The sequence below is a fragment of the Cryobacterium sp. MP_3.1 genome, from assembly GCF_035984795.1.
Classification (GTDB): domain Bacteria; phylum Actinomycetota; class Actinomycetes; order Actinomycetales; family Microbacteriaceae; genus Cryobacterium; species Cryobacterium zongtaii.
Map to the genome: position 1 here is coordinate 230,268 of NZ_JAXCHV010000002.1, position 56,158 is coordinate 286,425.

The 56,158-nt window shown below is 68.6% G+C and carries 53 protein-coding genes (2 of these 53 only partly in view); 28 read left to right on the forward strand and 25 right to left on the reverse strand.

Annotated features, from left to right (window positions below):
• Positions 1-278, reverse strand: partial view of a sugar-binding transcriptional regulator gene (locus tag RCH12_RS02625; RefSeq protein ID WP_088457859.1) — the start only. 625 nt of this gene lie to the left of the window's left edge; only the first 278 of its 903 coding nucleotides appear in the window; the start codon lies at positions 276-278; its stop codon lies off the left edge, out of view.
• A 254-nt stretch (positions 279-532) separates the two neighbouring features.
• Between RCH12_RS02625 and RCH12_RS02630 the strand changes: the two genes are divergently transcribed.
• The 3 genes from RCH12_RS02630 (at position 533) to glpK (ending at position 4,712) form a co-directional block, all read left to right on the forward strand.
• Positions 533-2,254 (forward strand): glycerol-3-phosphate dehydrogenase/oxidase, encoded by a 1,722-nt coding sequence (locus tag RCH12_RS02630; protein WP_327016010.1) that lies wholly within the window; start codon positions 533-535, stop codon positions 2,252-2,254.
• Between the two features lie 117 nt (positions 2,255-2,371).
• Positions 2,372-3,121: an MIP/aquaporin family protein gene (locus tag RCH12_RS02635; protein WP_240632368.1), complete on the forward strand. Its 750-nt coding sequence runs from the start codon at positions 2,372-2,374 to the stop codon at positions 3,119-3,121.
• Between the two features lie 73 nt (positions 3,122-3,194).
• Positions 3,195-4,712 carry a glycerol kinase GlpK gene (gene glpK / locus RCH12_RS02640; RefSeq protein WP_088455236.1) on the forward strand — a complete coding sequence of 506 codons (1,518 nt, stop codon included), beginning with the start codon at positions 3,195-3,197 and terminating at the stop codon, positions 4,710-4,712.
• 108 nt (positions 4,713-4,820) lie between these two features.
• Here the strand turns inward: glpK and RCH12_RS02645 are convergent, their stop codons facing one another.
• From RCH12_RS02645 to RCH12_RS02690, 10 genes are all read right to left on the reverse strand, one after another.
• A complete protein-coding gene (locus tag RCH12_RS02645) occupies positions 4,821-5,567 on the reverse strand; it encodes an HAD family hydrolase (RefSeq protein ID WP_327015972.1) in 747 nt (248 codons plus the stop codon).
• 46 nt (positions 5,568-5,613) lie between these two features.
• Entirely contained in the window at positions 5,614-6,207 is a 594-nt protein-coding gene (locus tag RCH12_RS02650) for a GNAT family N-acetyltransferase (RefSeq protein WP_088455237.1), read from the reverse strand.
• On the reverse strand, positions 6,207-7,211 hold the full coding sequence (trpS, locus tag RCH12_RS02655) for a tryptophan--tRNA ligase (protein ID WP_088455238.1): 1,005 nt from the start codon (positions 7,209-7,211) through the stop codon (positions 6,207-6,209). Before trpS ends, RCH12_RS02650 begins: the two co-directional genes overlap by 1 nt.
• A gap of 52 nt (positions 7,212-7,263) precedes the next feature.
• The gene (locus RCH12_RS02660; RefSeq protein WP_088455239.1) at positions 7,264-8,121 is read right to left on the reverse strand and encodes an exodeoxyribonuclease III; all 858 of its coding nucleotides are present in this window, start codon (positions 8,119-8,121) and stop codon (positions 7,264-7,266) included.
• A gap of 41 nt (positions 8,122-8,162) precedes the next feature.
• The gene (locus RCH12_RS02665; protein ID WP_088455240.1) at positions 8,163-9,236 is read right to left on the reverse strand and encodes a YihY/virulence factor BrkB family protein; all 1,074 of its coding nucleotides are present in this window, start codon (positions 9,234-9,236) and stop codon (positions 8,163-8,165) included.
• A gap of 91 nt (positions 9,237-9,327) precedes the next feature.
• Positions 9,328-10,089, reverse strand: a complete 762-nt coding sequence (locus tag RCH12_RS02670; protein ID WP_088455241.1) for a succinate dehydrogenase iron-sulfur subunit — start codon at positions 10,087-10,089, stop codon at positions 9,328-9,330.
• The gene (gene sdhA / locus RCH12_RS02675) at positions 10,089-11,903 is read right to left on the reverse strand and encodes a succinate dehydrogenase flavoprotein subunit (RefSeq protein WP_240632369.1); all 1,815 of its coding nucleotides are present in this window, start codon (positions 11,901-11,903) and stop codon (positions 10,089-10,091) included. Before sdhA ends, RCH12_RS02670 begins: the two co-directional genes overlap by 1 nt.
• Positions 11,904-11,929: 26 nt before the next feature.
• Positions 11,930-12,382: a succinate dehydrogenase hydrophobic membrane anchor subunit gene (locus RCH12_RS02680; protein WP_088455242.1), complete on the reverse strand. Its 453-nt coding sequence runs from the start codon at positions 12,380-12,382 to the stop codon at positions 11,930-11,932.
• A gap of 13 nt (positions 12,383-12,395) precedes the next feature.
• Positions 12,396-12,812 carry a succinate dehydrogenase, cytochrome b556 subunit gene (sdhC, locus tag RCH12_RS02685; protein WP_088455243.1) on the reverse strand — a complete coding sequence of 139 codons (417 nt, stop codon included), beginning with the start codon at positions 12,810-12,812 and terminating at the stop codon, positions 12,396-12,398.
• A 173-nt stretch (positions 12,813-12,985) separates the two neighbouring features.
• The gene (locus tag RCH12_RS02690; protein ID WP_088455244.1) at positions 12,986-14,140 is read right to left on the reverse strand and encodes a glycosyltransferase family 4 protein; all 1,155 of its coding nucleotides are present in this window, start codon (positions 14,138-14,140) and stop codon (positions 12,986-12,988) included.
• A 78-nt stretch (positions 14,141-14,218) separates the two neighbouring features.
• On the opposite strand from RCH12_RS02690, the gene RCH12_RS02695 reads away from it, so the two are divergent.
• The 7 genes from RCH12_RS02695 (at position 14,219) to RCH12_RS02725 (ending at position 22,633) form a co-directional block, all read left to right on the forward strand.
• Positions 14,219-15,340 carry a mannose-1-phosphate guanylyltransferase gene (locus RCH12_RS02695; RefSeq protein WP_088455245.1) on the forward strand — a complete coding sequence of 374 codons (1,122 nt, stop codon included), beginning with the start codon at positions 14,219-14,221 and terminating at the stop codon, positions 15,338-15,340.
• Positions 15,341-15,546: 206 nt separating this feature from the next.
• The gene (locus tag RCH12_RS02700; protein ID WP_088455246.1) at positions 15,547-16,647 is read left to right on the forward strand and encodes a BMP family lipoprotein; all 1,101 of its coding nucleotides are present in this window, start codon (positions 15,547-15,549) and stop codon (positions 16,645-16,647) included.
• Positions 16,648-16,793: 146 nt separating this feature from the next.
• Positions 16,794-18,311, forward strand: coding sequence for an ABC transporter ATP-binding protein (locus tag RCH12_RS02705; RefSeq protein WP_327015973.1), 1,518 nt, complete (start codon positions 16,794-16,796; stop codon positions 18,309-18,311).
• On the forward strand, positions 18,308-19,576 hold the full coding sequence (locus RCH12_RS02710) for an ABC transporter permease (protein ID WP_088455248.1): 1,269 nt from the start codon (positions 18,308-18,310) through the stop codon (positions 19,574-19,576). The genes RCH12_RS02705 and RCH12_RS02710 overlap by 4 nt, the downstream gene beginning before the upstream one ends.
• Positions 19,573-20,871, forward strand: coding sequence for an ABC transporter permease (locus RCH12_RS02715; RefSeq protein ID WP_088455249.1), 1,299 nt, complete (start codon positions 19,573-19,575; stop codon positions 20,869-20,871). The genes RCH12_RS02710 and RCH12_RS02715 overlap by 4 nt, the downstream gene beginning before the upstream one ends.
• A complete protein-coding gene (locus RCH12_RS02720; protein WP_327015974.1) occupies positions 20,868-21,320 on the forward strand; it encodes a cytidine deaminase in 453 nt (150 codons plus the stop codon). Before RCH12_RS02715 ends, RCH12_RS02720 begins: the two co-directional genes overlap by 4 nt.
• Complete coding sequence (locus RCH12_RS02725) at positions 21,317-22,633, forward strand: thymidine phosphorylase (protein WP_103430351.1); 1,317 nt, start codon at positions 21,317-21,319, stop codon at positions 22,631-22,633. The genes RCH12_RS02720 and RCH12_RS02725 overlap by 4 nt, the downstream gene beginning before the upstream one ends.
• Positions 22,634-22,804: 171 nt before the next feature.
• Here the strand turns inward: RCH12_RS02725 and RCH12_RS02730 are convergent, their stop codons facing one another.
• The gene (locus tag RCH12_RS02730) at positions 22,805-23,722 is read right to left on the reverse strand and encodes a hypothetical protein (RefSeq protein WP_327015975.1); all 918 of its coding nucleotides are present in this window, start codon (positions 23,720-23,722) and stop codon (positions 22,805-22,807) included.
• Between the two features lie 193 nt (positions 23,723-23,915).
• Here RCH12_RS02730 and RCH12_RS02735 point away from each other — a divergent pair, with 193 nt between their 5' ends.
• Genes RCH12_RS02735 through RCH12_RS02745 form a run of 3 tightly spaced genes read left to right on the forward strand, consistent with a single transcriptional unit; the run spans position 23,916 to position 25,812 of the window.
• Positions 23,916-25,031: an adenosine deaminase gene (locus tag RCH12_RS02735; protein WP_370291637.1), complete on the forward strand. Its 1,116-nt coding sequence runs from the start codon at positions 23,916-23,918 to the stop codon at positions 25,029-25,031.
• Positions 25,032-25,060: 29 nt separating this feature from the next.
• Positions 25,061-25,543, forward strand: coding sequence for a PTS sugar transporter subunit IIA (locus RCH12_RS02740; protein WP_088455254.1), 483 nt, complete (start codon positions 25,061-25,063; stop codon positions 25,541-25,543).
• A complete protein-coding gene (locus tag RCH12_RS02745; RefSeq protein ID WP_088455255.1) occupies positions 25,540-25,812 on the forward strand; it encodes a PTS sugar transporter subunit IIB in 273 nt (90 codons plus the stop codon). Before RCH12_RS02740 ends, RCH12_RS02745 begins: the two co-directional genes overlap by 4 nt.
• Positions 25,813-25,856: 44 nt before the next feature.
• Here RCH12_RS02745 and RCH12_RS02750 read toward each other — a convergent pair whose 3' ends face one another.
• Entirely contained in the window at positions 25,857-27,578 is a 1,722-nt protein-coding gene (locus tag RCH12_RS02750) for a phospho-sugar mutase (RefSeq protein ID WP_240632470.1), read from the reverse strand.
• Between the two features lie 161 nt (positions 27,579-27,739).
• Entirely contained in the window at positions 27,740-28,573 is an 834-nt protein-coding gene (locus RCH12_RS02755; protein ID WP_103461198.1) for a purine-nucleoside phosphorylase, read from the reverse strand.
• Between the two features lie 70 nt (positions 28,574-28,643).
• Here RCH12_RS02755 and RCH12_RS02760 point away from each other — a divergent pair, with 70 nt between their 5' ends.
• Positions 28,644-30,083 carry an NAD(P)H-quinone dehydrogenase gene (locus tag RCH12_RS02760; protein WP_088455257.1) on the forward strand — a complete coding sequence of 480 codons (1,440 nt, stop codon included), beginning with the start codon at positions 28,644-28,646 and terminating at the stop codon, positions 30,081-30,083.
• 111 nt (positions 30,084-30,194) lie between these two features.
• On the opposite strand, the gene RCH12_RS02765 is transcribed toward RCH12_RS02760, so the two are convergent.
• Positions 30,195-31,958: an acetyl/propionyl/methylcrotonyl-CoA carboxylase subunit alpha gene (locus RCH12_RS02765; protein WP_327015976.1), complete on the reverse strand. Its 1,764-nt coding sequence runs from the start codon at positions 31,956-31,958 to the stop codon at positions 30,195-30,197.
• A 102-nt stretch (positions 31,959-32,060) separates the two neighbouring features.
• The gene (locus tag RCH12_RS02770) at positions 32,061-32,720 is read right to left on the reverse strand and encodes a Maf family protein (protein WP_088455259.1); all 660 of its coding nucleotides are present in this window, start codon (positions 32,718-32,720) and stop codon (positions 32,061-32,063) included.
• A 41-nt stretch (positions 32,721-32,761) separates the two neighbouring features.
• Between RCH12_RS02770 and RCH12_RS02775 the strand changes: the two genes are divergently transcribed.
• The 4 genes from RCH12_RS02775 to RCH12_RS02790 are packed head-to-tail and all read left to right on the forward strand — an operon-like array spanning position 32,762 to position 37,172.
• Entirely contained in the window at positions 32,762-34,075 is a 1,314-nt protein-coding gene (locus RCH12_RS02775; RefSeq protein ID WP_088455260.1) for a class I SAM-dependent RNA methyltransferase, read from the forward strand.
• A gap of 31 nt (positions 34,076-34,106) precedes the next feature.
• Complete coding sequence (locus RCH12_RS02780; RefSeq protein WP_134498797.1) at positions 34,107-34,820, forward strand: response regulator transcription factor; 714 nt, start codon at positions 34,107-34,109, stop codon at positions 34,818-34,820.
• Positions 34,807-36,114, forward strand: coding sequence for a sensor histidine kinase (locus tag RCH12_RS02785; protein WP_327015977.1), 1,308 nt, complete (start codon positions 34,807-34,809; stop codon positions 36,112-36,114). The genes RCH12_RS02780 and RCH12_RS02785 overlap by 14 nt, the downstream gene beginning before the upstream one ends.
• Complete coding sequence (locus RCH12_RS02790; protein WP_327015978.1) at positions 36,111-37,172, forward strand: hypothetical protein; 1,062 nt, start codon at positions 36,111-36,113, stop codon at positions 37,170-37,172. Before RCH12_RS02785 ends, RCH12_RS02790 begins: the two co-directional genes overlap by 4 nt.
• Positions 37,173-37,399: 227 nt before the next feature.
• On the opposite strand, the gene RCH12_RS02795 is transcribed toward RCH12_RS02790, so the two are convergent.
• Together RCH12_RS02795 and RCH12_RS02800 are read right to left on the reverse strand one after the other, a co-directional pair.
• Positions 37,400-37,639: an acyl-CoA carboxylase epsilon subunit gene (locus RCH12_RS02795; protein WP_088455263.1), complete on the reverse strand. Its 240-nt coding sequence runs from the start codon at positions 37,637-37,639 to the stop codon at positions 37,400-37,402.
• Between the two features lie 11 nt (positions 37,640-37,650).
• Positions 37,651-39,186, reverse strand: a complete 1,536-nt coding sequence (locus tag RCH12_RS02800) for an acyl-CoA carboxylase subunit beta (protein ID WP_088457865.1) — start codon at positions 39,184-39,186, stop codon at positions 37,651-37,653.
• 185 nt (positions 39,187-39,371) lie between these two features.
• Here RCH12_RS02800 and RCH12_RS02805 point away from each other — a divergent pair, with 185 nt between their 5' ends.
• Both RCH12_RS02805 and RCH12_RS02810 read left to right on the forward strand, forming a co-directional pair.
• Positions 39,372-40,205 (forward strand): biotin--[acetyl-CoA-carboxylase] ligase, encoded by an 834-nt coding sequence (locus RCH12_RS02805; RefSeq protein WP_088455264.1) that lies wholly within the window; start codon positions 39,372-39,374, stop codon positions 40,203-40,205.
• Positions 40,206-40,226: 21 nt separating this feature from the next.
• Entirely contained in the window at positions 40,227-40,784 is a 558-nt protein-coding gene (locus RCH12_RS02810; RefSeq protein WP_240632371.1) for a PH domain-containing protein, read from the forward strand.
• Here the strand turns inward: RCH12_RS02810 and RCH12_RS02815 are convergent.
• Positions 40,743-41,309: a GtrA family protein gene (locus RCH12_RS02815; protein ID WP_088455265.1), complete on the reverse strand. Its 567-nt coding sequence runs from the start codon at positions 41,307-41,309 to the stop codon at positions 40,743-40,745. The two genes, RCH12_RS02810 and RCH12_RS02815, sit on opposite strands and share 42 nt — an antisense overlap.
• A 139-nt stretch (positions 41,310-41,448) precedes the next feature.
• Here RCH12_RS02815 and RCH12_RS02820 point away from each other — a divergent pair, with 139 nt between their 5' ends.
• From RCH12_RS02820 to RCH12_RS02830, 3 genes are all read left to right on the forward strand, one after another.
• Positions 41,449-42,585 (forward strand): 5-(carboxyamino)imidazole ribonucleotide synthase, encoded by a 1,137-nt coding sequence (locus RCH12_RS02820; RefSeq protein ID WP_088455266.1) that lies wholly within the window; start codon positions 41,449-41,451, stop codon positions 42,583-42,585.
• An 86-nt stretch (positions 42,586-42,671) separates the two neighbouring features.
• Entirely contained in the window at positions 42,672-43,139 is a 468-nt protein-coding gene (purE, locus tag RCH12_RS02825; protein ID WP_088457867.1) for a 5-(carboxyamino)imidazole ribonucleotide mutase, read from the forward strand.
• Positions 43,136-44,500 carry an LCP family protein gene (locus tag RCH12_RS02830; RefSeq protein ID WP_088455267.1) on the forward strand — a complete coding sequence of 455 codons (1,365 nt, stop codon included), beginning with the start codon at positions 43,136-43,138 and terminating at the stop codon, positions 44,498-44,500. Before purE ends, RCH12_RS02830 begins: the two co-directional genes overlap by 4 nt.
• 29 nt (positions 44,501-44,529) lie before the next feature.
• On the opposite strand, the gene RCH12_RS02835 is transcribed toward RCH12_RS02830, so the two are convergent.
• Genes RCH12_RS02835 through rfbB form a run of 3 tightly spaced genes read right to left on the reverse strand, consistent with a single transcriptional unit; the run spans position 44,530 to position 47,523 of the window.
• A complete protein-coding gene (locus tag RCH12_RS02835) occupies positions 44,530-45,675 on the reverse strand; it encodes a glycosyltransferase family 4 protein (protein WP_088455268.1) in 1,146 nt (381 codons plus the stop codon).
• Positions 45,672-46,526: a dTDP-4-dehydrorhamnose reductase gene (gene rfbD, locus RCH12_RS02840; protein ID WP_088455269.1), complete on the reverse strand. Its 855-nt coding sequence runs from the start codon at positions 46,524-46,526 to the stop codon at positions 45,672-45,674. Before rfbD ends, RCH12_RS02835 begins: the two co-directional genes overlap by 4 nt.
• 10 nt (positions 46,527-46,536) lie before the next feature.
• Entirely contained in the window at positions 46,537-47,523 is a 987-nt protein-coding gene (rfbB, locus tag RCH12_RS02845; RefSeq protein WP_327015979.1) for a dTDP-glucose 4,6-dehydratase, read from the reverse strand.
• Between the two features lie 76 nt (positions 47,524-47,599).
• Between rfbB and RCH12_RS02850 the strand changes: the two genes are divergently transcribed.
• Both RCH12_RS02850 and rfbA read left to right on the forward strand, forming a co-directional pair.
• Entirely contained in the window at positions 47,600-48,208 is a 609-nt protein-coding gene (locus RCH12_RS02850) for a dTDP-4-dehydrorhamnose 3,5-epimerase family protein (RefSeq protein WP_327015980.1), read from the forward strand.
• A 3-nt stretch (positions 48,209-48,211) separates the two neighbouring features.
• Positions 48,212-49,078 carry a glucose-1-phosphate thymidylyltransferase RfbA gene (gene rfbA, locus RCH12_RS02855; protein ID WP_088455272.1) on the forward strand — a complete coding sequence of 289 codons (867 nt, stop codon included), beginning with the start codon at positions 48,212-48,214 and terminating at the stop codon, positions 49,076-49,078.
• Between the two features lie 90 nt (positions 49,079-49,168).
• On the opposite strand, the gene RCH12_RS02860 is transcribed toward rfbA, so the two are convergent.
• The 3 genes from RCH12_RS02860 to RCH12_RS02870 are packed head-to-tail and all read right to left on the reverse strand — an operon-like array spanning position 49,169 to position 52,078.
• Positions 49,169-50,137 (reverse strand): NAD-dependent epimerase/dehydratase family protein, encoded by a 969-nt coding sequence (locus tag RCH12_RS02860; RefSeq protein ID WP_327015981.1) that lies wholly within the window; start codon positions 50,135-50,137, stop codon positions 49,169-49,171.
• A complete protein-coding gene (locus RCH12_RS02865) occupies positions 50,134-51,150 on the reverse strand; it encodes a glycosyltransferase (protein ID WP_327015982.1) in 1,017 nt (338 codons plus the stop codon). Before RCH12_RS02865 ends, RCH12_RS02860 begins: the two co-directional genes overlap by 4 nt.
• 40 nt (positions 51,151-51,190) lie before the next feature.
• Positions 51,191-52,078: a glycosyltransferase family 2 protein gene (locus RCH12_RS02870; RefSeq protein ID WP_327015983.1), complete on the reverse strand. Its 888-nt coding sequence runs from the start codon at positions 52,076-52,078 to the stop codon at positions 51,191-51,193.
• Positions 52,079-52,277: 199 nt separating this feature from the next.
• Between RCH12_RS02870 and RCH12_RS02875 the strand changes: the two genes are divergently transcribed.
• The 3 genes in view from RCH12_RS02875 to RCH12_RS02885 are tightly spaced (each overlapping or abutting the next) and all read left to right on the forward strand, a layout consistent with a single transcriptional unit that may run on beyond the window.
• Complete coding sequence (locus RCH12_RS02875) at positions 52,278-54,515, forward strand: hypothetical protein (protein WP_327015984.1); 2,238 nt, start codon at positions 52,278-52,280, stop codon at positions 54,513-54,515.
• Positions 54,512-55,483 carry a glycosyltransferase gene (locus RCH12_RS02880; RefSeq protein WP_327015985.1) on the forward strand — a complete coding sequence of 324 codons (972 nt, stop codon included), beginning with the start codon at positions 54,512-54,514 and terminating at the stop codon, positions 55,481-55,483. Before RCH12_RS02875 ends, RCH12_RS02880 begins: the two co-directional genes overlap by 4 nt.
• Positions 55,480-56,158, forward strand: partial view of a glycosyltransferase gene (locus RCH12_RS02885; RefSeq protein WP_088455277.1) — the 5' portion only. It continues 167 nt past the right edge of the window; 679 of the gene's 846 nt are visible here — the first part of the coding sequence; the start codon lies at positions 55,480-55,482; its stop codon lies off the right edge, out of view. Before RCH12_RS02880 ends, RCH12_RS02885 begins: the two co-directional genes overlap by 4 nt.

Consider the following 56,158-nt stretch of genomic DNA (forward strand, 5'->3'; position numbering starts at 1 on the left):
ATGTTCGAGTCGAAGAACTGACCGAGAATCCGTGCAACCGAGAGGGCCACCCGCTCCAATCTGTCCACATCCGTGGCGTGATCGGGCACCGGAACGACGTGCGCGGTGATGTGGAAGCGCTCCTGGATGAGCAGTTCGAGGCGGCTCGGTGCGTCCAGCGGGGAGCGGATCTGGATGTCGACGAGGCCGGTCGCGCGGGCGTGACTGAGCAGGCGGGACACCGAGGAGCGGGAGGTGTGCAGCTCGTGGGCGATGGCATCCATGGTCAGGTCCTGCATGTAATACAGGTGCGCGGCCGTGAGGGCATCCCGCACCCGATCGGACTGCGCTGACTCGTCGACGAGGCTCACAGCCCCTCCTTGCACGTTTGTTCACCCGGCTTGACCGGATGTGATTGATCTACTCAAGCTTGATTAATCCATATGGAGGGCCCCCGCGCAAACCCGGCTGGGCCGTCCGCACCAATTCAGCCGAACAGCACAGGGTCATCCATCGGCCGAAGAACGAACAAAGGTAGTGAACAGTGCAGTCCATCCCCGTTTCCTCGCCCGCTGATTCCGCCCGATCCGCACTGGCCGCGCGTCCGTCGGCGAAGGTCCTCATCATCGGGGCCGGCATCAACGGCATCGCCACGTTCCGCGACCTGGCGCTGCAGGGCGTCGACGTCACCATCGTCGACAAGGGGGACTTCGTGTCCGGCGCCTCCGCGGCGTCCTCGCACATGATCCACGGCGGCATCCGTTACCTGGAGAACGGCGAATTCAGGCTCGTGAAGGAGTCGGTCACCGAGCGCAACGGGCTGCTCAAGATCGCCCCGCATTACGTCAAGCCGCTGAAGACCACGGTGCCGATGTTCTCCGCCCTGTCCGGGGTGCTCGCCGCGCCGCTGCGCTTCCTCACCCACAAGCAGGGCAAGGCGCAGGAGCGCGGCGCGCTGCTGATCAAGGTCGGCCTGGTGCTCTATGACTCCTTCTCCCGCGACGGCGGCTCGGTGCCCAAGCACGAGTTCCACGGCCGCAAGAAGTCGCTCGAACGCCTGCCGCGCCTGAACCCCGGCCTCAAGTACACCGCCACCTACTACGACGCGTCGATGCACGACCCGGAACGCCTCGCCCTTGACGTGCTCCGCGACGGTCTCGACACCGGCGCGCACGCCCGCGCCGCCAACTACATCGAAGCTGTGGGCATGGATGCCGACGGCGTGCGCCTGCGCAACACCGTCACCGGCGAGGAATTCAGCTTCGCCGCTGACGTTGTCGTGAACACCTCCGGCCCGTGGACCGACCTGACCAACTCGGCGCTCGGCCAGGCCAGCACCTACATGGGCGGCACCAAGGGCTCGCACATCGTGCTCGACCACCCCGAACTGCTCGCCGCGACCGGCGGCGGGGAGATCTTCTTCGAGAACAACGACGGCCGCATCGTGCTGATCTACCCGCTCGCCGGCCGGGTGCTCATCGGCACCACCGACCTCGAGCACGACATGAGCCAGCCGATCCGCACCACCGAAGACGAGATCGACTACTTCTTCGACCTGGTCAAGCACGTCTTCCCCGACATCGTGGTGGACCGCTCGCACATCGTGTTCAGGTTCTCCGGGGTGCGTCCGCTGCCCCGGCACGACGACGAGGCGCCCGGCTTCGTGTCGCGGGACTACCGCATCGAGTCCAGCCCGTTGGGAGCGCGCCCCGGCACCCTGCTCAGCCTGGTCGGCGGCAAGTGGACCACCTTCCGCGCCCTGGCCGAACACCTCAGCGGCGACATCCTCACCCTGCTCGGCGTTCCGCGCACGGTGTCCACCGAGGGCCTCGCCATCGGCGGCGGCAAGGGTTACCCGGCCACCCCGGCCGCTCACACCGTCTGGCTCGCCGCCAACGGCGACGAGGTCGGCCGCCCCCGCGCCCAGGCCCTGCTCACCCGGTACGGCACCCGGGCCGGCGCGATCATCGACTTCCTGACCGAAGCCCCGGATGCGCCGCTCTCGCACAATCCGCTCTACACCCGCCGGGAGATCGAGTACCTGGCGCGCGAGGAGTCGGTCACCCACCTGATCGACCTGCTGCTGCGCCGCACCAGCTTGGCCTTCGTCGGCGGGCTCACCGTGGCGCTGCTCGACGAGCTGGCCGGGGTGCTCGCACCCGTGCTGGGCTGGGATGCCGCCACCAGCGCCGACGAGGTGGCCCAGGCCAGCCGGGAGCTGCGTGAGGTGCACGGGGTCGACCTGGCCGCCACGGACGCGGTGAACGCTCTCTAGTTTTTCGAGGTGAGTTGCGGAGGACTTCTCCGCTCCTCACCGCTTGCTGCACGACGGTGTGCGCGGAACCTTCCGCGTGCGCTGAGAACACGAAAGGTCAATGTGGACAATCTCAGTGTGGTATTCCTCTCGGAGCTGGTGGGCACGGCCCTCCTGGTGCTCCTCGGCTGTGGCGTCGTCGCCAACGTCGCCCTCACGAAGACGAAGGGCTTCGGTGCCGGCTTTCTCATGGTCACCCTGGGGTGGGGCTTCGCGGTCTTCGCCGGTGTGATCGTCTCGTACAACTCCGGCGCGCACCTGAACCCGGCGGTGACGCTGGGCCTGGTGGCCTCTGGCGCGACCGAGTTCGGCTCCGGTGTGCCGGTGAACGTGCTGTCGGTGCTCGTGTACATCGCCGCCCAGATGCTCGGTGCGGTGCTCGGCGCTGTCGTGGTCTGGTTGGCGTACAAGCAGCACTTCGATCAGGAGCCCGACCCGGCGAACAAGCTCGGCGTGTTCGCCACCGGGCCGGCCATCCGTTCGTATGGCTGGAACCTGGTCACCGAGATCATCGGCACCTTCGTGCTGGTGCTGGTGATCATCGGCTTCAGTGACGGACGCCAGGGCGAAAACGGTGGCATGGCGGCGCTCGGTGCCCTGCCGGTGGCGTTCCTGGTGATTGTGATCGGCACCTCGCTGGGCGGGCCGACCGGCTACGCCATCAACCCGGCCCGTGACCTCGGCCCCCGCATCGCACACGCGCTGCTGCCGATCCCGGGCAAGCGCGGCTCCGACTGGGCCTACTCCTGGGTTCCCGTGGCCGGCCCGGTCATCGGCGGAGTGCTCGCCGGCTGGGCCTCGCTGGTGCTGCTGCCCATCCTCACCTGATCCTCCGGCATCCCGCCAGACCCTTTCCATCCCTCATCCCATTCCAACCACGTCCCGACACAGGAGTTCCGACATGAGTGACAAGTACATCTTCGCCATCGACCAGGGCACCACGAGCACCCGCGCCATCATCTTCGACCACGCCGGCTCGATCATCTCCACCGGCCAGCTCGAGCACGAACAGATCTTTCCCCGCGCCGGCTGGGTCGAGCACGACCCGATGGAGATCTGGGGCAACACCCGCCAGGTCATCGGCCAGGCCCTGTCCAAGGCCAACCTCACCCGGCACGACATCGAGGCCGTCGGCATCACCAACCAGCGCGAGACCGCCGTGGTCTGGGACCGCACCACCGGCCTTCCGGTCTACAACGCCATCGTCTGGCAGGACACCCGCACCCAGCCCATCGTCGACCGTCTCGCCGCGGATGGTGGCGGTGACAGGTTCAAGGCCACCGTGGGCCTGCCGCTGGCGACCTACTTCTCCGGCACCAAGATCGTCTGGATCCTGGAGAACGTGGAGGGCGCCCGTGAGAAGGCCGAGCGCGGCGACCTGATGTTCGGCACCACCGACTCCTGGGTGCTCTGGAACCTCACCGGCGGCCTGGAGGGCGGCGTGCACGCCACCGACGTCACCAACGCCAGCCGCACCCTGTTCATGAACCTCGAGACCCTCGAATGGGACGACGAAATCCTGGCTGCCTTTGGCGTTCCGCGCTCGATGATGCCCGAGATCCGCTCCTCCAGCGAGGTCTACGGCACGGTCAACGAGCACAGCCTGCTGCGCGAGGTGCCCATCGCGGGCATCCTCGGTGACCAGCAGGCCGCCACGTTCGGCCAGGCCGCCTTCGACCAGGGTGAGGCGAAGAACACCTACGGCACCGGTAACTTCCTGATCTTCAACACCGGCACCGACATCATCCACTCCAAGAACGGCCTGCTCACCACCCTGGGCTACAAGCTCGGCGACGCCGAACCGCACTATGCGCTGGAGGGGTCGATAGCCGTCACCGGGTCGCTCATCCAGTGGCTGCGCGACAACCTCGGGCTGATCAATTCGGCGAGCGAGATCGAGACCCTGGCCGCCACCGTGGACGACAACGGCGGCGCCTACTTCGTGCCGGCGTTCAGCGGCCTGTTCGCGCCGTACTGGCGCGCGGATGCCCGCGGCGCCCTGGTGGGACTGACCCGGTTCGTAAACAAGGGCCACATCGCCCGGGCGGCGCTGGAGGCCATCGCGTTCCAGACCCGTGAGGTCATCGACGCGGTCAACGCGGACTCCGGGGTGCCGCTGACCGAGCTCAAGGTCGACGGCGGCGCCACCGGCAACAACCTGCTGCTGCAGTTCCAGGCCGACATCCTCGGCGTGCCCGTGGTGCGCCCGGTCGTGGCCGAGACCACCGCGCTCGGCGCCGCGTACGCGGCCGGCCTGGCCGTGGGCTTCTGGAGCGGCCTGGGCGAACTGCGAGCTAACTGGCAGGAAGACGCCCGCTGGGAGCCCGACATGGAGGACGCCGAGCGCGAGCGCCTGCTGCGCAACTGGAAGAAGGCCGTCACCAAGACCCTCGACTGGGTCGACGAAGACGTCCTCTAGGCGACCGCCGCATCCGCCGCTCTTCCGAGCTGTGCGGGTGCGGCGCCGTTATGCGGGTGGCGCGCCACCCGCATAACGGCGCCTGCCCCGCATATCGCGGCGACCCGGCTAGCGCGGCGCGAGGAGCTGCGGCAGGGCGTCGAGGGTGGTGAGGCGGATGACGCCCAGCCGGCGGGCCTCGGCGAGGTCGTCCTCTGGCGGGGGAGGGCCGGCCGTGCCGACCCTGTCCAACCACACGCCGGTCAGCCCGGCGGCGGCGGCGCCGATGGCATCGGTGCGCAGCCGGTCGCCCACGTGCACGGAAGCGTCAGGAGCGGCTCCGAACAGGGCGCAGGCGTGCAGGAAGATCTCCGGCCGGGGTTTGCTCAGGCCGAACTCGGCCGAGGCCACCACGTGCTCCACCCGGGCGTCCAGGCCCGTGTCGGCCAGCTTGACGCTCTGGTAGGCGAGCTCCCCGTTGGTGATCAGGCCGAAGCCCACCCCGGGGATGCGCCGGGCCAGCTCGTCCAGGCAGGGCAGCGCGTCCTCGTGCAACCGCCAGTGCGCCCGGTAGTGCACGAAGTAGTCCTCGAACCAGGCACCGGCCTCCGCGTCGGTCAGAGTCACGCCGTGTGCGGCCGCGAAGTCGCGGGCCCTGGCGCTCCGCTGCCCGGCGAAGTCCAGATCGCCGGCGAGGTAGGCGTGATAGTGCTGCTCATCGAGCGCGTTCCAGAGCGCCACGACGGTGTGCGGGTCGGCGGTCGCGCCCCGGCCGCCCTGCCCGGCGATGTGCCCGAGGATGCCGTCGGCCACGGCCGCCCGGTGCGCGAACAGGGTGTCGTCCAGGTCGAACAGCACCAGGGCGGGCACTGTCACGGCAGTCTCACCGGCCACAGGCGGCCCAGAGCGGGCCCGGCGCCCGTCACGCGCCCACGACCTCGGCCGGCCAGCCCGCGGGCGGTGTGCGGTCGTCGGCGGCGCGAAGCGCACCCTTCCACGACGGCGGATGCGTCCCGTCGCGGTACGCGACTCCGGCGGGTCCCTGTCCGGTGTAGCGGAACCCGGCCTTCCGGGCGGTCCGGGCCGACGCGAGATTGCCGGCGACGCACTCCCAGTGCACGCTGTCGCAGAGGCCGGTGCTGAAGCCCCAGTCCAGCACCAACCGTTGGGCCTCCACCATCAGGCCCCGGCCACGGTGGGCGGCGCCCACCCAGAATCCGATCGAACCGGCACGCGCCGCCGCATCCCCGGCCGGCACGCTCAGGCTGATCACGCCGAGAAGCTCCGGTGCCGCAGAATCGCGCACCGCCCAGGTGCATTCCTGGTCGTTCGCCCAGGCCGACGGCACGTACCCGGTGATGAAACCCGTCGCGTCCTCGAGCCGGTACGGCCAGGGCAGGCGGGCCAGATACTGCGGCATCACCGGGTCCTGGCAGTACTCGAACACCCGCTGGGCGTCGTCCGGGCGCGGTTGGTCCAGCCGCAGCAACGGCGAGGACAGCTCGACGGGGTGCATCAGCGCCGCGCCAGGAAACCCATCCGGTCGAACGCGGTCGCCAGGGTGACATCGGCTACCGCGGCAGCCCGGTCGGCGTTGGCGGCGAGGATCCGGTCGAGTTCGGCCGGGTCGTCGAGCAGCTCGAGCACCCGCCCCCGAATCCCTCCGAAGGTCTCGGTGACCACCTCGGCCAGGCCCTTCTTGAAGTCGCCGTAACCGCGACCCGCATACTCGTCCTCGAGCGACTGGATGGAGCGCTCCGCCATCACGGAGTAGATCGTGAGCAGGTTGGCCACCCCGGGCTTGTTCTCCCGGTCGAAAACCACACCGCCCTCGGCGTCGGTCACGGCACGCATGATTTTCTTGGCCGTCACCGACGGCTCGTCGAGCATCCAGATCACGCCGGCGTGCGACTCGGCTGACTTCGACATCTTCGCGGTCGGGTTCTGCAGGTCGTAGATCTTCGCGGTGTCGCGGATGATGCTGGCCGTCGGCACCGTGAAGGTGTCGCCGAAGCGGGAGTTGAACCGGGCGGCCAGGTCGCGGGTGAGCTCGACGTGCTGGCGCTGGTCCTCACCCACCGGCACGATCTCGGTCTGGAACAGCAGGATGTCCGCGGCCATCAGCACCGGGTAGGCGAACAGGCCCACCGTGGTGGCGTCGGCGCCCTGCTTGATCGACTTGTCCTTGAACTGGGTCATCCGGCTGGCCTCGCCGAAGCCGGTGAGGGTGTTCAGCGCCCAGGCCAGCTGCGCGTGCGCGGCCACGTGCGACTGCACGTACAGCGTCGACGCGGACGGGTCGATTCCCGCCGCGATGTACTGCGCGGCCGTGGCGCGGGTGTTCTCCCGCAGCTTGGCCGGGTCCTGCGCCACGGTGATGGCGTGCAGGTCCACGATCGAGAAGAACGCGTCGTGGGTCTGCTGCAACTTCTTCCAGTTCAGCAGCGCACCGATGTAGTTGCCGATCTGCAGCGAGTCTGCGGAGGGCTGCATGCCGGAGTAGAGGCGGGTCTTGGTCATGAGGGGGTGTCTTTCGTCAAAAGTGAGGCCGCGCGAGCGGCGAAAAAGAGGATCAGATGGCGTAGTCGACGACCACGGGGGCGTGGTCGGACCAGCGCTGGTCGTAGGCATCCGCCCGGTCGACGGTGTAGTTGACGACGGATGCCGCCAGCGCGGGCGTCGCGAGCTGGTAGTCGATGCGCCAGCCGGTGTCGTTGTCGAACGCCTGGCCGCGCCAGGACCACCAGGTGAACGGCCCGTCCATCTCGCCGGCTGCCTTGCGGCCCACGTCGACCCAGCCCAGGCCCGCTCCGTTGTTGTAGTCGGCCTCGTCCTCGGCGCCGAGAATACGGTCGAAGTATGCGCGCTCCTCGGGCAGGAAGCCGGCCCGCTTGACGTTGCCCTTCCAGTTCTTGATGTCGAACTTGCGGTGCCCAACATTGAGGTCGCCGAGCACGACGACCCTCTCGCTGTGCGCGGCCAGTTCGGGCAGCCGGGTGAGCATGGAGTCGAGGAAGGTGAACTTTTCCACCTGCTTGGGGGTGTCCACCTCTCCGGAGTGCACGTAGGTACTCACCACGGTGACGATGGTGCCGTTGACCTCGTAGTCGGCCTCGAGCCAGCGGCCGGCGCTGTCGAAGTCGGGGTGGCCCAGTTCGACCCGGTGGATCGAGGCGGTCTTTCGGCTGGCGATGGCCACGCCGGCGCGGCCCTTGGCGGTGGCGGGGTCGTGCAGGATGTTCCAGTCCGGGCCGAGCAGACCCTCGATGTCTTCGGTCGAGGCGCGCACCTCCTGGATCGCGAGGATGTCGACGTCGCGGGTGGCGAGCCAGTCGCCCATGCCCTTGCGGAACGCGGCACGGATGCCGTTGGTGTTGATGCTGGCGATGCGCAAGGGGCGGGTGGTTTCGGATGCGGGAGAAGACGGCATGCGCCGATTCTACCGAGTGCCACCGACCCGGGCCGGGGCGGTTACCGTTCCGCGGGCTCGCTGACGCCGTATTTCTCGGCCCGCTGCTTGGCCTTTCGCAGCCGTCGGTTGCTGCCGGGCCGCTGCAACCAGGATGCGCTCTCCCGCGCCAGCCTGGCCTGCCGCAGCTCCACGGTGGCAGCAAGACGCAGCGCCTCCGCTTCCTTCTGGTCGGTCAGCTTCTTGGCCTCGTCGGCGCTCAGAGTGGAGGGCGGGATGCCGGCGTCCTGCATGCCGACGGCGATCCAGGCCGCGGAGATCAGGGTGACCGTGGAGGTGAGGTTGAACCAGATCAGCAGACCGATGATCACCGCGAAGCCGGCCAGCAGCGGGTTTCGGGCCGCGCCGCCGAGCAGGGCGGCGCCGAGTACCTTGAGCACACCCAGCACCACCGCGCCGAGCAGCGAGCCGACGAGCAGGTTCCGGAGCGGGATGCGCACCCTGGAGAGCACCCTGAACAGGGCGGCGAGGGTGATGGTGTCGATGATCAGCACGATCAGCAGGGCCACGGCCTGGCTCGACGCGACGAACCAGAACGAGTCAGTGCCCTGGCCGAGCAGGCCGAGGAACCCGCGGAGCAGTTCGGTGCTGATGATAGAGATGACGGCCGACACGACGAGGGCGAGGCCGAAGGCCAGTCCGAGGCCGAGTTCGCGCAGCTTGACCAGCACGAAGAAGGTGGTCTCCTGGCCCATCCCGAAGATGCCGCGCACGGCCTGGGAGGTGGTGCTCAACCAGCCCAGGGTCGTCGCGAGCAGGCCGATGAGGGCGATGGCACTGCTCCAGGTGAGCGCGCCGGTGTCGCCGAGGGACTTGGGGTCAATCACCCCTTCCTTGCCGATCAGGCCGGGAACGGACTGGTTGATGATCACGAACAACTGATCCATCAGGTCGGGGTTGCTGGCCAGCCAGATCCCGGCGACGGAGAAGACCAGCCAGAGCGCGGCGAAGATCGCGAAGATCGCCTGGTAGGCCATGCCAGCGGCCAGCACCGGCCCGCGGCTCTGGTTGAAATGGGTGAACACCCGCACGGGGCGGGTGTTCATGATGCGCGTGACGATGTCGCCGATCTTCATCGCTCCAGCCTAGCCAGCGCGCGCGGCCGCCCAGGGCGGTTAACGACGGACGGCGGCCCGTAGGCCGCCGTTCGTTAGGAGTCCGTAAGAGTTACGGCTTGCCGCGCATGATGGCCTGTTTGACCTCGGCGATGGCCTGGGTCACCTGGATGCCGCGCGGGCAGGCCTCGGTGCAGTTGAAGGTCGTGCGGCAACGCCAGACGCCTTCCCTGTCGTTGAGGATGTCCAGGCGCACGGCGGCGTTCTCGTCGCGGGAGTCGAAGATGAATCTGTGTGCGTTCACGATCGCGGCGGGCCCGAAGTACTGTCCGTCGGTCCAGAACACCGGGCAGCTCGACGTGCACGCGGCACAGAGGATGCACTTGGTGGTGTCGTCGAAGCGCTCGCGCTGAGCGACGGTCTGGATGCGCTCCTTGCCGTCCTTGGGCGTGTTCTGTGCCATCAGGAACGGCTGCACCTCGCGGAAGGACGCGAAGAACGGCTCCATGTCCACGATCAGGTCCTTCTCCAGCGGCAGGCCCTTGATGGCCTCGACCGTCACCGGCTTGGTGATGTCGAGGTCCTTGATCAGGGTCTTGCAGGCCAAACGGTTCCGCCCGTTGATCCGCATCGCGTCGGACCCGCAGATGCCGTGCGCGCAGGACCTGCGGAAGCTCAAGCTACCGTCCTGTTCCCACTTGATCTTGTGCAGGGCGTCCAGGATGCGGTCCGTCGCGTACATCTCGACGTCGTAGTTCTCCCAGTGCGGGTCTTCGTCGATTTCGGGGTTGAAGCGTCGCACCGACAGGGTGACCGTGAACGAGGCGATCTCGTCGGGAACCGCGGGGGGCGATTCGAGGGTGGGGGTGCTCACTAGTACTTCCTCTCCATCGGCTGGTAGCGCGTAATGGTCACGGGCTTCCAGTCGAGCGAAATATGGTCGGCAGCATCCGCGGACAGGGCGTCACCCGACAGGTAGGCCATGGTGTGCTGCAGGTAATTGACGTCGTCGCGCAGGGGGAAGTCGTCGCGCATGTGGCCGCCGCGGCTCTCCTTGCGGTTGCGGGCGGAGTACACGACGACCTCGGCCAGGTCGAGCAGGAAGCCCAGCTCCACGGCCTCGAGCAGGTCGGTGTTGAACCGGCGGCCCTTGTCCTGCACGCCGATGTTCTTGTAGCGCTCGCGCAGGGTGTGGATGGTCTCGGTGACCTCACGGAGGGACTCGTCGGTGCGGAACACCTGCGCCTTCTCGTCCATGATCTCCTGCAGCTCCCGACGGAGCACGGCGATGCGCTCGGTGCCGGTGGAGGTGCGGATGGTGGTCAGGAGTTCGCGCACGAACTTGGCTGGGTCCTCGGGCAGCGGCACGAACTCGGCGGTCTTGACGTACTCGACGGCGTTGTTGCCGGCGCGCTTGCCGAACACGTTGATGTCCAACAGCGAGTTGGTGCCGAGCCGGTTGGAGCCGTGCACCGAGACGCAGGCGCATTCGCCGGCGGCGTAGAGGCCGGGCACCACGGTGGTGTTGTCCCGCAGCACCTCCGCCTTGACGTTGGTGGGGATGCCGCCCATGGCGTAGTGCGCGGTGGGCATCACCGGCACCGGTTCGGTGACGGGGTCCACGCCGAGGTAGGTGCGGGCGAACTCGGTGATGTCGGGCAGCTTGGTCTCGAGCACCTCGGCACCCAGGTGGGTGCAGTCCAGGTACACGTAGTCCTTGTTGGGGCCGGCGCCGCGGCCCTCCGCGACCTCCTTGACCATGCAGCGGGCCACGATGTCACGCGGGGCGAGGTCCTTGATGGTGGGCGCGTAGCGCTCCATGAACCGCTCGCCGGAGGCGTTCCGCAGGATCGCGCCCTCACCGCGGGCACCCTCGGTGAGCAGGATGCCCAGGCCGGCCAGGCCGGTCGGGTGGAACTGGAAGAACTCCATGTCCTCCAGCGGCAGGCCCTTGCGCCAGATGATGCCCACACCGTCGCCGGTGAGGGTGTGCGCGTTGGACGTCGTCTTGTAGATCTTGCCGAAACCGCCGGTGGCGAAGATGAACGCCTTGCCGGAGAAGACGTGCAGCTCACCGGTGGACAGGTCGTAGGCGACCACGCCGGACGGCTGGTCGACGCCGTCGACGTTGGTCATGATCAGGTCGAGCACGTAGAACTCGTTGAAGAAGTTGATGCCGCGTTTGACGCAGTTCTGGTACAGGGTCTGCAGGATCATGTGGCCGGTGCGGTCGGCGGCGTAGCAGGCGCGGCGCACCGGGCTCTTACCGTGGTCGCGGGTGTGACCGCCGAAGCGGCGCTGGTCGATCTTTCCCTCAGGGGTGCGGTTGAACGGCAGGCCCATGTTCTCGAGGTCGATGACGGCGTCGATGGCTTCCCTGGCGAGGATCTCCGCGGCGTCCTGGTCGACGAGGTAGTCGCCGCCCTTGACGGTGTCGAAGGTGTGCCACTCCCAGTTGTCTTCCTCCACGTTCGCCAGCGCGGCAGCCATGCCGCCCTGCGCCGCGCCGGTGTGCGACCGGGTGGGGTAGAGCTTGGAGATCACGGCGGTGGATGCGTTCGGTCCGGCCTCGATGGCGGCTCGCATGCCCGCCCCGCCAGCCCCGATGATCACGATGTCGAACTGGTGGTAGTGCACCCCGTCGACGATGGTGGACTCGGGCATGTTGGTCACAGGTGCATCCGTCATGAAAGTTTTTGCAGCTCCTCGAGGGCCTAAACGGCCTGGCAGAAAGTGGGCAGAAGGTCGGCGGGCTGGCCGGCCGGGCAGGCGTCGAAGGTGAACACCACGAGCGTGCCGAGAACGATCAGGATGACCACGGCGGCGAGGATCGACGATTTGAGGATGCCGCGGCTGATGCGCGTCGTGGCGTAGTCGTTCACGAGGGTGCGCATGCCGTTGCCGCCGTGGATCAGGGCGAGCCAGAGCATCGCCACGTCCCACCACTGCCAGAACGGGTTGGACAGCTTGCCGGCGACGAAGGCGAAGTTCAGCGCGCTGACGCCCTCGCCCACCATCAGGTTCACGAAAAGGTGGCCGAAGATCAGCACGATCAGCACGACGCCGGAGACGCGCATGTAGATCCAGCCCCACTTCTCCCAGTTCACGCCGTTCTTGCGGGGGCTGCGGGAGTATGGGCTGCGGGGGGCGACGATTGTCGAGGTCATTTTCGGTCGCCTCCTAGTGGCTGAACACGTTGATCAGGTGGCGGGGCAGGAAGGCGATCATGGTGATCACCCAGAGCCCGATCACGACGTAGAAGAGCACCCGCTGGTGCTTCGCGTTCCAGAAGTCGATGGCGATGATGCGCAGGCCGTTGAAGGCGTGGAACACGATCGCGGCGACCAGGCCGGCTTCGCCCAGCCCCATGATGGGGGTCTGGTACTGGCTGATCACGGCGTTGTACGCCTCGGGGCTGACCCGCACGAGGGCGGTGTCGAGGATGTGCACGAGGAGGAAGAAGAAGATCGCCACCCCGGTGATCCGGTGCAGGACCCAGGACCACATGCCCTCACGGCCGCGGTAAAGCGTTCCGGCCGGACGACGCGAGGTCGTCTTCCGCTGAGCTGTCAGGGCCTCTGCCGAATTCTGTGGCATGACCAACCCTCCCTGGCTGAGTCGTGACCCCTGCTGAACGAGGTGTCATCGTTGAACAAACACGTATCGTCAGTCTATATCTTGACGGCGAGATAAGTCTGGTTAGGGGTGCCTAACCGGGTGGGCGGCCGCCGGTGACCAGAGGCTTTGTACCCGCATCAAGGCTAGTGCGGTCAGCGGCGTTGCGCGGCCGGAACCAGGGTTTCCGCACGCACGGCGAGGCTTTCATCGATGACCTGCGTGTAGAACCCGAACAGCGTGGCGCAGACGGTTTCCCAGCTGCGGCCGAGCACGGCCCGCCGGCCCGCCTCGCCCATCCGGTGCCGCAGCGGAGCATCGGTGACCAGCGCGGCCACGTGTCGGCGCAGGTCCCTGTCATCGTCCGGAGTGAACAGGAACCCGTCGGTGCCGTGCTCGATGAGATCGATCGGGCCACCGGCGCGCGGCGCCACCACGGGCAGTCCCGCGGCGTGCGCCTCTTGCAGGGTCTGTCCGAAGGTCTCCTCTGTACCGGCGTGCAGGAACACGTCGAAGCTGGCGTACGCCGCCGCGAGCTCGGCACCGGCGAGCCGGCCCAGCCAGGTCACCGGCATTCCCGCCAGAGCCTTGGCCACCAGGGGAGTGGACGGCCCGTCGCCGACCAGGGCGATGCTGATCCCGCGTAGGCCGCTGAGTGCCCGGAACCTTTCCACCTGCTTCTCCGGGGCGATCCGGCCGACGTACCCGATCACCACCTCGCCGTTGGGCGCCAGTCGCCGGCGCAACGCCGCCACCTCCGGGCCGTGCCGGGTGTTGGGGTGGTAGCTCTCCAGGTCCACGCCCCTGGTCCACCGGTCCAGGCGCTGCACGCCGATGCGGCGGAGGTCGCTCATCGACGCCGTGGACGGCACGAGGGTCAGGTCGGCGCCGTCGTGCACCCACTTCACGAACCGCCAGGCCAGCCCGGTCGCCTGGCCGAGGTGGTTGCGGCTGGCGTAACCGGCCACATCCGTCTGGAACACGGCAACGCTCGGCACGCCCAGGCGCCGGGCGGCCGCGATGCCCTGCGCGCCGAGGAGGAACGGTGACGCCGCGTGCAGCACGTCCGGCGCGAAGTCGGCCAGCAGCCCCAACACCCGCGGATTGGGCAGGCCGACGGGAAACTGCCGATAGGAGAGGGCGGGCACGGTGTGCACGGGAAAGCCGGCGTAACTCGGCGGGGCGCCGAACGGGGCGATCACCAGGGCCTCGTGGCCCTGGCGGCGCAGCTCGTCGAGCACCTTGCAGACGCTCGTGGTGACCCCGCTGATGGTGGGGAGGAAGCTTTCGCTGACGACGGCAACCCTCATGCCGCCACAGTAGACAGCCCGCACGTCTGTGCGGTGAACCCTGGATGAACGGGGCCGACGGACCGGTAGTCTGGCGCAATGTCCCACTCCAGCGATGCCCTCGCCCGCTTCTACAGTGTGATCCCTGCCGGCGGGATCGGATCCAGGCTCTGGCCGCTGTCCCGCGCCGACGCGCCCAAGTTCCTGCACGACCTCACCGGCAGCGGGCAGACGCTGCTGCGCGCCACCTGGGACCGGCTCGCACCGCTGTCCGGCGACCAGCGCATCATGGTCGTCACCGGGCGGGCGCACCGGGCCGCCGTCGAGGAGCAGCTGCCGGAGCTCGGGGACCTGAACGTGGTCCTGGAGAGCGAACCGCGGGACTCCTCGGCCGCGATCGGGCTGGCCGCCGCGATCCTCGAGCGCCGCGAACCCGGCGTGATCATCGGCTCCTTCGCAGCCGACCACGTCATCAAGGGCCCCGCGGCGTTCCGCCAGGCCGTCGTGGAGGCCATCGTCGCCGCCGACACCGGCCTGATCGTCACCATCGGCATCCAGCCCACCGAGCCGGCGATCGGTTTCGGTTACATCAAGACCGGCGCGGCCCTGTCCATCGACGGCGCCCCGAGCGCCCAGTCGGTCAATTCGTTCGTGGAGAAGCCCAGCCCGGCCACCGCCAAGCGCTACCTCTCCAGCGGACAGTACCTCTGGAACGCCGGCATGTTCATCGCCCGCGCCGACAGGCTGCTCGAGGAGATCGGCGCGAGCGAGCCCGAGCTGCTCGCCGGGCTGCTCGAACTCGCCGAGGCGTGGGACACCCCGCGCCGCGGCGCCGTCGTCGACCAGGTCTGGCCCAAGCTCAAGAAGATCGCCATCGACTACTCCGTGGCCGAGCCCGCCGCCGCGAAGGGCAAACTGGCCGTGATCCCCGGCCAGTTCGACTGGGACGACGTGGGAGACTTCGCGTCGATCGCCAAGATCCACGCCAACGGCCGCAAGCGCGACCTGGCGATCCTCGGTGAGGGCGCCCGGGTGCTGGCCGACTCCTCCAGCGGAATCGTCGTCAGCCACACCAAACGCATGATCGCTCTGATCGGCGTCGACGACATCGTCGTCGTGGACACCCCCGACGCCCTGCTGGTGACGACAAGCGCCAACGCCCAGAAGGTCAAGGCCGTCGTCGACGCGCTGCGGCTCTCGGGCAGCTCAGACGTCCTGTAGCTGCCGGCGGCCTCCGCCGCGAGAGTTTCTCAGGAATAGGCCCGGTAGATGACCATTTGTGTCGGCGCGATTTCGAGAATGTCGCGGCTTGATAACCATTTGGCTACAGTGTCGGTTTGCTCATCTGAGCAGGGCTCTTCTGGGTAACGTGTAGACCATATACCAGCCCGTGCGATCTCACGCCGGGCCTCATCTGGAGGTCAATCTTGACAATCACGACCCGCAAGGCAACGCTCGGCGGCCTTGCCTCACTCGGCGTTCTCGCTCTGCTCGCGGCGTGTGCGCCGGCCCCCACCGAGGACGGCAGCGGCGACGCTGCCACATCGGACTTCCTGCCCTGCATCGTCTCCGACTTCGGTGGCTTCGACGACAAGTCCTTCAACCAGTCCAGCTTCGAGGGCATCTCCCAGGCCTCCGAGGAGCTCGGCGTCGAGTTCAAGCAGGCCGAGTCCACCTCTGAGGACCAGTACACCGGCAACGTGACCAGCATGGTCGACCAGGGTTGCAACTTCATCCTCACCGTCGGTTTCGCCCTGGCCAACGCCACCCGCGACGCGGCCCAGGAGAACAGCGATGTGCAGTTCGCCCTCATCGACTCCACCCTCTCCAACGACGACTTCAGCCCGCTGACGCTCGAGAACGTGAAGCCGGTCGTCTACGACACCGCGCAGGCCGCATTCCTGGCCGGCTACCTGGCCGCAGGAACCACCAAGACCGGCACCGTCGGCACCTTCGGTGGCATGCAGTACCCGTCGGTCACCATCTTCATGGACGGCTTCGCCGACGGCATCGCCTACTACAACACCGAAAAGGGCACCGACGTCAAGCTCACCGGCTGGTCGAAGGAATCCCAGGAGGGCCTGTTCGCCGGTGGCTTCGATGACATCAGCGCCGGCAAGACCCTCAGCCAGGGCCTGATCGACGCCGGTGCGGACATCATCCTCCCGGTCGCCGGCCCGCTCTTCCAGGGCACCGCACAGGCCATCGCCGAGTCCGGCAAGGACGTCGCCATCGTCGGTGTCGACAGCGACCTGTTCGAGACCACGCCCGAGTTCGCCGCGCTGTACCTCACCTCCATCATGAAGTCGATGACGGATGCGACCGACGCGATCATCACCGACGCGGCAAACGGCGAATTCAGCTCCGACCCGTACATCGGAACCCTCGAGAACGAGGGTGTCGGCCTGGCCCCGCTGCACGACTGGGAGTCCAAGGTTGACCCCGCCCTGGTCACCGAGATCGACGACCTCAAGGCACAGATCATCAGCGGCGACATCGTCGTGACCAGCGACGCCACGCCCAAGTAACACCCCGTTTCACCCAGCACCACCGTGTAGCAGTACCGCCCCACAGGGCACCGGGGAGGCCAGCCATGCTGGCCTCCCCGTTTCGTTGCGTGGTGTCGCCGGGGCGTAGAGCCACGCCCGGCCGGCACCTCAATAGAATCGACACTATGAAGCTCGAACTTCGCGGCATTACGAAGAGATTCGGTGCCCTTGTTGCCAATGACGACATCAAACTCACCATCGAGGAGGGAGAGATCCACGCCCTGCTCGGCGAGAACGGGGCCGGTAAATCAACGTTGATGAACGTTCTCTACGGCCTGTACCGGGCCGAAGAGGGCGAGATCCTCCTCGATGACGTGCCGCAGCACTTCGCCGGACCCGGCGACGCGATGGCCGCCGGCATCGGCATGGTGCACCAGCACTTCATGCTGATCCCCGTGTTCACCGTGGCCGAGAACGTGATGCTCGGCCACGAACAGGTCAAGGCCGGCGGCAGGCTCGACCTCGCCGCCGCGCGCACCCGGGTGCGGGAGATCTCGGAGCGCTTCGGGTTCGACGTCGATCCCGACGCCCTCGTGGAGTCCCTGCCCGTCGGTGTGCAGCAGCGGGTGGAGATCATCAAGGCGCTCTCCCGCGACGCGAAGGTGCTCGTCTTCGACGAACCGACCGCCGTGCTCACCCCGCAGGAAACCGACGAGCTGATGAACATCATGCGCCAGCTCAAGGCCGCGGGCACCTCCATCGTCTTCATCACGCACAAGCTGCGGGAGGTGCGCGAGGTCGCCGACCGGATCACCGTCATCCGCCTGGGCAAGGTCGTCGGCACCGCCTCGCCGACCGCGAGCAACGAAGAACTCGCCACCCTGATGGTGGGCCGCGCCGTCGACCTGACCGTGGACAAGGCGCCCGCCACCCCCGGAGCCCCGGCGCTGGTGGTGACGAACCTCACCGTGATCGACCCTCTCGGCCAGATCCTCGTCAACGACGTCAGCTTCGACGTCAAGGCGGGCGAGATCCTCGCCATCGCCGGCGTGCAGGGCAACGGCCAGACCGAACTGACCGAGGCTCTGATGGGGCTGCAGCCCCGCGTCGTCGGCGAGATCAGCCTCGACGGCACGTCCCTTCGCGGCCACTCGGTTCGTCAGGTGCTCGACGCCGGGGTCGGCTTCGTACCGGAGGACCGCACCAGGGACGGCCTCGTCGGCGGGTTCACCATCGCCGAGAACCTGATGCTGGACCGCGCCAACAAGCTCCCGTTCGTCAAACGGTTCAACCTGCAGCTGTCCTACCTCGCCGACTTCGCCCGCACCAAGGTGACGGAGTTCGACGTGCGGTCCCAGGGCATCGAAACGCCCGTCGGCCGCCTGTCCGGCGGCAACCAGCAGAAGGTCGTGCTCGCCCGCGAACTCAGCCGTGACCTGCGGCTCTTCGTCGCGGCTCAGCCCACCCGCGGCCTCGATGTCGGCTCGATCGAATTTGTGCACGAACGCATCGTGGCGACCCGCGACGGCGGCACCCCGGTCATCGTGATCTCCACCGAACTCGACGAGGTCGCCGCCCTCGCCGACCGGATCATGGTGATGTACCGCGGCCGCATTGTCGGCATCGTCCCCGGCGACACCCCCCGATCCGTTCTGGGTCTCATGATGGCGGGCGAAACCCCCGCAGAAGGAGCCGCAGCATGAGCGCCGCTCAGCAGCCCACCTCGACCCCGGCACCGGCGAAGTCGCCGGAACCGGACGAATCCTCCCGCTGGCACAACGTCTTCCGGGAGATCACCACCGGCAACGCCATCATCTCGGTGTTGGCGGTGCTGCTGGCGCTGCTCGTGGGCGCCGTGATGATCGCGTTCACGAACGCGAACGTGCAGGAGAGCGCGGGGTACTTCTTCTCGAGGCCCGGCGACATGCTCTCCGCCGCCTGGGACGCGGTGTCCGGCGCCTATTCCGCGCTGTTCCAGGGTTCGGTGTACAACTTCCGTCGTCCAAGCTTCGCCGACGGCATCCGGCCGTTCACCGAGACCCTCACCTACGCCACCCCGCTGATCGCGGCCGGCCTCGGTGTCGCGCTCGGTTTCCGGGTGGGCCTGTTCAACATCGGCGGGCGCGGCCAGATGCTCATCGCCGCGACTCTGGGCGGCTGGGTGGCCTTCGCGGTTGACCTGCCCGCCGGCATCCACCTGATCGCCGCACTCGTCGCCGGCGTGCTGGGCGGGGCCCTGTGGGGCGGCCTGGTCGGCCTGCTCAAGGCCCGCACCGGCGCGCACGAGGTGATCACCACGATCATGCTCAACTACGTGGCGTTCTACCTGGTCAGCTTCCTGCTGCGCGACGGGTTCCTCAAGACCCCGGGGTCGAACAACCCCAAGAGTCCGGCCAGCAAGGAGACCGCGGTCTACTTCGACCTACTCGGCCCGGACTACAACTTGCACTTCGGCTTCATCCTGGTGATCGCCGCCACGGTGTTCACCTGGTGGCTGCTCGCCCGCTCCAACCTGGGCTTCAAGTTCCGCGCCGTCGGCGAGAACCCCAACGCCGCCAAGGTGGCCGGCATCAGCGTGCAGCGCATGTACGTCTACGCGATGCTGTTCTCCGGCGGTCTGGTCGGCCTGGCCGGCATCAACCAGGTGCTGGGCACCACCACCAGCGGCTTCGGTGCCGGCATCGACTCCGGGATCGGTTTCGACGCAATCACGGTGGCCCTGCTGGGCCGCTCCAAGCCGTGGGGCGTGTTCGCCGCGGGGATCCTGTTCGGCGCGTTCAAGGCCGGCAGCTTCTCGATGCAGGCCGCCGAGGGCGTGCCCATCGACATCGTGCTCGTTGTGCAGTCGCTCATCGTGCTCTTCATCGCCGCGCCGCCGCTGGTGCGCGCGATCTTCAGGCTCCCGGCGCCCGGAGCGCCCCGCCGCAGACCGGTTCCCAACGTTTCCCAGGAGGTGGCGGCGAAATGAGCACCATCGCTCCAGTGAACCAGCCCACCCAGCCCACCGGACCCGAGGAGGGTCCGGCGACTGCGGTCATCAAGAGCTGGAAGGTGCCGATCATCCTCGGCGTCTTCACGGTCCTCGGTTTCCTGCTGATGGTGGTCTTCGGCCGCACCGGCACCAGCACCATGGTGCTCTCCACCTCCAGCGACCTGATCCAGCTGCCCGACGTGCTGCTGCCCACCCTGCCGACCGGCATCGTGATCAGCATCCTGCTGGCCGCCATCACCGGGCTCAGCGCCTGGATGGTGCAGACCCGCCGCAAGGTTCCGCTCTGGCTGATCTCGGTTTTCGCCGTGCTGCTCCTGATCGGCTTCCTCACCTGGGCCTCCGCCGACGAACGCATCCCGGTGCCCGGCCTGTTGTTCGGCTCGCTGAGCCTGGCCGTCCCGCTGATCTTCGGCGCCCTCGGCGGCGTCATCTCCGAACGTGTCGGCGTGGTCAACGTGGCGATCGAGGGCCAGCTGCTGGCCGGTGCGTTCACCTCCGCGATCGTGGCCTCGATCACCCAGCAGCCGCTGCTCGGCCTGCTCGCGGCGATGGTGGCCGGTGTGCTGGTGTCGTTTGTGCTCGCGGCGTTCTCGATCAAGTACTTCGTCGACCAGGTCATCGTCGGTGTGGTGCTCAACGTCCTCGTCACCGGCCTCACCGGGTTCCTGTTCTCCGAGCTCCTCGCCCCGAACGCGGCCACGCTCAACCAGCCGCCCAAATTCGAGCGCATCAACATCCCGCTGCTCAGCGAGATCCCGATCGTCGGGCCGGTCTTCTTCCGGCAGACCCTGATCGTGTACATCATGTACATCGCCGTCGCCGCGGTGTACTTCGGTATCTTCCACACCAAGTGGGGCCTCCGGCTCCGCGCGGTGGGCGAGCACCCGCAGGCCGCTGACACCGTGGGCATCAACGTCACCGGTACCCGGTTCTGGAACGTGTCCCTCGCCGGCGCCGTCGCCGGCCTCGGTGGCGCGTACTTCACCCTGGGGTCGGTGGGCGCGTTCGGCAAAGAAATGACCGCCGGTGCCGGCTTCATCGCCCTCGCGGCGGTGATCTTCGGCCGGTGGGACCCGATCCGGGCGACCCTCGCGGCGCTGCTGTTCGGCTTCGCCAGCAACCTGCAGAACGTGCTGAGCATCATCGGTTCGCCGGTGCCCAGCGAGTTCATGCTGATGCTGCCCTACCTGGTCACCATCTTCGCCGTGGCGGGCCTGGTGGGCCAGTCGCGGGGCCCGGCCGCATCCGGAAAGCCGTATATAAAATCATGACGAATCTGACTGCGAATTCCGGCGACACAACACCCGAGTCCGGCGACATCGACTGGGGTGTGCTGCGCAGCGCTGCCACCGAAGCGATGACCCACGCCTACGTGCCCTACTCGAAGTTCCCGGTCGGGGCGGCCGCCCTCGTTTCCGACGGCCGGGTGATCAGCGGGTGCAACGTGGAGAACGCCTCCTACGGGCTCACTCTCTGCGCGGAATGCGCGCTGGTGAGCGTGCTGCAACTCACCGGCGGCGGCGAGCTCGTCGCGTTCAGCTGCGTCGACGGCAACGGCAACACGCTGATGCCGTGCGGCCGCTGCCGCCAACTGCTCTACGAACACTCGGCACCAGGCATGCTGTTGGAGACCGTCTCCGGCGTGCGCACCATCGACGAGGTCCTGCCGGACGCCTTCGGGCCCCGCCAGCTCGCCGCCTACAGGGAAGACAACTCATGAGCTCCACCCCCGCCCGCACCATCGAAGCCTTCGACGCCGTCGACCTGATCCACGCCAAGCGTGACAAGGGCGAGCTGTCGACTCCACAGATCGACTGGCTGATCGACGCGTACACCCGCGGCTACGTCGGCGACGAGCAGATGGCCGCGATGACCATGGCGATCTTCCTCAACGGCATGTCCCGCCGGGAGATCCGCGACATGACCATGGCCATGATCAACTCCGGCGAGCGGATGAGCTTCACGGGCCTGGGCAAACCGACCACGGACAAGCACTCCACCGGCGGTGTCGGCGACAAGATCACCCTGCCGCTGATGCCCCTCGTCGCGGTCTTCGGCGCGGCCGTGCCGCAGCTCTCCGGCCGTGGCCTCGGTCACACCGGCGGCACCCTGGACAAGCTCGAGTCCATCCCGGGCTGGCGCGCCAACCTCAGCAACGAGGAAATGTTCCAGCAGCTGCAGGACGTCGGCGGCGTCATCTGCGCCGCCGGCAGCGGCCTGGCTCCGGCCGACGGCAAGCTGTATGCGCTCCGCGACACCACCGGCACCGTCGAAGCGATCCCGCTGATCGCCTCGTCGATCATGTCCAAGAAGATCGCCGAGGGCACCGGCGCGTTGGTGCTCGACGTGAAGTTCGGCTCCGGCGCGTTCCTGAAGGACATCGACCGGTCCCGCGAGCTGGCCCGCACCATGGTCGCCCTCGGCGAGGACGCCGGGGTGGCCACCTCCGCGCTGCTGACCAACATGAACGTGCCGCTCGGCCTGGCCATCGGCAACGCCAACGAGGTGCGCGAGTCCCTCGAGGTGCTCGCCGGCGGCGGCCCCGCCGATGTGGTGGAGCTCACCGTGGCCTTGGCCCGCGAGATGCTGGCCCTGGTCGGCCAGAAGGACGTCGACGTCGAGGCGGCCCTGAAGGACGGTCGCGCGATGGACAAGTGGCGCGCGGTCATCCGTGCCCAGGGCGGCGACCCGGATGCCGCGATGCCCGTGGCGCGCGAGACCCACGTGGTGCTCGCGGACCGTGACGGCGTGCTCGTCGAGCAGCAGGCGCTGCCGTTCGGTATCGGCGCCTGGCGCCTGGGCGCCGGCCGCGCCCGCAAGCAGGACCCGGTGCAGCACGCCGCCGGCATCGACCTGCACGCCAAGCCCGGCGACACCGTCCGCAAGGGCGAGCCACTGTTCACCCTCAGCGCCGACGAGCCGGAGCGCTTCGCCCGGGCCCTCGAGGCCGTCGAGGGCGCCTGGCGCATCGGCGACCCCGGCGAGCCCGTCCTCGACGGCGGCCCCCTGATCGCCGAGCGCATCGGCAACTAGCCCAGTACCCGCAGGCCCGGCCCCGCCGACTTGCCGCAAAAACCCCCTTCCGCCGAGCCGAAGGGGGTTTTTGGCGCAAGTCGCTGGCGGCGCATCCGCCGACTTGCCGCACATTGCCACTTACCTCGCGGCGAGGCGCTCATTTGCGGCAAGTGGGTGAGTGCGCGCGCGTCACGTGGGGCGGCTGCCGGGACGCCAGCCGCGGGAACGCAGCGCCTGGTCGAGCCGGGAGAGGACTTCGGCATCCGGGGTTTCCTTGAGCACCCTGATGACCCGCCAATCCTCGGCCATCACACCGTCCAACCTGTCGACATCACGGGCGAACTGCACGTCGTCCGTGCGGTGCTGCTCGCCGTCGTATTCGACAAGGACCCGGTACCGCAGGTAGACCAGATCACCGCGCACCCGGCGCCGCTGGTATCGCAGCGGCAGGTACACGTTGGTCTCCGGTTCCGGCAGGCCCGCCCGCACGATCAGGAGCCGCAGCCGGGTCTCCTGGCGCGACTCAACTCGGGGTCTCACCCACTCCAGCGCGGCCCGTAGCCGACGGATGCCCCGGTGGCCGGGCCGCTCGGCGACCGCCGTGCAGAGGTCTTCCGACGAGAACGGGGGATCCACCACGCCGAGGAGGTGGTCGCCGAGCGCGATGAGGTCGTCCAGCCCCATAATCGGAGCGAGTTCGCACCAGACGCTGACGGGATTCTGGACCGTGAAGCCCCCGATGAGCCACAGTTCGGGTCGGCTGAAGACCGTGTGGCCCGCGATTCCGGCGCCCTGCGGCGCCCGGTCGGGGGCGATGACGCTGACATGCAGCCGGGGATCACGGGTGGCGTAGCGGGGCAGAGGCATCCCGAGCAGCTGGGCAGCGGTGGCGTGGCTGAAGAAGTGGCCGGTGGGCATCACCGCGGCGTAGGCCCTGGCCAGTTCCCGCACCCCGGTCGGGATGCCGGCGGCGACTCTCACGCCGTGGAACGGCGCCTGCAGGTCGGCCGACTGCAACCTCCGAGGTGTCACCCCCGCCCGGCGCGCTTCCGCGACGGTGAACCCGTCGAGAGTCAGGCTGCGGGGGAGCTTCGTTCGCTTGCGCATCCGCCCAAGATGCCATTTATTGCCGCTGCCGGTCAGAGTTATCCACCGATGGCGCCCCGCGCTGTGCTGACTTGCGGCGAAGATGCGCTTGGAGTGCGCTGAAGGGGCATTGTGAGGCACGTCGGCGGGGTTGGGCGGATGAGGCGGCTTCGGGATACGCGCCGCGCGGGCGCGATAGATTGGGGGAGTGAATATCAGCTCCGAGGAATACCTGTTGCCCGGCAGTGGCGTGAGCATCAACGCCCTGCCCAAAGTCTCCCTGCACGACCACCTCGACGGCGGTCTGCGACCGGCCACGATCCTCGAGCTGGCCGCGCCGATCGGCCTGGAGCTGCCCGCCACGACCGAGTCCGGCCTCGCCGATTGGTTCGTCAGCCAGGCCACCTCCGGCTCGCTCGCGGACTACCTCAAGACCTTCGAGATCACCGTCGGCGTCATGCAAACCCACGACGCCCTCGTGCGGGTGGCCAGGGAGTTCGTTGAAGACCTCGCCCTGGATGGCGTGATCTACGCCGAGGTGCGCTGGGCCCCCGAGCAGCACCTGGCCGGCGGGCTCAGCCTGGACCAGGCCGTCGACGCCGTGCAGGAAGGCATCGCGGCGGGCATCGAGCGGGTCGCCCAGGCCGGCATCACCATCAAGATCGGCCAGCTGATCACCGCGATGCGGCACGCCGACAGGTCCCTCGAGGTCGCCGAACTCGCCGTGCGGCACCGCGACCTCGGCGTGGTCGGCTTCGACATCGCCGGCGCCGAGGAGGGCTTCCCGGCTGGCAACCACGCCGCCGCGTTCGACTACCTGGCCCGGAACCTCTTCCCGGTCACCGTGCACGCCGGCGAGGCCGACGGGCTGGGCAGCATCCGCGGCGCCCTGTTCGACGGTCGCGCCCTGCGCCTGGGCCACGGCGTGCGCCTGGCCGAGGACATCGAAATCGGCCGGGAGGACCAGGAGAACACGTACGTGACCCTCGGCCCGCTGGCCCAGTGGGTGCGCGACAGGGAGATCCCGCTGGAGCTCAGCCCGTCGTCGAACCTCCAGACCGGCGCGATCGCCGCCTGGGGCGACGACATGCTCGACCACCCGTTCGACCTGCTCTACCAGCTCGGCTTCCGCGTCACCGTCAACACCGACAACCGGCTGATGAGCGCCACCACGCTCAGCCGCGAGCTGGCCCTGCTCACGGATGCCTTCGGCTACGACCTCGACGACCTCGAGGCCCTGCAGCTCAACGCGGCCTCCGCGGCATTCCTGCCGTTGGAGGAGCGCGAAGAACTCGCCGACGCCATCGTCGACGGTTTTGCCACCGCCTAGCCCGCCAACGCCCACGCTAGAAAGCAGCCATGTCCCTCCCACCACTTCCCCTTGACGCCATTGACGTCGGCCTGCACGTCCCCGACTGGCGGGCCGCCGTCGGCGCCGCCGGCGCGGCGCTGGAGCGATCCGGTTCCACCGCACCCGGCTACACCGAGCGCATGGTGGGCGTGATCGAGGAATTCGGCGCCTACGTGGTGATCGCGCCCGGGCTGGCCCTGGCGCACGCCCGGCCCGGCCCCGATGTGCTCACCGGGGGCCTGAGCGTCGTGACCCTCGCCGAGCCCGTGGCCTTCGGACACCCGCACAACGACCCCGTCAACGTGGTGCTGGGCCTGGCGGTGACCACGGGCGACGAGCACGTGCACTTCGTCGCCGAGCTCGCCAACGTGTTCAACGATTCGAGCATCATCCCGGCGCTGGCAGCGGCGCCGGACGCAGCATCCGTACGCTCGCTCCTGGGCATCGCGGCACCAACCGGCGCAGACGCCAGCACGGAGGAACACAAATGAAGATCGTCGCACTGTGCGGAGTCGGTATCGGAACATCCGCCATTCTCAAGGTCAACGCCGAACGCGCCCTCGAGCGCCTGGACATCGAGGCTGACGTCACCGCGGCCGACATCGCCAGCGTGAAGCTCGCCGCCGCGGACGCGCAGGTCATCCTCACCTCGTCGGAACTGGTGCCGTCGATCGGCAAGACCAACGCCGACGTCATCATCATCGACAACTTCTTCGACCTCGACGAGCTGACCGCCAAGCTCGAGATCGCACTCGGCTAGCCCGGCGCGGATGCCCGGCTGGGCATCCGCGTCCGCACCGCCGGTCAGCCGATCAGCGCGCGCATGCCCCTGTCGAGCTCGGCGAGGGCATCGGATGCGGCCTGCCGGCGTTCGGCGAGGCTGCCGACGCTGCTGTGCGTGTCGAGATACACCTTGAGCTTGGGTTCGGTGCCGCTGGGCCGCACCATCACCCGGGAGCCGTCGGCGAGCACGATCCGCAGCACATCGCTGGGCGGCAGGCCGTTGAAGCCGCCGGAGAGATCGTCGATGTGGTCCACCCGGCTGGTGCCGATCATCGCCGGCGGGCTCTCGCGCAAGCGTGCCATCACCCTCTCGATCTCGGTGAGGTCGGTGACGCGCACCGAAATCTGGCCCGAGGCGAAGTAGCCGAACTTCTCGGCGAACGCGTCGAGGTGGTCCGCGAGCGTCAAACCGTCGGCCTTGAGCTCGCTGACCAGCGAGAGCAGCGCCACGGCGGCGGAGATGCCGTCCTTGTCGCGCACGGTGCCGGGGTTGACCAGGTAGCCGAGGGCCTCTTCGAAGCCGAAGATCAGGCCGGGAGCACGGGAGACCCACTTGAACCCGGTGAGGGTGTCGGCGAACCGCAGGCCGTAGGCGTCTGCGACGGCCTTGAGCGCCGGCGTCGAAACAATCGAGCAGGCCAGGGTGCCGTCGGCACCGCCGTCGCCCGGCGCGTTGGCGGCCAGCTCGGCGGCCCGCCAGCCCAGGATGGCACCGACCTCGTTGCCGCTCAGGCGACGGTAGCCCTCCGGCGCGTCGGCGTCCGGGATGGCGATGGCGAGCCTGTCGGCATCCGGGTCGTTGGCGATGATCAGTTCGGCGTCGACCTCACGCGCGGTCTCGTAGGCGAGGTCCATCGCGCCGGGTTCCTCAGGGTTGGGGAACGCGACGGTGGGGAACGCCGAGTCGGGGGCGATCTGCGCGTCCACGAGGGTCGGCAGGGCGAACCCGGCGGCGTCGAGCACGCGGCGGGTGGTGTCCCACCCCACACCGTGCAGGGCCGTGTACACAACGCTCACCTGCGCGCGCGGCGACGCGCCGATGGCGGCGGTCGCATCCACGTAGGCCTGCACGACGGACTCCGGAGCGGTTTCGTACCCGGCCCGCGGCAGCTCGGTGACGAGCTGGGTGTCGGCGACGTGCTGGATCTGGGCGGCGATGGCGATGTCGTCGGGGGAGACGATCTGCGAGCCCTCATCGGAGTCGCCCAGGTAGACCTTGTAGCCGTTGTCGTTGGGCGGGTTGTGCGAGGCGGTGACCATCACACCGGCGCTGGCGCCGAGGTGGCGCACCGCGAAAGCGAGCACCGGGGTGGGGAGCAGGCGGGGCAACAGCACGGCGCGCACGCCGGCGCCGGCCATGATCGCGGCGGTGTCGGTGGCGAAGACGTGCGAGTTGCGGCGGCCGTCGTAGCCGATGACCACGGACGGGATGCTGCCGGGCCGGCTGCTCGCCGCGGCGGCGAGGAGATAGGCGGCGAGTCCGGCGGCGGCCTGGCTCACCAGAACCCGGTTCATCCGGTTGGAGCCGGCGGCGATCTCGCCGCGGAGGCCCGCGGTGCCGAACGCGAGGCGCTCGTCGAAGCGGGAGTGCAGGTCGGCAACGGCGGCCGGGTCGCGATCCTGGGCCTGCTGGATCAGCACGCGCAGCTCGGCGCGGGTCTCCGGGTCCGGGTCCTGGGCGAGCCAGTCGGTCGCGGTGACCAGCAGCAGGTTGACCGGGTCGGTGGCCGTGGTGTCCAGCACTGCCGTGGCGGCGGGCACCTCTCCGGCCGTCTCGTCCGGTCCGTCGACGGTGTTCAGCACGGCGGTCTGCGGTTCGCGTTCGTCGTCGCCGGCGTGCGCGCCGCGTGGGAGGAGCGGCTCGGCGGGGGTGCCGGGCTGGGTCGGAGTCTCGTCGCCGTGGCTCACAGTGCGGCCACGATGCTGGCGAGGAGGGCGCTGATGGTGGCTTCGGCGGCCTGGCCGGCCTCGAGCACCTCGCCGTGACTGAGCGGGGTCTTTTGAATGCCGGCGGCGAGGTTGGTGATCAGCGACATGCCGAGTACCTCCATGCCGGCCTGGCGGGCGGCGATGGCCTCCAGCGCGGTGGACATGCCCACGATGTGGCCACCGATGGCCTTGGCCATCTGCACCTCGGCGGGAGTCTCGTAGTGCGGCCCGCGGAACTGGCAGTAGACGCCTTCGTCCAGGGTGGGGTCGATGCCTCGGGCGAGGTCACGCAGCCGCTGGGAGTACAGGTCGGTGAGGTCGATGAAGGTGGCGCCCTCGAGCGGCGAGTCGGCGGTGAGGTTGATGTGGTCGCTGATCAGCACCGGGGTGCCCGGCTTCCACGTCTCGCGGATGCCGCCGGCCCCGTTGGTGAGGATCATGGTCGTCGCCCCGGTCGCGGCGGCGGTGCGCACGCTGTGCACGACCCGGCGCACGCCGTGGCCCTCGTAGTAGTGGGTGCGGGCGCCGATCACCAGGGCACGCTTGCCGCTCGAAAGCAGCACCGAGCGCAACATGCCCGCGTGGCCGGCCAGCGCCGGCGCGCTGAACCCGGTGATTTCCTGCGCGGGGATCGTGTGGGTGGTCTCGCCGATCAGGTCGGCGGCCTTGCCCCACCCGCTTCCCAGCGTCAGGGCGATGTCGTGATGGGCGACACCGGTGGCGTCGGCGATTTCTTGGGCGGCGGTGGCGGCCACGTCGAACGGGTTGGTTTCCGGCGCGTCAAGAGGATTGATCTCGGTCGTGAGCATCCTCCTACTCTAATTGCCTGCGGGGCAGCCGTGGTTTGGTGGGTCGCGCGGTGCAGGACAGAATAAGTGAATGCCTTACGAGTTCGAACGAAAACAACGCATCATTATCATCGGTGGCGGCCCCGGCGGATACGAAGCGGCACTCGCCGGCGCGCAGCAGGGCGCAGAGGTGACCCTGATCGAACGGGTCGGCGTCGGCGGTGCCGCGGTGCTCACCGACGTCGTTCCGTCGAAGTCGCTGATCGCCACCGCGGAAGCGTCGAACTCGATCCGTGAGGCCAACGACCTGGGCGTGCAGTTCTTCGTGCGCGACGCCAAGGGCAAGCCGCTGCACCCTGAGGTCGCGATCAACCTCGCCGCGGTGAACAAGCGCCTGCTCGCGCTGGCCAGGGAGCAGTCCGAGGACATGCGGGAGACCCTGGTCAAGGCCGGCGTCAAGCTGCAGAGCGGCCACGGCCGGCTGGACGGCCGCGACGCGGTCATCGTGTCCACCGGAGACGACGGCTCAGGCACCGATTTCGACCGGATCGAGGCCGACACCATCGTGCTGTCGGTGGGCGCGAGCCCCCGCACGATGCCCACGATGATGCCCGACGGCGAGCGGATTCTCACCTGGACCCAGCTGTACAACCTCAAGTCGGTGCCCAAACACCTCATCGTCGTCGGCTCCGGCGTCACCGGCGCGGAGTTCGCCTCCGCCTACCGGGCCCTGGGCGCCGAGGTCACCCTCGTCTCCAGCCGCGACCAGGTGCTGCCCGGCGAAGACGTCGACGCCGCCGCCGTGATTGAGAACGTGTTCAAGCGCAACGGCATGGTGGTGCTGAACAAGTCCCGCGCCGCCACCGCCGAACGCACCGACACCGGCGTGCTGGTGACCCTCACCGACGGCCGCACCGTCGAGGGCAGCCACTGCCTGATCGCCGTCGGCGCCGTGCCGAACACCCAGGGCCTGGGCCTGGCCGAGGCTGGCGTTCAGCTGGACGAGTCCGGCCACATCCGGGTGAATCGGGTGGCGCGCACCTCGATCCCCAACATCTACGCCGCGGGCGACTGCACCACGGAGATGCCGTTGGCGTCCGTCGCATCCATGATGGGCCGCACCGCGGTTTACCACGCCATGGGCGACGCGGTGAACCCGATCGAGATCCGCAATGTGGCGGCCAACATCTTCACGCAGCCGGAGATCGCGACAGTCGGCTGGACCCAGAAGGAGATCGAGGAGGGTGTGCGCCGCGGCGAGGTGTACAAGATGCCGCTCGAGTCGAACCCGCGCGCCAAGATGATGGGCATCAAGGACGGCTTCGTCAAGCTGATCGCCTCCCGCGGCACCGGCACCGTCATCGGCGGCGTCATCGTGGGCCCCAAGGCCAGCGAACTGATCTTCCCGCTCACCCTCGCGGTCGAGCACGGCCTCACCGTCGACGAGGTCGCCGAGGCGTTCACCGTCTACCCGTCGTTGACCGGGTCCATCACGGATGCCGCACGCGCGATGCACAAGGTGCACTACTGACCCGGCACCCCGGCCGCATCCGCGACTAACTGTCGCCCGTGCGGACACCTGCGCCCGGTACGCCGGGCGCAGGTGTCCGGTTCGGGCACAGTTGCGCAGCTGGGGGGGGTGTCAGCCGACGGTCATGAGCAGGTGGCCCGAGGAGACCGTCGAGCCGACAGCGGCGCCGATGACCCCGACCACGCCGTCCTTGTGCGCGGTGAGCGGCTGTTCCATCTTCATGGCCTCCAGCACCAGCAGCAGGTCGCCCTTGACGACGGTGTCGCCCTCCGTGACGAGGATCTTCACGATGGTGGCCTGCATGGGCGCCTTGACGGCATCGCCCGTTGCGGTGTTCACCGAGTGAGCGGCGGTCCGACGGCGCGGGGCCGGCCCGGCGGTCTTCTCCGACGCGGTACCGGGCAGCAGCTTGCTGGGCAGGCTCACCTCGATGCGGCGGCCGTCCACCTCGACGACCACGCTGTGCCGGGCGTCGGAGCGCGGACGGTCCTCGACGGTGCCGCTCCAGGGGGCAATGGTGTTCTCGAACTCGGTCTCGATCCAGCGGGTGTAGATCGAGAACGGGGCGCCGTCGGCGGGGGCGAAGGCCGGGTCGCGCACGATCATGCGGTGGAACGGCAGCACTGTGGGCAGGCCGGCCACCTCGAACTCGTCGAGGGCGCGGCGGGCGCGTTCCAGGGCCTGTTCCCGGGTGGCGCCGGTGACGATGAGCTTGGCCAGCAGCGAGTCGAACGAGCCGGAGATCTCGTCGCCGGACTGCACGCCGCTGTCGACGCGCACACCGGGGCCGCCGGCGGCCTTGAACACGTGCACCGGGCCGGGGGCGGGCATGAAGCCGCGGCCGGCGTCCTCACCGTTGATGCGGAACTCGAACGAGTGGCCGACGGCGATGGGGTCGTCGTAGTCCAAGGTGCCGCCCTCGGCGAGCCGGAACTGCTCACGGACCAGGTCGATGCCGGTGACCTCCTCAGAGACCGGGTGTTCCACCTGCAGGCGGGTGTTCACCTCGAGGAAGGAGACCGTGCCGTCCTGGCCGATCAGGAACTCGCAGGTGCCGGCGCCGACGTAACCGACCTCCCGGAGGATGGCCTTGGACGCCCGGTACATCTCGGTCGTCTGCGCCTCGGTGAGGAACGGTGCCGGCGCCTCTTCGACGAGCTTCTGGTGGCGGCGCTGGAGGGAGCAGTCGCGGGTGGAGATCACGACGACGTTGCCGTGGGCATCCGCGAGGCACTGGGTCTCGACGTGCCGGGGCTTGTCGAGGTACTTCTCCACGAAGCACTCGCCGCGGCCGAAGGCCGTGACGGCCTCACGCACGGCGGAGTCGAACAGTTCCGGTACCTCGTCGCGGGTGCGGGCGACCTTCAGGCCGCGGCCGCCGCCGCCGAAGGCCGCCTTGATGGCCACGGGCAGGCCGTGCTGGTCGACGAAGTCGAGAACTTCGGATGCATCGGTGACGGGGTTCAGGGTGCCGGGCGCCATCGGCGCGTGCACCTTCTCGGCGATGTGCCTGGCGGACACCTTGTCGCCGAGCTGCTCGATGGCCTCCGGGGACGGGCCGATCCAGATCAGGCCGGCGTCCAGGACGGCGCGGGCGAAGGCGGCGTTCTCGGCGAGGAAGCCGTAGCCGGGGTGCACGGCGTCGGCGCCGGAGCGGCGGGCGATGGAGAGGATCTTCTCGATGACGAGGTAGGTCTCGGCGCTGGAGGTGCCGTCGAGCCCGTAGGCCTCGTCGGCGAGACGGGCGTGCAGGGCGTCCCGGTCCTGGTCGGCGTATACGGCCACCGAGAGGATGCCGCTGTCCTTTGCCGCTCGGATCACTCTGACGGCGATCTCGCCCCGGTTGGCGATGAGGACCTTCGTTATACGCGACATAGGTACTGAGCCTATTGGTCCGAACCCCCGCAATTTTGGTTCTTTCCCACAAAAACCGCGGCAAGAACACTGCGTGGGGCTACAAAGGCCCCGAAAGAACGGTCAGTCCGGTAGGGCCGAAGTGCCCGTATTCCACAGGCTCGGCCAGTCATAGCCCAACCGGAGCACCAATCTGCGCAGGGTCGGCAACGACAGTCCGACGACCGTGGACGGGTCGCCCTCGATGCGGCTGATGTACGGCGCGCCGAGGCTGTCGATGGTGAAAGCGCCCGCGACAAAGAGCGGTTCACCGGTATTGATGTAGGCGTCGAGCTCCGAATCGGTGAGGTCGTCGGCGAACGTCACGTCGGCGACGGCGACGGCACCGACGGCACGGCCGGGCCGACCGTCGATGTGCTCGATCAGCCAGTGGCCGGAATAGAGCTGCCCGGTGCGTCCGCGCTGGGTGTGCCAGCGCTCCCTGGCACGCTCGCTGGTGTGCGGCTTGCCGTAGATCACACCGTCGAGGACGAAGACCGAGTCCCCGCCGAGGATCAGCCCGTCGATGCCCCGCTCGGCACCGACGGCCGCGACGGCCTGGGCCTTCGCCCGCGCCAGCAGCTCGACCACATGGTGCGGAGTCAGGGGCTCGCCCAGGCGTTCAGCCTCGGCCGCCGCGACGGCATCCTCGTCGACATCGGGCGAAATGGTGACGGGTTCGATGCCCGCCGCGCGCAGCAGCGCCAGCCGGGCGGGGGAGGTGGAGGCGAGGTAGAGGCGCATGGAACCCTTCAGGCGGCAGGCAGATGTGGGATGCTCATTCAATGGGCACCAACACTAATCGTCAGGCAAGTCAGAGCACTCCAGAGGGCGAGATCGGCACCGAACTCGACCTCGATATCACCAACGTAGCCCACGGCGGCATCTTCGTTGCCCGGCACGAGGGCCGTGTGGTCTTCGTCAGCGACACCCTCCCGGGTGAACGGGTGCGCGTCAGGCTCACCGACGCGAACAAGAAGAGCTTCTGGCGGGCCGAGACCGTCGAGGTCCTGGACGCGGCCCCCGAACGTCAGCCGCACATCTGGGCCGCAGCGGCCATCGACCGGGACCCTGCCGACCGTGCCGGCGGCGCCGAATTCGGCCACATCGAACTGGGCCACCAGCGCGAGCTCAAGCGCCAGGTCCTCACCGATGCACTGCACCGGATGGCCGGACTCGACAGCGATGTCACCGTCGAGGCCGTGCCGGTGGCAGCGGATGCTTCGCCGGGCGACGCCATGGACGGCACCGGCTGGCGCACCCGGGTGCGCCTGCATGTCACGGAGACCGGCATCGTCGGCCCGTACGCCGCCCGCTCGCACCGGGTGATCCCCGTCGACGACCTGCCGCTGGCCGTACACGCCCTCGAAATGGCCGCGCCGCTGGACAAGCTGTTCGCCGGCGCCGCATCCGTCGACGTCGTCGCCCCCAGCGTCGGTGAAGTGCAGATCCTGGTCGCCGAGCAGGACGACAAGGGCCGCCGGCGCCGCACCGCGCCCAAACCGATCACCGAGCGGGTCGGCGACCGTGAGTTCCGGCTCGACGCCGCCGGTTTCTGGCAGGTGCACGCGCGTGCCGCGGAGACCCTGTTCGCCGCCGTGCAGGACGCCATCGACCCGGACCTGTTCGACCCCAAGGCCGCCAACCTCGACCTGTACGGCGGTGTGGGGCTGCTCGCCGCCGCCGTCGCCGACAGGTTCGGTTCCGACGTGCGCATCACCTCGGTGGAGAGCGACGCCCAGGCCACCGAGAACGCCGGCGCTAACCTCGCCGAGTGGGTCGGCGCCACCGCGCAGACCGGCAGGGTGGACACATTCCTGACCGGACTCACCCGCGACGCCGACGCTGCCGAACGGGCCCGTCTGCAGGCAGCCACCGTGGTGCTCGACCCGCCGCGATCCGGCGCCGGCGGCGAAGTCGTCGACACCCTGGCGTTCCTCGCGCCGGCCCAGGTGGTCTACGTCGCCTGCGATCCGGTGGCCCTGGCCCGCGACGTCGCCCTCTTCGCCGGGCTCGGGTACACGCTGCGGAGCCTGCGCGCCTTCGACCTGTTCCCCAACACCCACCACGTCGAAGCCGTCGCCCTGCTCACCAGATAGCTAGTCTTAGCACCAAGAACGAAGACGAGAGATGACAACCGTGACCGTGACCGAGCCTGACACCGCGACCGACCTGGCCGACCGCCCCGTACGCGTGGGCATCGCCGACGACCATGAGTCGGTGCGGCTGGGCCTCAAGGCCGCCTGTGAGAACACCGGCTTCGAGGTGGTCTTCGAGGCCGCGACGGTACGCGAACTCGTCGACGGCATCGCCGGTCGCCCGGTGGATGTGATCGTGCTCGACCTGTCCCTCGGCGACGGGTCCCTCGTCACCGACAACGTGCACCTGGCCCGCGGTACCGGCGCGTCGGTGTTGGTGCACAGCATCGCCGACAGGGTCGCCCTGGTCCGTGAGGGCCTGGCCGCCGGCGCTGCCGGCGTCATCCCCAAGTCGTCGCCGACGACCACGGTGATGGCCGCCGTCGCCTCCGTGGCCCGCGGTGACGTGCTCAACAACCTCGAGTGGGCCACCGCCATCGACGCCGACCGGGACTTCGCCAAGGCCCAACTGGGCCGCCGTGAACGCGACGTGCTGCACCTCTACGCCTCCGGCCTGCCGCTGAAGATGGTGGCGATGCAGCTGGGCATCGCCCACTCCACGGCCCGGGAGTACCTCGACCGCATCCGCGTGAAGTACGTCGAGGTGGGCCGCCCGGCACCCACGAAGGTCGACCTGTTACGCAGGGCCGTGGAAGACGGCATCCTGCCGGGTCTCGACCTGGAAGGCGGGGATGGGCGCTCCTAGTCCGGCCGAGGTCGTGCCGGTCCGGTCGTTCAGGCTGTCGCCGGGCCGTGTCGCACCCGACCAGCTCGGTGCCGACCTCCTCAACGAATCCAAGCAGCCGCGCAAGCCCATCAGTCGCGCGCAGATCGAGCGGGTGGTCTCGCGGGCCGCCGGCGGCGTGGGCCTGATCTTCGCCCTGCAGACCTATCCGGCGATGCTCGGCCAGCTGGACAGCCTCAAGCCCGGTCTCGGGGTGGCGCTCAGCATCGCGATCTTCGGCGGCCTGGGCGTGGCAATCATCGCCACGCTGGTGAAGAAGTACGTCAGAGTCACCAGCGGCGTGTTCGCGGGGGTGTACCTCGTCGCCCTGATCGGCTGGCCGGCGATGCTGAATACCCCGGAGGGCACCCTCGAGGGCAAGCCTTGGCTCTGGTATCTCTGCACCGTCGCGACCGGTTTCGCCGCCGTCTCGTTCTCCAAGTGGTGGGCGATGACCTACACCTTCCTGGCCCCGATCGCCTACGGCATCGTGCGGGTGCTGCCCGCAGGCGGTGGCGCCGATCCGATGCTCGGCGCCCTCGACGCCGTCTACGCGATCCTGCTCGGCCAAGTGATTCTGATCATCATCACGATGCTGCGCCAGGCCACCGCCGGGGTCGACATCGCGCAGACCAACGCGCTGTCCACGTACTCCGCCGCCGTGCGCCAGCACGCCACCGAGGTGGAACGGGTGCAGGTGGACTCCCTCGTGCACGACAGTGTCCTCGCCGCCCTGTTGTCCGCCGCCGCAGCCGGTACGCCGAAGGCGGCCGAGCTGGCTGCCACGATGGCGGAGGACGCCATCGCCCGGCTCACCGAGGCCGGTTCGCTTCCCGCAACCGACGACAGCCTGGTCCTGTTCAGCACCCTCAAGGAACGCATCCGCAAGATCGCGGACCGGTTCGACGAGCCGATCGAGTTCATCGACTGCGATGCCGAGAGGCTCAGCCTGCCCGCGCACGCGGGCGAGGCCCTCTACGCCGCCAGCGCCCAGGCGATCGTGAACAGCATCCAGCACGCCGGTGTCCCCGGCGACCCGGTGACGAGGTCGGTGCGGATGAACTCCAATCTGCTGGGCGGCTGCGTCATCGAGATCGCCGACTCCGGTGTCGGGTTCGACCCCGCCACCGTGCCCAGCGAACGCCTGGGCCTGCGGATCTCGATCCGGGAGCGGGTCGCGAAGGCCGGCGGCGTCGTCCAGGTGAACAGCAGCCCCGGCCGGGGCACGTCGATCCTGATCGAGTGGCCGCTGCGTGAGCGCGGTGGCCGCGCATGATCTCCGTCCCCCGAGGGCTGATCATCTCCCTGGCCGCCCTGTTCTCGACCTATCACGTGATCCTGGCCCTCTACTCGCTGGATGTGCCGGCGTCGCCGGTACCGGCGCTGATCGCGATCCTGCTCTACGCCGCGGCCACCGTGGCGAGCCTATGGCCGACCAGTCCGGCCCGGATGTCGCACTGGTTGGGGTTCTTCAACGTGGCCGTGTGCATCGCGGTTCCTTTGCTCGTGGGCAGCCAGTTGGACGGGTCCGTGCCCGACAACGGCTACGCCACCTGGTACGTGGCCGCCGTCGGCACCCTGATGACCATCACGGCCACGCGCAGGCGGGCGACCCTCGCCTGGGTCGGGGTGGGCTTCCTCGTCGCTCACACCGTCGTCTGGGCCGGTGCGGGCTCCCTCGCGTCGATGGGCGTCATCGGCAGCGCCGTGTGGGTGTTCGTGGCCGTGACGCTGGCCAGGGCGCTGGCCAAGGCGGGCCGGGACGCGCGGCAGTACGGCCTCGCCGAACGGGAGGCCACCGAGTGGCAGGCGGCGCAGGAAGCGCACCTGTACGAGCGTCAGGTGCGCCTGGCCCAGACCATCCGGTTGGCGGCGCCGATGCTGCGCCGCATCATCCAGGAACGCGGCACGCTCAGCGACGGGCAGCGTCTGGAGTGCCGGTACCTGGAGGCCGCGATCCGTGACGAGATCCGCGGGCGCCGGCTGCTCAACGACGCCGTACGCCGTGAGGTGATGGCGGCGCGGCGGCGCGGCGCCATCGTCACCCTGCTCGACGAGGGTGGCATCGACGACCTGGCCGGCACCGATCTGGAGGTCGTGCTGAACACTCTGGCCGACGCCATGGCCGCCACGACGGCGTCCACGATCATCGCCAGGACGGCGGCCGACGGCTCGGGGACCGCCATCACCGTGGTGGGCATCAACAGCCCTGACCCGCGGCTGAGCGCCCTCGGCCAGGACTTGCCCGACGAAGAAGTGGACCTGTGGTTGGAGATCCCGCGGGCCGTGCACGCGCCGGGCGCCTCGGCCGGCCAGCCGACCCGCCGGCACTGACCGGGCATGCGAAAGGGGACCCACCCGGGGGTGGATCCCCTTCCGACATTTCCGTGTCAGGGCGACAACCCGAATGTCGCCTAGACGCGCCCCCAACACATTCGCCTGCTTACCCTAGTCGGCGAATGATTGGTCGTGTTGCCCGAGAGCAACACCCAGCAATACCAATAATGCCGACCCGGTGATCCGCTGAAAAGTCGTCATTTAGGGGGACAACAGAGTGCGGCTCAGGCCGTGAAGCCCCGCCAGCGCTCGTCGCCCCGCGGCAGCGGCGCCCTGATGGCCCGCTGGCTGTCCTGCCAGGGGCTCGCGGGGCCGTTCGGCGTGGCCCGCAGGTTGTCCGACTCGGCGCGCAGCAGGGCCCGCAGGACGGCGGTCACCGCGGCTGCCTCCTGTTCGGAGACCCCCGTCGTGACGAAGGTGAGCTCGGCCGGGTCGAAGCCGGCGCGGTTCTCTGAGACTGTCATGGCAGCGCCGCCTACAGCGGGATGTTCCCGTGCTTCTTGGCGGGCAGGCTGGCGCGCTTGGTGCGCAGCGCCCGCAACGCCTTGACGACGGAGACCCGCGTCGCGGACGGTTCGATGATCCCGTCGAGCTCGCCGCGTTCGGCGGCGAGGAACGGGCTGGCCACGTTGTAGGTGTACTCGTTGGCGAGCCGGCTGCGGACGGCAGCGACATCCTCGTTGGCCGCTTCGGCCTTCTTGATCTCGGAACGGTAGAGGATGTTCACGGCGCCCTGGCCGCCCATGACCGCGATCTCCGCGGTCGGCCAGGCCAGGTTGATGTCGGCGCCGAGCTGCTTGGAGCCCATCACGATGTAGGCGCCGCCGTAGGCCTTGCGCAGGATCACGGTGACCAGCGGCACCGTGGCCTCCGCGTACGCGTAGAGCAGCTTCGCGCCTCGACGGATCACGCCGGTCCATTCCTGGTCGGTGCCTGGCAGGAAGCCGGGAACGTCGACGAGGGTGAGGATCGGGATCGAGAACGCGTCGCAGAACCTGACGAACCTGGCGGCCTTCTCGCCGGCCTGGATGTTGAGGGTGCCGGCCATCGCGTTGGGCTGGTTGGCGACGATGCCGACGCTGCGGCCCTCGATGCGGGCGAAGCCCACCACGATGTTGGGCGCGAACAACGGCTGGGTCTCGAGGAAGTCGCCGTGGTCGACGATGTGCTCGATGACGGTCTTCACGTCGTACGGCTGGTTGGGCGAATCGGGGATCAGCGTGTTGAGCTTGAGGTCGGAATCCGTGGTCTCGAGTTCGACCTCGCTGTCGAAGACGGGTAGCTCGGCGAGGTTGTTGTCCGGCAGGAAGCCGAGCAGGGTGCGCGCGTAATCGAGGGCGTCGGACTCGTCACTGGCCAGGTAGTGCGCCACACCGGAGATGGTGTTGTGGGTCAGCGCGCCGCCGAGTTCCTCCATGCCCACGTCTTCGCCGGTGACGGTCTTGATCACGTCGGGGCCGGTGACGAACATCTGGCTGGTCTTGTCGACCATGATCACGAAGTCGGTCAGGGCGGGGGAGTACACGGCGCCGCCGGCCGCCGGGCCGCAGATGATCGAGATCTGCGGGATCACGCCGGATGCGGCGGTGTTGCGGCGGAAGATCTCGCCGTACTTGCCCAGGGCCACGACACCCTCCTGGATGCGCGCTCCACCGGAGTCGAGGATGCCGATGATGGGCACCCCGGTCTTGAGAGCCAGGTCCATCACCTTGATGATCTTCTCGCCGGCCACCTCGCCGAGCGAACCGCCGAAGATCGTGAAGTCCTGCGAGTACACGGCCACCTGACGGCCGTGGATGGTGCCGGTGCCGGTGACGACGGAGTCGCCGTACGGGCGCTTCTTCTCCATGCCGAACGCGACGGTGCGGTGCCGCACGAATTCGTCGAGTTCGACGAACGAGCCCGGATCCAGCAGCTCGGCCACCCGTTCGCGGGCGGTCATCTTGCCCTTGGCGTGCTGCTTCTCGATGGCGGCCTCGCCGCTCGCGGTCACGGCTTCGTGGTAGCGCATCTTGAGGTCGGCGAGCTTGCCAGCCGTCGTGTACAGGTCGGGTCCGGTCGGGTTCTCAGTCACGCCGTTCACTCTACCGGCCTCACCCCGCACCGCCCCCAGAGCGTGTCGGCCCGGTGCCCCACCAAACCTGGGCAGAATTGCAGGAGTTATGATCCCCGCGGGGTGTGAGAAGAGGCGTCAGCATGGAATTTCCGATCAGCCGCGGCATCGGGGCACGGTTCGAGTACCTCGACGAGGCCGGCTCCACCAACGATGTGCTGGTGACCCGGGCCACGGGCCCTGATGCGTCGGCCTGGCCCGACCTGTCGGTCATCGTCACCGACAACCAGACCAGCGGCCGCGGACGGCTCGGCCGCACCTGGCTGGCGCCCAGCGGCAAATCGCTGGCCATCTCGGTGCTGCTGCGACCACGGCTGGAGAGCGGCCGGCTGCCGCCGAACCGGTACGGCTGGTTTCCCCTGCTCGCCGGCGCGGCCATGACCCAGGCCGTGCGTTCGGTCGTGCAGGCCGCGGCGCCGCCGCCCGGCGACGAGGAGGCACCCCGGCACGAGGTGACGCTGAAGTGGCCCAACGACGTGCTCATCGACGGCTACAAGGTCTCCGGCATCCTTTCGGAGCTGTTGCCGGATGCCAGCGGCCTGTGCATCGGCACCGGACTGAACCTGAGCCTGGACGAGCACGACCTGCCCACCCTCACGTCCACCTCGCTGATGCTCGTCACCGGTAGCATCCCGAACGCCGACGAGGTGCTCGCCGCGTACCTCGACGCGCTGCGGAGCCTCACCGCGAACTTCCTCGCCGCCGGGGCGGATCCCGTGGCCAGCGGCCTGCACGCCGAGGTGTCCGCCCTGTGCGGCACCCTGGGCGCCGCGGTGCGCGTCGAACTGCCCGGTGGGCAGGACCTGGTGGGCACCGCCGTCGGGCTGGACGGGGACGGCCGGCTGATCGTGGAAGACCAGACGAACGGCGAACTACAGGCCGTCGCCGCGGGGGACGTGACCCATCTGCGGTACTGAATCTGAGGTATTAATGGGTATATGACCAACCCAGCGCAAGTGATGCCCGGCGTGCCGACGACGGCGCCAGAGGTGGTCATCGCCCGGCTCCGCTCGCACGCCAGGGCGCTGTTCTGGCCCACCCTGTTCCTGATCGGCGCGTGCGGCGTGACCGGCTACTACTCCGGAAGCCTGGCCGAGCCGTGGCAGAACGTGATGCTCCTGGTCGGCGCCGGCCTGGTCGTCGTGCTGCTCTGGTTGTTGCCGCTGGTGTCCTGGCTCACCCGGCGGTACACGGTGACCAGCCGCCGGATCATCTTCGTGCACGGCATCTTCGTGCACGAGCGGCAGGAACTGCTGCACAGCAGGGGCTACGACGTCACCGTGCGCAAGAACTGGCTGCAGTCGCTGTTTCGGTCCGGGACGGTGCGGATCAATTCGGGGCTGGAACAGCCGTTGTCGCTGCGGGACGTGCCGGACGCCGACCTCGTGCAGCAGGTGCTGCAGGACCTGATGGAGCAGTCACAGAGCGTGATGGCCTCGCGCCGGCAGGAGCAGTCAGCGCTCGGTGACGAATTCGGCCTCCGCGCGGGACTGTAGCCGCAGCGCTGCCGTGCTGGTGGTCACCGGACCGGTGGCCGCCGTGCCGGTGGGCACCGCAGTGGCGTCCCGGCGGGACGGTGAGAAGACCCAGTACCTGTACAGGGTGAAGCGGAAGACGGCTCCGAGCAGCAGGCCGATCACGTTCGAGGAGATGTTGTCGGCGATGACGCTGGTGTACCCGAGAACGTAGTGGCTCACCCACAGGCAGGCCAGCCCGATTCCCATACCGACGAGGCTGACCGCGAAGAACTCCAGGCCCTCACGCAGGGTCTGTGACCGGCGGTCCTTCGAAAAGGTCCAGTACCGGTTGCCGACCCAGTTGGCCAGGATGGCGAGGACCGTCGAGACGACCTTCGCCCAGATCGGGCCGGAGGCGAGGGCCTCTGGGGAGAAGACGGTGGCCCGCAGCAGATTGAACACTGTGATGTCCACCGCGAAGCCGACGAGTCCGACCATGCCGAACTTCGCGAGCTGGGTCGCGAACGCCAGCACCCGGTACCTGCTGAAGGTTGTTCTCGACATGCATCCGTCCGGCCGATAGGTGAAAATGGAACGTGTAGCGAGAAAACGCGCTTCTCTCGCAGTCTACGTCCCGGCATATTCCTCATCCTGGGAGTTCCCGGCCCCTCGGATGAACGGTCGCACAGAAATTGGTGAACAAATGAGAACGATCGTTGGTGTGATCGGCGGAGGCCAATTGGCCCGCATGATGATCCCCGCCGCGGTGAACCTCGGCCTCGACCTCCGGGTCCTGGCCGAGGCCGACGGAATGTCCGCGCACCTCGCCGCGGTGTCGGTGGGGGACTACCGCGACCTGGCCACCGTCCTCGCCTTCGCCGAGACCGTCGACGTGGTGACCTTCGACCACGAACACGTTCCGCAGGTGATCCTCCGCGAACTGGTGAACCGGGGCATCAGCGTGCACCCCGGACCCGACGCGTTGCTCTACGCCCAGGACAAGCTGCTCATGCGGGAACGCCTGACCGAGCTGGGCCTGCCCGTCCCCGACTGGGCGCGGGTGGCCGACGCGGACGCTCTGGCGCAGTTCCTCGCCGATCACGGTGGCCGGGCCGTCGTGAAGACAGCCAGGGGCGGCTACGACGGCAAGGGGGTGCGCGTGGTGTCCCACGCCCACGAGGCCGACGACTGGTTCCTCGCGCTCGCCGAAGACGCCAACGGCGGCGACCTGTTGGTCGAGGAGCTCGTCGACTTCCGCCGCGAACTAGCCCAGGTCGTCGCGCGACGCCCGTCCGGTGAGATCGCGATCTGGCCCGTCGTCGAGACCGTGCAGCAGAACGGCGTCTGCGCCGAGGTCATCGCGCCGGCACCGAAGTCGGCCGGCCGGCTCAGCGCGCTCGCCGCCGACATCGCCGAGCGGGTGGCCGAGGGCATCGGTGTCACCGGGGTGCTCGCCGTGGAACTCTTCGAAACCACCGACGGCCGGTTGCTGGTCAACGAGCTCGCGATGCGGCCGCACAACAGCGGTCACTGGTCGATCGACGGCTCCACCACGAGTCAGTTCGAACAGCACCTGCGAGCAGTGCTCGACCTGCCGCTGGGCGACACGGCGCTCCGGGACCCCTGGTCGGTGATGGTCAACGTCCTCGGCGGCCCCGCCGAGGGAAGCATGGCGGCCCGGTACCCGGCCGCGTTCGCCGAGCAGCCGACGGTCAAGGTGCACAACTACGGCAAGGACCCCCGCCCCGGACGTAAGATCGGCCACGTGACGGCATCCGGGCCCGATCTGGACTCGGTCAGCTACCAGGCGCGTGCCACTGCGGCATATTTTCAGGACTAAAGCCTAAGATCGTCACCGTGCCAGACAACCTCGCGACTCCCGCCCCCGAGTCCGCCCCCTCCTCAGCCGCGCTCGTCGGCGTCGTGATGGGGTCGGACTCCGACTGGAACGTCATGAGCGACGCCGCGGCCATGCTGGCCGAATTCGGTGTCGCCCACGAGGTGCAGGTGGTCTCAGCGCACCGCACGCCGGAAAAGATGATGCGCTACGGCGCCGAAGCCTGGGGCCGCGGCCTCAAGGTGATCATCGCCGGCGCCGGCGGCGCCGCACACCTGCCGGGCATGCTCGCCGCGGTCACCACGCTTCCCGTCGTGGGCGTTCCGGTGCCGCTGGGCCGCCTGGACGGCCTGGACTCACTGCTATCGATCGTGCAGATGCCGGCCGGCGTTCCCGTCGCGACGGTCTCGATCGGCGGCGCGCGCAACGCGGCCCTGATCGCCATCAAGATCCTGGCGACGGCGGATGACGCGCTGCGCCTCAAGCTGCAAGGCTACGCCGACCAGCTGGCCGAGCAGGTGGAGCAGAAGAACACGGCCCTGCAAGCGAAACTATGACGAGCGCCAGCAGCCCGATCCGGCACCCGAATTCCGGCTCCAGGCAGGTCATGACCCGCCGGGCCTGGTGGCTCGTGGTCCTCAACATCCTTCTGCCCGGCTCCGCCCAGGTACTCGCGGGAAGCCGCGGCCTCGGCCGGTTCGGACTGCGCGCCAGCCTGAGTCTGCTCGGCCTCGGCGTGATCGCCGGCATCGTCTACGCGCTGAACCCCGAGATCCTGCTCACCGTGGCCACCAACTCGATCGGACTGTGGATCCTCGCCATCGTGATGGTGTTCTACGCCCTGGTCTGGGTGGTCCTGACCTTCGACACCATCCGGTTGACCCGCCTCGTGAAGGCCCGGCCCAAGGCCCGGCCGTTCATCGCCGGACTGGCGACAGTGGTGATGGTCACTGTGGCCGGAACCGCCTCCTACGGCGCCTACGTTGCCACGACGGCCAGCGGGTTCCTGTCGTCGGTGTTCGCGGCCGGCCCGTCGGAGCCGCCGGTCGACGGCCGGTACAACATCATGCTGCTCGGCGGCGACGCCGGTTCCGACCGGTTGGGCATGCGCCCGGACAGCACCTCGGTGGTCAGCATCGACGCCGAGACCGGCAAGGCCGACATCATCGGCATCCCTCGCGACCTCGAGTACGTGCCGTTCCCGGAGGATTCCCCCCTGTACGCCTCGTACCCGGACGGCTACGGCTACGACGGCGTCTGCGACGTGGACGTCTGCCAGCTCAACTCGATCTACACCGAGGTGGAGCTCAAGAGCCCGGAGATGTACCCCAACGCGGTGGCCGAGGGCAGCGAACCCGGCATCGAGGCCATGCGTGACGCCGCCAGCGGCGTCACCGGGCTCACCATCCAGTACTACGTGCTCATCGACATGCAGGGCTTCTCTCAGCTCATCGACGCCCTCGGCGGCGTGGACATCACCGTGGCGGAGCGGCTGCCCATCGGCGGTCAGGAAGACGACCTCAGCGACGTGGAAGGCTGGGTGGAGGCCGGTCCGCAGCACATGGACGGTTTCACCGCCCTGTGGTACGGTCGCGCCAGGCACGGCACCAGCGACTACGACCGGATGTCCCGCCAGCGGGTTCTGCAGGAGGCGATCCTGCAGCAGTTCAACCCGGGCAACGTCCTCACCAAGTTCCAGGGTGTGGCCCAGGCCGGCCAGGAGGTCGTCAAGACCGACGTGCCCCAGGGCATGCTCGGCTACTTCACCCGCCTCGCGGCCAAGACCAAGGAACTCCCGGTGGGCGCCGTCGAACTGGTGCCGGCCAACAACGTGGACCCGACAGACCCCGACTACGACTACATCGCCGGCCTGATCGACGCCGCGCTGAACCCGGTCACAGAGACCCCCGCACCCTGACCCTGAGCCGTTGATCGGGCCCGATGGGCTCAGAGGTCGGCGTGCAACTGCCAGACGCGTTCGGCGGTGTCCCGCCAGCTGAACGCCCTGGCCCTGTCGCCGCCGAAGATGCGCAACCTGTCGGCGAGGGCGGTGTCGCCAAGCACCCGGTCCAGGGCGGCGGCGAGCCGATCGGGGTAGCCCGCCGGGTCGTCACGCTCCACCACGAAGCCCGCATCGCCGGCGGCCTCGACCAGGGCCGGCGCATCCGAGTGGATCACCGGGGTGCCGAAGTGGAAAGCCTGGATGATCGGCAGGCCGAAGCCCTCCTCGAGGCTGGGGTAGACGAAGACCGACGCCCGCGAGATCACCAGGGCGAGCTGCTGGTCGGTCAGGCCGTCCAGCGCGCGCACCCGGTCGGGAGCGAGGCCGGCCTCGTCGGCCACCGACGCGAGAGTCAGCTCACCCCAGGAATCCGGTCCGACAACAAGCAGCGGCAGCTCCGCGGCGCCCGGACGGCCCAGGGCCGTGATGAGGGCGGTCACGGCGCGGCGCGGTTCCAGGGTGCCGGCGGTGAGGATGTACTCGTCGGGCAGCCCCAGGGCCACGGCCATGGCTTCGGCGGCGGCGGAATTCGTCGGCAGCACCAGGCCGCTGCTGACGGCCCCGCCGATCACCCGCACCCTGTCGCCGAAGTCCATGATCTCGCCGAGCTGGTCGGCGAGGGCGTGGCTGGGCACCACGATGGCGTCGGCGTGCTTGCGGGCGCGTTTGAGCATCAGCTTGGTTCGGGAGACGGTGGTCGGGGTCAACGACTCCGGATGCGTCCAGGCGAGCACGTCGTGCACCGTCACGGCGACCTGGGTCTCGTCCCTGACCCTGTCGTGCCGGTGCAGCGGAGCAAACAGGCCGGGGGCGTGCACGAGGCCGCGGCCGGCCGAGGTCGCCACACCGAGCTGCCAGGCCGCGGCGAGTTCGCGGCGCGCCAGTGCCATCTTGTGCAGGCCCGCCAGGCCGGGCAGGGCGTCGGTGATCTGGTCGTAGTGCTCCGCCGAGGTGGCCGAGACGATGCCTTCGACCGCACAGTCGGTTGGCGCCGTGGCGATCAGCGACCGGGTGAGTTCCTCGGTGTACCGGCCGAGCCCGCCGGGAACGGGCGAGACCATCTGGTCGACGATGACCCGGAGGGTGATCATGACGGGGTGAAAGCGCCGTGGGTCGAGGCGTCCTCGAGGGCCTCGGTCCAGGGCCGCATCGGGGCCAGGCCGGCAGCGGACCAGGCGTCGTGCCCGAGTACCGAGTACGACGGTCGTGGTGCCGGACGCACGAACGTGCGGCCGTCGGTGGGCAGCACCCGGTCAGGGTCCAGGCCCGCGTTGGCGAACACGGCCCTGGCGAACCCGAACCAGTTCGTCTGCCCGGCGTTGGTGCCGTGGTAGATGCCGGCTGGCGCGTCGGCGTCGAGCATCGCCACGATCTGGCGGGCCAGGTCGACGGTCCAGGTGGGTTGGCCGAACTGGTCGGCGACGACGGAGACGGTGTCCCGGCCCGCGGCGAGGGTGAGCATGGTGCGGCCGAAATTGGGGCCGTGTGCGCCATAGAGCCACGCTGTGCGCACGATGTAGCTGCCGGCGGGATTCTCGGTGAGCACGAACTGTTCACCGGCGGCCTTGGTGCGGCCGTACGCGTTGAGCGGGTCGATCGCGGTGTCTTCGGGGTACGGCGTGCTGCCGGTGCCGTCGAAGACGTAGTCGGTGGAGATCTGCACGAGCTTCGCACCGCTGGCGGCGGCCGCGATCGCGAGGTTGCGCGGGCCGATGGCGTTCACCGCATACGCGGCGGCCTCGTTCTCCTCCGCCGCGTCCACCGCGGTGTACGCGGCGGCGTTGATGATCACGTCGTGGCCGGTGACGGCCTTCTGAACGGCGGCGAGGTCGGTGATGTCCAGCTCGCTGCGGTCCACGGCCGTGACATCACGGTCGGAGAGGGCGTCCTGCAGGTCGCGGCCGAGCATCCCGGCCGCGCCGGCGATCAGATAACGGGTCATGTCAGCAGGCTCAGCTCAACGCCGCGCGGGCCTTGAGGGGTTCCCACCAGGAGCGGTTGTCGCGGTACCACTGCACCACGTCGGCCAGGCCCTTCTCGAAGGGCACCTCGGGGGAGTAGCCGAGTTCGGCCTGGATCTTGGAGATGTCCACGGAGTAGCGCAGGTCGTGGCCGAGACGGTCGGCGACCCGGTCCACGTAGGACCAGTCCTTGCCGGTGGCGTCCAGCAGCAGGTGAGTGAGCTCGACGTTGGTCAGCTCGGTACCGCCGCCGATGTTGTAGATCTCGCCGGCGCGGCCGGAGACCAGCACCATCGCGATGGCGCGGGTGTGGTCGTCCACGTGCAGCCAGTCACGGATGTTGTTGCCCTCGCCGTAGAGGGGAACGTGCAGGTCGTCGATGAGGTTGGTCACGAACAGCGGGATGACCTTCTCGGGGAAGTGGTACGGGCCGTAGTTGTTCGAGCACCGGGTGATCGACACGTTCAGGCCGTGGGTGCGGTGGTAGCTGCGGGCGAGCAGGTCGCTGCCGGCCTTCGACGCGGAGTACGGCGAGTTGGGCTCGAGGGCGCGCTCCTCGTTCCAGGAGCCTTCGGCGATGGAGCCGTAGACCTCGTCGGTGGACACGTGCACGAACCTGGGCAGGTTGTTGCGCAGTGCCGCGTCGAGCAGCTGTTGGGTGCCGAGCACGTTGGTCTCGACGAAGATCGAGGCGTCCCGCACGGAGCGGTCCACGTGGGATTCCGCGGCGAAGTGCACCACGGCGTCGAGGCCCGGGAACAGGGTGTCCAGCAGAGCGCCGTCGCGGATGTCGCCCTCGACGAAGGTGTAGCGGTCGGAATCGGCCACGGGGGCCAGGTTCTCCAGGTTGCCGGAGTAGGTGAGGGCGTCCAGGACGACGACTTCGGCGCCTTCCAGGCCCGGGTAAGCGTCCTGCAGGGTGCGACGAACAAAGTTCGAGCCGATGAACCCGGCTCCGCCGGTGACGAGGATCTTCATATATATACGTGACCATTCCGTTTGCGTAAAGGTGCCTCCGCGATTCTACTGGACCCGCCTTGCTAGGCTGGCAAACGTGCAGATTCGTGAACTCTCCGTCCCCGATTCCTACGAGGTGACCCCCAAGCAGTTCGGGGACGACCGGGGAGTCTTCCTCGAGTGGTACCGCTTCGACAAGTTGTCCGAGGCGGTCGGGCACCCGCTGGACCTGCGTCAGGCCAACACCAGCATGTCCAGCCGCGGCGTCGTGCGCGGCATCCACTTCGCCGACATCCCGCCGGGCCAGGCCAAGTACGTCACCGCCACGCACGGTGCGATCATCGACTTCATCGTCGACATCCGGGTCGGTTCGCCCACCTTCGGCCAGTGGGACTCCGTACTGCTGGACGACGTCGACCGTAAGGCCGTCTACATCTCCGAGGGCCTCGGCCACGCTTTCGTCGCCCTGACCGACAAGGCCACCGTGAGCTACCTGGTCTCCTCCACCTACACCGCCGGCGCCGAGCACGGGATCAACCCGCTCGATGACGAGATCGGCCTGATCTTCCCGTCCTCGGCCGGAGAGCTGCTGCTCTCCCCGAAAGACACCGACGCACCCAGCCTCGCCGAGGCCGCCGCGAGCGGACTGCTGCCCACCTGGGACGCCGCCCGCGCCTACTACCAGTCGCTCAACGAACGGAACTAGACCATGCGCGGAATCATTCTCGCCGGAGGCTCAGGAACCCGCCTCTGGCCGATCACCAAGGGCATCTCCAAGCAGTTGATGCCCATCTACGACAAGCCGATGATCTACTACCCCCTCTCGACGCTGATGATGGCCGGTATCCGCGAGGTGCTCATCATCACCACCCCCGAGTACAACGACCAGTTCAAGGCCCTCCTCGGCGACGGCAGCGAGCTCGGCCTCCGCCTCGAATACGCCGTGCAGCCCTCCCCGGACGGCCTCGCGCAGGCGTTCACCATCGGTGAGGACTTCATCGGCGATGACAGCGTCGCCCTGGTGCTGGGCGACAACATCTTCCACGGCGCCGGCCTGGGCTCGGCGCTCCGCAACAACGCCGACATCGACGGCGCCCTGATCTTCGCGTACCACGTGTCCAACCCCACCTCCTATGGAGTCGTGGAGTTCGACGACGACTTCACCGCCGTGTCGATCGAAGAGAAGCCGACCAAGCCCAAGAGCAACTACGCCGTGCCCGGACTGTACTTCTACGACAACTCCGTCGTCGAGATCGCCAAGTCCATCGAACCCAGCGCCCGCGGCGAGCTGGAGATCTCCACCGTCAACGAGCGCTACCTCAACCAGGGCAACCTGCACGTGCAGGTCCTGGACCGCGGCACCGCCTGGCTGGACACCGGCACCTTCGAATCGATGATGCAGGCCTCCGAATACGTGCGCGTCATCGAAGACCGCCAGGGCCACAAGATCGGCTGCATCGAAGAGATCGCCTGGCGCGCCGGCTGGATCGACGACGCCCAGCTGAGCCGTCTCGCCGCCCCGCTCGCCAAGAGCGGTTACGGCGTCTACCTGAACGGGCTGCTCAAGACCGACTAACAGCCGGCCGAATCACTGCTAAAGGCCCCATGGAGGAGTTCCATGGGGCCTTTTGCGGGATCTGGACGATGGCGCCGCCTGGGCGGGGTGTCAGCCGCCGGACTGGATGTGGGCGAGCACGTCGTCCATGGTGGCCTTGATCCCCGCGGGCAGACTGGTCAGCTGCCGCCGGTCCAGGTCGGGCCACACCGTCGAGGTGATACGCAGATCCAGGCCCTGCATCGAGGCCTCGGCCGAGTAGCCCAGCATCACGTTCGGCTGGCCCTTGGCGAGGCTGCGGATCTGGCCGAGCAGGTTGCTGATCGTCACGGCCTGACCCGAGGCGAGGTTCTTGATCACCTCGGTGCGTCCGGTGGCGGCGGTGACCTCGAGCAGCCTGGCGACGCAGTCCACGACGAGTTCGGCGCAGTCACGCACGAAAATGTAGTCCCGCATGGTCTCCAGCGGCACGAAGATCGACGCCGGCTTGGGTGAGAACTGGGCCTTGGCCAGGTGCGAGATCAGGCCCTGCATCTTGCCCAGCTTCTGGCCGGGCCCGTACAGGTTCGCGATCCGGCCGGCGAGCACCGAGACCCCGCTGGCCCGGGAGAAGGCGAACAGGCTCGCCTCGGCGTCGAGCTTGAACCGTCCGTAGCCCGAGATCGGCACCGGTGCGCTGTGCTCGTTGAACGGCGGATGCGCCGAACCGCCGTACACGCCGCCGGCCGAGGACGCGTAGAACACGGCGCCGGCGCCGGAGGTGCCCTGGTGCGCGGCGGCGGTGCCGACGGCGTCGAGCACCAGGCGCAGCTGACGCAGTTCCCGCTCGATCGCAGCCGGGGGTGTGGAGGTGACGGCGTTTCCGGCGAGCCAGAGCACCGCCCAGTTCGTGCGCTCGGTTGCGGCGGTCTCGAGCAGCCGGGCGGCGGTCGCCGCGGCGGCGGCGGCCAGGGCGTCGTCATCGGCCCACGGCAGCGGTTCTGCATTCAGCAGCACCCAGCCGGGGCGACGGCTGATCGCGGCGGCCGTGGCGCCGCCGAGCAGGCCGCGGGCCCCGATCACCCAGACGTAGGTGGTCACTTGGCCGCTTTGCGCGTCCGCCCGAGAGGCCCATCCGCCGGGTCGGTCGTGATGAGGTACGGCGGCTTGCCCATGGCCATGTTCACGTTGATGCCGATGTACTCGGCGATGATGCCCAGGGAGAACAGGATGAACCCGGCGCTCAGCAGCACCAGGACGCTCAGCGACGCCCAGCCCTGGATGGCGATGTCGCCGGCGAGGCGCTGGATGAAGATGACGACAGCGAAGATCACACCGATCACGGCAAAGATCACGCCGAGGCCGCTGACGATCCGCAGCCCCCTCGTGCCGGTGGTGAGGATCATGCGCCAGAAGTGCGAGAACAGTCGTCGGGCCGAATAGCCGGAGCTGCGTTCGCCTTCCTCGCGCAGTTCGACCGGGGAGGTCGTGACGCGGGAGGCGACCCAGCCGATGGCGACGTCGAGGTAGACCCCGGAGCCGGCGTAGGCGGCGACGCTGCGCCCGATGTTGCCCAGCATCAGCCGATAGCTCTGGTAGTCGGCGGCCGCGCCGGTGCCGGACAGCTTGGTGAGCAGGTATTTCGCGGTCTTCGAGGCGGCGTTGCGCACGGGTCCGTGCGGGGCCGGGTTGGTCGGCTTGGCGTAGACGACGCTGGCCTGCTCGCGCATGGCGGTGTCGAGCATCCCGCCGATGGCGCGGGGGTCGTGCTGGCCGTCCTCGTCGAGGGTGACGATCCAGTCGCCGCCGGAGGACGCCATGCCGGCGAGGGTCGCCGCGTGCTGGCCGAAGTTCTTGCTCAGCCAGATGCCGCGGGCGAACGGGAACCTGTCGGTGATGCTGCGGATGATCGACGCCGAGTCGTCCGGACCGTGGTCGAAGACCAGCAGGACCTCTTCGACCTGGAAGCTGTAGCCATCGGGGGTGATGCTCAGCCGGGTGAGCGGTTCGATCTCCTCGAGAACGCCGGTGAGGGTACGTTCTCCCTGATAGACGGGGATGACGATCGAGATGCTGTGGTCGGCGACGTCGGGTTCTGCAGAGGGGAGTGTCACGGGTTCAGAACCTATCACACGGGCCGTTTCGTCGGCCGGGTCAGTTGGCTGCGGCATCCGTCGTCACCGCCTTGGACATGCGCCGGCCGAGCCAGATGTAGGCGAGCCGGCGCACCTGGGCCATCACCCTGGCGCGGGTGTTGCCGATCCGCCGGTCGGTGCTGGACACGACGTCGGGGCGGGTCTTGGCCATCCAGTTGTGGAAGCCGATAGCCTGCTCGGCTTGCTCGGCGACCAGGCGCACGCTCCACTGGCTGTCGGAGATGCGGAAGCCGGCCAGGCTGCCGGGTACGCCGACGAACTTTCCTTCGAGCAGGACCATCGAATAGGAGGTCTCGTCGATCAGGTACGGCCAGCGCGAGTCCCACCAGCCCACCTTCTCCAGAACGCTCCGGCGCATCATCACGCAGCCGGGTTCGCCGAAGATGTTGGTGCCCTGGGTGATGGTCTTCCGCACGGCGACGGCGCCGTCGTGCACACCGATCAGGCCGGCCAGGCCACGGTTCTTCAGCACCGGTGCGCCGTTGGCGTCGACGATGTCACGCGGGGAGGCGGTCAGCACGGCGCCGGGCTCGTTCATGAGCGCGGCAACCTGCTGGGCGACGATGGTGGGGTAGAGCAGGTCGTCGCCGCAGACGAGTTTGATCAGCTCGCCGGTGGCCGCCTGGCTCACCCGGTTCCAGTTGCGCAGGGCCCCGCCGCCACCCTCGGTGTGCAGCAGGGTGACGCGAGGGTCGGCGCTGTAACGCTGCATGACGGCCCAGGTGTCGTCGGTGGACGCGTGGTCGGAGACGATCACCTCGAGGTTGGTATACGTCTGGCCGAGCACGCTCTTCATGGTCTCGTCGAGGTAGTCCGCGTTGTTGTAGGCGGGGATGACGATCGAGACGAGAGGCTGATCATCAGGGAACGTCGCATCGTGTGTCATAAGTTAAGTGTGACTCGCATCCTTCGTAGTGCTGAGCCTTCACGATACCGGGTGGTCCTGAGCGACCTCTGTCCCCGCGCGGGGCGACCCTAAGCGAGAATGGGGAGGCGGTTCGCTCAGAGCGGGCCGGCAATCACCCCTGCGGGCGCGCACAGTGACGACCGTCACATCCTGATCAGGGCGAGAAAAGGGCAAACTGTTGCTGAAGTCGAGATTCGTATGGCCCGCCATTGTGGTCGTCGCCGTACTGGTCGGGGCTGCCCTGCCGTTGCTGGTCAACCGCGGCTACTACTTCATCGACGACACCCAGTCGGGTGCCTTCGGGCAGTGGTACGAGATCGGCACCCGCATTCTCGAGGGCAACTGGTCGCTGATCAACCCCCTGGTCTGGCAGTCCGGCAACTATCTCGCCGAGGGCGCGTGGGGGATCTTCAGCCCGGTCCTCTGGCTGATCGGCATCTGGTCGCACTGGGCGGGCAACGCCCTGATCTTCTCCACTGTCGTCAAGGTCCTCTGCCTGGTCGCGGGTTCGCTGGGCGCGTACCTGCTGGCCCGCACCTTCCAAGCCGGCCGCGGCTGGGCGGCGGCCGTCGCCGTCGCGCTGCCGTTCACCGGCGTGACCTTCTACCTGGATGCGACCACCTGGGTCAACGGTCTGCTGGCCTGGAGCATGTGGGCTCTGGCCTGGGCGCTGACTCGGCGGGCCGTGTTCTCGGCCAAGTCGCCCACCCTGGCGTTGCTGGCCTGCATCGGCACCGTCGGTATCGGCTACGTGCACGCCACCATCTTCCTGGCCGTGGCCCTGGCCGCCACGATTGCCGAGGCGTTCATCGCCCGGCACCGGGCATCCATCGTGCGCGCTTTCCTGATCGCCACCGGCGCCGGACTGTTCGCCGTCATCGTGCACCTGCCGGGGCTCCTGACCGCGGGAACGTCCGGGCGCACCAAGGGCGTCGTGAACACCGGGCTCCTGACGGTGGACCTGAGCGGCCTGGTGGCGGCGAACACGCCCGTCGGGATCCCGCAGGTCGGGTTCTTCGGTGCCTTCTTCCCGTCGGCGCCGCTGGTCTATATAAGTTGGATGCTCCCGCTGTTCGCGTTCGTCGCGTGGAAGCGGTTGATGCCGGTGTTGGCCACCCGGCTGAGCGTGGTGATCTTCTTCGGCGTCGCGCTGATCGGTGTGCTGCTGCCCAGCGATGTCGGGCCGCTCCGTATTCCGTTGCGGATGATGCCCTACCTGGCGATCGCGGTGCTCCTGATCCTGGCTATCGGGCTGTCCCTGGCCAGGGTCGAGGTGATCTCCCGCCGGCGCTTCCTGGCCGCCTGCGCGTACACCCTTTTCGGCGCCATGCTGACGGTGTTCCAGGGTCCGCAGTACGCCGGGGTGGTGGCCCTGGCCACCCTCGCTGTTCTGGTCGTGCTCTGGGTGTTCTACCGGATCACCTCTCCCGGCGGGCTGCCGGGACTCTCCGCACCGTTGCGGGACCGGGCACGCGCCTCACGCGTCTGGCTCCTCCCAGCCCTGGCGGTGATCGTGACCCTCGGCGTGATCTACCCCCAGCACATCGTGCACACCAGTGGTCCGCTGCTGAACTACCAGGTGCCGAGCTCGGTGCAGAGCTATCGGGACCTGCTCACCGACGCCGAGGGAGATGTCCTCGTGGTCGGTGGACCGCAGAACGGTGCGATCCAGCCGGGCGACTGGGCTGAAACCACGGTGGCCAACCTCTGGTACATCCCGGATGCCCCGGTGCAGAACGCCTACACCTCGGTCTTCTACCCCGGCTACGGCGATGCGCTCTGCATGGCCTATCAGGGTGTCACCTGCGCGGACCTGCTACCGAAGCTGTTCACGGCGGGCACCGACACCGGCCAGAATCTCGTCGACGACCTGGGCGTCAGCTCGGTCCTGATCGTGAAGAGTTCGGTTCCGGAAGAGCTCTGGGCCGAGACGCCCGACGGCTGGCACGTGGCCCAGGACACCGAACTGACCCGGCTGATCGTGCGGGACACCCCGGTGCCTGGCGCCGGCAGTGTGGTCTGGAGCTCTGACGACACCGAGGTGACGGTGCTCCACGAGGACGACATGGGGGTTTCCTTCCGTGTCGACGCCGTCGGCGACGACGGCGGCCAGGTCGCCCTGAGCCGAATTTCATGGCCGGGCTACGAGGTCGACGGTGGAACCGTGTCGGACGAACTCGTCAATGGTTTCCTGATGGGCATCGACATTCCCGCCGATGCCACCGGTGACGTCGTGACGGTGTCCTTCCGGGCACCGGGCTGGCCGGTCCAGATCCTCTCCGGCGTTCTGCTGGTTGTGCTCCTGCTCGGCTGGGGAATGTTCAGGCTGTGGGGACGAGACCGGGCCGGATCACAGCCGGCGCGACCGAACTGGGTCAGGGAACTCCGCGAACCACTGAAAGTTGAGAAGTCATGACGAAGACGCCCGCCGAGAAGGTCGTGGTCGTGGTCGTGGCCTTCAACCGTCGCGACCTGCTCCTGGAAAGCCTGGCCGCCCTGGCCGGTCAAACCCGCCGGCCCGATGAAATCCTGGTGATCGACAACGCCTCCACCGACGGCACTGCAGAGGCCGTCCGCTCGGCGCATCCCGAGGTGACCCTGGTGGTGCTCGACCGGAACACCGGCGGGGCCGGCGGCTTCACCGCCGGCCTGGCCGAGGCCGTCGGGCCGCTCGGCGCGGACCTGGTCTGGTTGATGGACGACGACACCGTGCCCACCGAGACCGCACTCGCCGAGCTCCTGACAGCGCGCGCGCACGCTCCGGCGTCCACCAGGATCCTCGCGTCGACGGTGCACTGGACCGACGGCCGGGAACACCCGATGAACATGCCACGGGCACGGCCGTTCGCCGCGCGCCGATCCCTGGAGCGCGCCCGCGAGTTCGACTGCTACCCGGTCCGGTCGGCGTCGTTCGTGTCGGTCATGATCGACGCGCGCGCGGTCGCCGAGCACGGTCTGCCGGTTGCCGGGTACTTCCTCTGGAACGATGACTTCGAGTACACCGCCCGGATCCTGCGCGGGTCGACGGGATACCTCAGCCGACGCAGCATCGTGGTGCACAAGACCAAGGTCTTCGGCTCGACGAACATCGACCCCGGGCCCCGGTTCCGGCTGGAGGTGCGCAACAAGTTGTGGCTGCTGCGCCTCTCGCCGGCACTGTCCCCCTTCGAGCGGGTGCTCTACGCCGGAGCGACGGCCCGCAGTTGGATCAGTACTTTCGTGCATTCCGCAGACCGGGCCACGCTCCGGCACGGCCTCCGGGAGGGCCTGCGTGAAGGCCTCACCACCCGACCGGCCACGAACGCCCAGGTGCTGGCCGGGTTCGGCCGGGTGAGCGAGTCCGTCCAGGCGGCGGAGGCCGGTCCGGCCAGGGCCTCGTCGTGACGAGCCCCGGACTGCCCTTCTCCCTGCTGCTGCCCGTCTACCTGGGGGACCGACCCGAGTACTTCACCCGGGCGTTCTCCAGCGCCGTCACCGACCAGACCCGTCGCCCGACCGAGGTGGTTCTGGTACGGGACGGCCCGATCAGCCCGGCACTGGCCGAGGCCATCAGCACGGCCATCGACGCCTCCCCGGTGGAGGTTCGCCGGGTCGACCTGGACGTCAACGTGGGTCTGGCCGTCGCGCTGACCCGCGGGCTGGCCGCCTGCCGGTTCGACGTGGTCGCCCGAATGGATGCCGACGACATCTCGCTGCCGGAACGATTCGCCCGGCAGCTGCCCGCCATCGAAGCGGGCTGCGACCTGGTCGGAACGGGCATGCTCGAATTCAACGAGCTCGACAAGATCCTCGGCCGCCGGGTTCCGCCGGTCGGGCAGGCCGAAATCAGCCGTCAGGCCAGATTCCGCGACCCGTTCAACCACCCCACCGTGGTGTATCGCAAGTCGGCGGTCGAGGCCTCAGGCGGCTACCGCCATCTTCCGCTGATGGAGGACTACTGGTTGTTCGCGCGAATGATCATGGCCGGCGCCACCGTGCGCAACCTGCCCGAACCGCTGGTCATGTACAGGGTCGACTCCGGTGCATACAACCGGCGAGGTGGCCTGTCCCTGTTCCGCA

Bases quoted from the DNA above. Each gene is read 5' to 3' on its own strand.
- RCH12_RS02650 (WP_088455237.1), bottom strand. From the start codon at position 6,207: ATGCACCCCGTCGAGCTGTCCTCGCCGTTGCTGCGGCTGGACCAACCG.
- glpK (WP_088455236.1), top strand. From the start codon at position 3,195: ATGAGTGACAAGTACATCTTCGCCATCGACCAGGGCACCACGAGCACC.
- RCH12_RS02835 (WP_088455268.1), bottom strand. From the start codon at position 45,675: ATGATCACCCTCCGGGTCATCGTCGACCAGATGGTCTCGCCCGTTCCC.
- RCH12_RS02690 (WP_088455244.1), bottom strand. From the start codon at position 14,140: ATGAGGGTTGCCGTCGTCAGCGAAAGCTTCCTCCCCACCATCAGCGGG.
- RCH12_RS02815 (WP_088455265.1), bottom strand. From the start codon at position 41,309: ATGTCGAGAACAACCTTCAGCAGGTACCGGGTGCTGGCGTTCGCGACC.
- RCH12_RS02800 (WP_088457865.1), bottom strand. From the start codon at position 39,186: ATGCGCTACCACGAAGCCGTGACCGCGAGCGGCGAGGCCGCCATCGAG.
- RCH12_RS02755 (WP_103461198.1), bottom strand. From the start codon at position 28,573: ATGCTCACGACCGAGATCAATCCTCTTGACGCGCCGGAAACCAACCCG.
- RCH12_RS02665 (WP_088455240.1), bottom strand. From the start codon at position 9,236: ATGAAGATCGGCGACATCGTCACGCGCATCATGAACACCCGCCCCGTG.
- RCH12_RS02870 (WP_327015983.1), bottom strand. From the start codon at position 52,078: ATGACACACGATGCGACGTTCCCTGATGATCAGCCTCTCGTCTCGATC.
- RCH12_RS02720 (WP_327015974.1), top strand. From the start codon at position 20,868: ATGACGAATCTGACTGCGAATTCCGGCGACACAACACCCGAGTCCGGC.
- RCH12_RS02725 (WP_103430351.1), top strand. From the start codon at position 21,317: ATGAGCTCCACCCCCGCCCGCACCATCGAAGCCTTCGACGCCGTCGAC.
- RCH12_RS02790 (WP_327015978.1), top strand. From the start codon at position 36,111: ATGATCTCCGTCCCCCGAGGGCTGATCATCTCCCTGGCCGCCCTGTTC.
- RCH12_RS02765 (WP_327015976.1), bottom strand. From the start codon at position 31,958: ATGTCGCGTATAACGAAGGTCCTCATCGCCAACCGGGGCGAGATCGCC.
- RCH12_RS02680 (WP_088455242.1), bottom strand. From the start codon at position 12,382: ATGACCTCGACAATCGTCGCCCCCCGCAGCCCATACTCCCGCAGCCCC.
- trpS (WP_088455238.1), bottom strand. From the start codon at position 7,211: ATGACCAAGACCCGCCTCTACTCCGGCATGCAGCCCTCCGCAGACTCG.
- RCH12_RS02795 (WP_088455263.1), bottom strand. From the start codon at position 37,639: ATGACAGTCTCAGAGAACCGCGCCGGCTTCGACCCGGCCGAGCTCACC.
- RCH12_RS02820 (WP_088455266.1), top strand. From the start codon at position 41,449: ATGAGAACGATCGTTGGTGTGATCGGCGGAGGCCAATTGGCCCGCATG.
- RCH12_RS02710 (WP_088455248.1), top strand. From the start codon at position 18,308: ATGAGCGCCGCTCAGCAGCCCACCTCGACCCCGGCACCGGCGAAGTCG.
- RCH12_RS02730 (WP_327015975.1), bottom strand. From the start codon at position 23,722: ATGCGCAAGCGAACGAAGCTCCCCCGCAGCCTGACTCTCGACGGGTTC.
- sdhA (WP_240632369.1), bottom strand. From the start codon at position 11,903: ATGACGGATGCACCTGTGACCAACATGCCCGAGTCCACCATCGTCGAC.
- purE (WP_088457867.1), top strand. From the start codon at position 42,672: ATGGGGTCGGACTCCGACTGGAACGTCATGAGCGACGCCGCGGCCATG.
- RCH12_RS02705 (WP_327015973.1), top strand. From the start codon at position 16,794: ATGAAGCTCGAACTTCGCGGCATTACGAAGAGATTCGGTGCCCTTGTT.
- RCH12_RS02830 (WP_088455267.1), top strand. From the start codon at position 43,136: ATGACGAGCGCCAGCAGCCCGATCCGGCACCCGAATTCCGGCTCCAGG.
- rfbD (WP_088455269.1), bottom strand. From the start codon at position 46,526: ATGACCCGTTATCTGATCGCCGGCGCGGCCGGGATGCTCGGCCGCGAC.
- RCH12_RS02770 (WP_088455259.1), bottom strand. From the start codon at position 32,720: ATGCGCCTCTACCTCGCCTCCACCTCCCCCGCCCGGCTGGCGCTGCTG.
- RCH12_RS02810 (WP_240632371.1), top strand. From the start codon at position 40,227: ATGACCAACCCAGCGCAAGTGATGCCCGGCGTGCCGACGACGGCGCCA.
- RCH12_RS02745 (WP_088455255.1), top strand. From the start codon at position 25,540: ATGAAGATCGTCGCACTGTGCGGAGTCGGTATCGGAACATCCGCCATT.
- rfbB (WP_327015979.1), bottom strand. From the start codon at position 47,523: ATGAAGATCCTCGTCACCGGCGGAGCCGGGTTCATCGGCTCGAACTTT.
- RCH12_RS02880 (WP_327015985.1), top strand. From the start codon at position 54,512: ATGACGAAGACGCCCGCCGAGAAGGTCGTGGTCGTGGTCGTGGCCTTC.
- RCH12_RS02775 (WP_088455260.1), top strand. From the start codon at position 32,762: ATGGGCACCAACACTAATCGTCAGGCAAGTCAGAGCACTCCAGAGGGC.
- RCH12_RS02785 (WP_327015977.1), top strand. From the start codon at position 34,807: ATGGGCGCTCCTAGTCCGGCCGAGGTCGTGCCGGTCCGGTCGTTCAGG.
- RCH12_RS02740 (WP_088455254.1), top strand. From the start codon at position 25,061: ATGTCCCTCCCACCACTTCCCCTTGACGCCATTGACGTCGGCCTGCAC.
- RCH12_RS02760 (WP_088455257.1), top strand. From the start codon at position 28,644: ATGCCTTACGAGTTCGAACGAAAACAACGCATCATTATCATCGGTGGC.
- RCH12_RS02695 (WP_088455245.1), top strand. From the start codon at position 14,219: ATGTCCCACTCCAGCGATGCCCTCGCCCGCTTCTACAGTGTGATCCCT.
- rfbA (WP_088455272.1), top strand. From the start codon at position 48,212: ATGCGCGGAATCATTCTCGCCGGAGGCTCAGGAACCCGCCTCTGGCCG.
- RCH12_RS02660 (WP_088455239.1), bottom strand. From the start codon at position 8,121: ATGCCGTCTTCTCCCGCATCCGAAACCACCCGCCCCTTGCGCATCGCC.
- RCH12_RS02805 (WP_088455264.1), top strand. From the start codon at position 39,372: ATGGAATTTCCGATCAGCCGCGGCATCGGGGCACGGTTCGAGTACCTC.
- sdhC (WP_088455243.1), bottom strand. From the start codon at position 12,812: ATGCCACAGAATTCGGCAGAGGCCCTGACAGCTCAGCGGAAGACGACC.
- RCH12_RS02715 (WP_088455249.1), top strand. From the start codon at position 19,573: ATGAGCACCATCGCTCCAGTGAACCAGCCCACCCAGCCCACCGGACCC.
- RCH12_RS02780 (WP_134498797.1), top strand. From the start codon at position 34,107: ATGACAACCGTGACCGTGACCGAGCCTGACACCGCGACCGACCTGGCC.